This is a genomic window from Herbaspirillum aquaticum (genome assembly GCF_002213425.1).
Lineage (GTDB): Bacteria > Pseudomonadota > Gammaproteobacteria > Burkholderiales > Burkholderiaceae_D > Herbaspirillum > Herbaspirillum aquaticum.
The window spans coordinates 115,344-171,027 of the sequence record NZ_NJGV01000011.1 but is presented as its reverse complement, the minus strand read 5'-3'; the positions used below and the strand labels follow the sequence as shown (position 1 = coordinate 171,027).

Below are 55,684 nucleotides of genomic sequence, written 5' to 3'. Positions count from 1 at the left end.
TCAGGCGATCATCCTCGTCTTCCTGGTTGGCCAGGGCGCTGATGAAGGGATCCAGGATCAGCGGTACGTCGGGATAGTCCGAGACGATCTCGGCAATCACCGAGATGTTCTCGATGCTGCCCAGCGCGCCCACCTTGAAGGCGGCCACCGCCATGTCTTCGAGGATTACGCGGGCCTGGTCGGCGACCCAGTCCACTTCGACGACCTGCACGTCTTCGACGCGGGCGGTGTCACCGATGAGCAAAGCCGTCACCACCGACAAACCGTGGCAGCCCATGGCGGCGAAAGTGGCGAGATCGGCCTGCACGCCCGTGGCGCCGACCGGATCGGCTGCGCCGAAGCTGAGGATGAGGGGAGGAGTTTGGTTTTGCACGTCGAGTAGATTAAGATAGCTGACTTAGCATTTTACTTGATTGATTTTAGGGATAGTCAGCCGTGACGAATAGCAGCCAAACCGAATTCAAAACCTGGATGTGCCTGATCTGTGGTTGGATCTACGACGAAGAAGCAGGCCTGCCCGAAGAAGGCATCGCCCCGGGCACCCGCTGGGACGATGTGCCCATCAACTGGACCTGCCCGGAATGCGGCGCCCGCAAGGAAGATTTCGAGATGGTCGCGATCTGATCGCTTCCTGATCAGCTGTACCGCCGCCGACGGCTTCGGCATCGCGTCCCGCCGTCATCTGCCCGGCGGCGCGCTGGCGGCGCTTCCGTCCTGCCGGGAGTCGCCGCTCACCCCCCCCTGTTTTCCTGCCTAACGGGATTTGATCTACATCAAACTCCCGCTTTGTCACGATTTTCGTCTCGTTTTCCCATCATTTTCTTCTGCCTGCTGGTGCCATGTCTTTGCCGGGCGGAAAAGCGGCGAACTTTTCTGGGTAAAATCTGCTCCAGTACCAGCTTTGCCCGCATGACCGGATAACAGGACGCACAGACGTCCGCCCGGACCCAGTACGGCATTCCCCCTTCGGTCTTGTCCATTGAGCCCAGCCCCGCCATCGCGCCGCTGGCCCGGTTCGGCGTGCGCGCAAGCGTGCGGCGGCATGGCCTTTCTTAACCGTTTCATGAGGGCTGGTATGCCACACACCAAGGATTTCGTCATCAACGCGCCGGCCGCGCGCAGCTTTCACGGCGTGCCGGAGCGTGAGGGGCTGGAGCAGTTCCAGGCCTCGCTGCTGGCGCGCATGGCCGCCTCCGACAACGAAAGCATGCGCTCGCGCCGCCTCGCGGTGGCCATGGGCGAACACTGCTATCTGGTCCCGCTGGCCCAAGCCGGCGAGATCGTGCCGCTCTCCGGGCTTGCCATCACCCCCGTCCCCGCCACCCGCGACTGGTTTCGCGGCCTGCTCAACCTGCGGGGCAGCCTGATCGGCATGGCCGACCTCATGGGCCTGGCCGGTGCCGTTCCCCAGGAAATCGGACGCAGCAGCCACGTCCTGCTGCTGGCCCAGGGCCTGGCACCGCAATGCGGTTTGCTGGTGTCAAGGGTATTGGGACTGCGTGACATCACAGAAATGACGCAAATATCGAAAAATTACGATACGGAAATTCCCTTGCCGGGCCTTGCCGGACGTTATAAAGACAGCGGTGACCAGCAATGGGATGAACTTGACCTGTCGCTGCTGAGCCAGGACAGCCGTTTTCTGCAGATCGGCCGCTAGCTGCCGCGCCCCAAGCGGCGGCGAGGCCTGCTCTGCAAGCCATTGCACCACCAGGCCTGTAAATCAGAAAAACCTGAGAAATCCAGAAGATCTGCGAGATCTGTAAAGAGGGAATAGGAACGCCGGCCATGGAACCGACCTTGCCGTACCTGTCGAAAAAGAAGCTCCCGGCCGCCCGTGGGTCCGGCAACGGGAACGCCACCTCAACCAGCGCCGATCCGGCCAGGGTGGACGGGCGGGGCACTGCTGGCCTGCGCCTGCCATGGCTGCAAGCTTATTCACTGCGTACCCAGACGAGGGTCCTGCTGGGCGTGCTGGCGCTGTCGCTGGCTGCCCTGTGCCTGTTCATGTGGCTGGGTGCGCGGCTGTACCTGCTGGCTACGCTGCAGACCAACCTGGCCTCGGACCTGGTGATGCATTCCCAGCGCATCGGCAAGGCCGTGCCCAATGCCATCCAGGGCAATCCGCAGGCCTTCGTGCAGCTGGCGCAAAGCCGGCTCGAATTCAATCGCGGCCTGCTGCTGCTGAGCAGCGGTGGTCCGTATCAAGGCCAGAACATCGGCCTGCCCGATCCGGCGCTCAAGCCGGCGCTGGAGAATGTGGCCCGCATGTGGCGCCGCACCGACCTGGCTGCCGAGACGATCCTCGGCATGGAAAAGGAGTTGACCGGTTTCGGCGCCACCTTGAAGCGTCTCAACCAGCTGCTGCCCGTGATGCTGGACCTGAGCGAGCAGATCGCCATGCTGCAGTCGCAAGGCCGGCCGACCACGCGCGAGATGGCCGCCGCCAGCCAGCTGGTGATGCTGACCCTGCGCCTGGGGCGCAGCTCCAATGAGTTCCTGACATCCGAGGGCGTCAACGCGGAAACCGCCTTCATGCTCGGCAAGGACCTGACCACCTTTGGCGACCTGTTGAAGAGCCTGCTGGCAGGCAACGAGATGCTGCGCCTGCGCGCCGCCACCGATGCCGACCTGCGCAGCAAGCTGCAGGAACTCACGCGGGTCTTCGGTGAGTACCAGCCGCAGATCGCCGGCATCCTCGGCAACCTGCAGAATTTCATCGCGGCCAAGCGTTCCGAGCAACTGGTGTTCATGGAAAACGAAACCTTGAAACGCCATCTCACCGAATTGGAAGACGCCTACCGTCTCGCCCTGAAGGCGCGCTCCTGGACTTTCTGGGCCATGCTGTGCGCCATGGCGATGGCCCTGCTCAGCGCCATCGGCATCGCCCTGGTGCAATTGCAGAGCAGCCGCAACAATGCCGCCGCCGCCGAAGCCCGACGCCAGGAAGCCGAACTGCAGCGCCAGCTGGCCCAGCAGGAAGAAGAAAAGGCCATGCGCGCCAACCACCTGACCCAGGCCGCCGTGCTACGCCTGATGACCGAGCTGCAGCGCGTGGCCGATGGCGACCTGACGGTCCACACCACGGTCTCGGACGATGTCACCGGTGCCATTGCCGATTCCGTCAACTACACCGTGGAAGCCTTGCGCGGGCTGGTCGAGCAGGTCACGCAGATGGCCGCCAAGGTGGCCTGGAGCTCCGAACACGTGCGCGGGACCACCACCGAGCTGGGCGCGGCTGCACGTGCGCAGGCCCGGCGCATCCAGCGCATCGCGCAGGCCATGCTGGAGATGTCCAACCAGATCACCGGTATTTCGGTCTCGGCCGATGAGTCCGCCGATGTGGCCCGTCACGCCGTGGTGGTGGCCGAACGCGGCGCGCGTGCGGTGGAAGATGCGGTCAAGGCCATGGATGGCATCGGCGAGCAGATCCGCGAAACTTCCGAGCGCATCAAGCGGCTGGGGGCGTCCTCGCAGATGATTGGCGAGATCACCGACCTGATTTCCGACATCACCGAACGCACCAATGTGCTGGCCCTCAATGCTGCCATCCAGGCCGCCTCGGCGGGCGAGGCCGGGCGCGGCTTCTCGGTGGTGGCCGAGGAAGTGCAGCACCTGGCCGAGCGCTCCAGCGCCGCCACCCGCGAAATCGGCGCGCTGGTGCGCATGATCCAGGCCGACACCCGCGACGTGGTGGTGGCCATGGAAAAATCCACCAACGGAGTCACCGATGGCGCCGTGCTGTCGGACGCCGCCGGCAGCGCACTGGCCGATATCCGCAGCGTCTCCAAACGCCTGGCCGACCTGATCCAGGGCATGGCGGTGTCCACCCGCGAGCAGGCGGTCTCGGCCAATGGCGTGGCCCAGCAGATCCAGGGCATCCTGAGCGAGAACGACATCATCGAGCAAAGCCGCGAGCAGGTCGCCACGCTCTATGAGGAATTGTGGGATGCCGCCCGCCAGCTGGAAAGCTCGGTCTCGCGCTTCCGCGTCAAGGTTTCCTGAGCCAGGCCCCCATGACTACCAGCACCGAGCGCGCTCCAGGGCATTTCATTGACGGCACGGCTCGCACCGCCGGCGATGACGAGCGCCTGCGCCAGACCTTGCGCCCGCTGCTGGCCATCGTGCGCCAGCAAAGTGCAGCCTGGTTTGCGCGCCTGGGCCAGGAGGGAGTCAGCTGTGGCCTGCCTGCACTGGTGCTGCGCGCCCTGGCGGCCCTGCGAGATTACGCCGGCAGCAGCGGGGCCACGGCCTTTGCCGAATCGGCCTCGGCCTTGCTGGCCTCCGTACAGAACCAGGGCAGCGATATTGCCGCACAGGCGCGTACACGCGGTTTGCTCGACGCCGGCATCCAGGCCCTGGCGGCACAGCTGGAAGCGCCCCTGACACCGCCCGCGCCCGCCGTCCCTCCCGAGCTGATCGATCCGGTGCTGCTGCCGGTCTTCCTGGAAGAGGCGCAGGAACTCATCGCCAGCATCGGCGAGACCTTGCTGGTGCTACCCGAGAGCGAGCATCCCGCGGCGCTCGATACCGGTCTGCTGGCCGAGCTGGCGCGGCCCCTGCATACGCTCAAGGGCAGCGCCCGCATGGTCGGTGCGCTGCACCTGAGCCGCTGCCTGCACGACATGGAAGGCGCCCTGCAGCGCCTGGCCGACGGCAGCCCGGCACCGCATTCCGTGGCCGCGCTGCTGGCCCTGTATGACCAGGCGGTGGAACACTTCAGTACCCTGGAGCAGGGCATGTCGGCCTTGCCGCTTGCGGCGCCCGCCAAGCCTGCGCCTGGCGTGACGGCGGTGGAAGGGCGGCTGAGCGCGCCCCTGGTGCGCATCCGCACCACCGTGCTGGACAAGCTGCTGAACCAGGTCGGTGAAGTTTCCATCAGCCGTGCCCAGCTGGATAACGAAATCGGCGCCATGCAGGGCGACGCCCGTGAGCTGGGTGAAGAACTGGACGCGCTGGCCCTGCAGCTGCAGCAGTGGCAGCGCAACTGGGAGCATGGCGACCGACCGGTACCCCACGAGGCCGGCACCGCCCTGACGGAACTGGCCAAAGCCATGGAAGCCGCCCTGGGCGCTGCCGTGGCGCGCCAGAAGCGGCTGCTGCAACGGGTGCTGAAAACCCGCGAAGGGCTGCGCCTGCAGGGGCGTACCACGCGCGAGCTGCAGCAGGAGCTGATGCATGCGCGCATGGTCAAGTTCAACAGCATGGAGCCGCGCATGCAGCACCTGGTACGCCAGGTCGCGGCCGAGACCGGCAAGCCGCTGGCTCTGGACCTGTCGGACTGCCGGCTGCAGATCGACCGCGCCATCCTCGAACGCCTGATGGGACCGCTGGAACACCTGCTGCGCAATGCCGCCGTGCATGGCATCGAGGATGCAGCGGTGCGGCGCGCGGCCGGCAAGCCGGGCAGTGGCCGCCTGCGCATCCAGGCGGGGCACGAGGGCAATGAAGCGGTCATCCGCGTCAGCGACGATGGCCGCGGGCTGGACCTGGCCGCCATCGGCCACAAGGCGATGCAGCGCGGCGTGGCGGGTGTGGAGCACTGGAGCCAGGCGCGCCTGGCCGAGCTGATCTTCGAACCCGGTTTCAGTACGCAATCGCAAGTCTCTGCCCTGGCCGGACGCGGCATCGGCATGGATGTGGTGCGTGCCGAAGTGGCCGCACTGGGCGGGCGCATGACGGTGCACTCGCAGCCCGGGCAGGGCGTGCTCTTCACGCTCTACCTGCCGCTGTCCCTGGCGGTGCAGCAGGTCTGCCTGCTGCATCACGGGCAGCAGCAGTACGCCATTCCTTCCACTCTCATCGACAGCGTCATCCAGCTGCGCAGCGAGCAGGCGCGCCAGGCCCTGGCGCGGCGCGCACTGGAAATCAATGGCCGCGAACTGCGGCTGCACCCGCTGCACGTGCTGCTGGACGAGCCGCCGCCGGTGCCGCTGCCAGGCTCGAGCGAAACCGGTACGGCCTTTGCCTTGCTCATCAAGAACGGCGATGAACTGATGGTGATCATGGCCGACCACGTCAGCGGCAACCGCGAAGTGGTGGTCAAGCCGGTCGGGCCGCAGGTGGCGACGCTGGCCGGCATGGTCGGCGCCACCGTGCTGGGGGATGGGCAGATCGTGCTCATCATCAATCCACTGCTGCTGGCTGGCTCGCGCCGCGTAGATGGCAGCGGCAGGGCGGCGGGCGTACAATAACGGGCTTTGGGTGCGCCTGCTGTTGCCCCTGCATCGTCTTTCGCCCGAGGTCCGTCATCGACTCCACACTCGTCTCCATCCTGCTGGCCACCACCCTGGCTGGCGTGGTCAGCATTACCGCTGCGGCGGTGTTCTCCTTCGCACTGCTGTCGAAGGTGGTCGAGCGCATGGTCAGCCTGTCGGTGGGCATCATGCTGTCGACCTCGCTGCTGCATGCGCTGCCGGAAGCCTTTGAATCCGGGGCTGAACCGCACACGCTCTTCGCGGTGCTGCTGGGCGGCCTGCTGGTGTTCTTCCTTTTGGAGAAGACGGCCATCCTGCGGCATTCACACCATCACGAAGACGATGGCCACGGCCATCACCACGGGCACGACAAGAAAGAAGCCGGCAAGGCCGGCTGGATGATCCTGGTCGGCGACGGCCTGCACAATTTCACCGATGGCATCCTGATTGCAGCGGCCTTCCTGGCCGACCCGCACCTGGGCCTGGTCACCGGGCTTGCCATCATCGCGCATGAGATCCCCCAGGAGATTGGCGACTTCATCGTGCTGCTCAATGCCGGTTTCTCGCGCACCCGCGCCTACGTCTACAACCTCATCTGCAGCCTGATGGCGGTGGCCGGCGGCGTGCTGGGCTACTTCATGCTGGAGCGTGGCATGGAATGGATTCCCTTCGTGCTGGTGTTTGCCTCCTCGGGCTTCATCTACATCGCCGTTTCCGATTTGATGCCGCAGATGCAGCGCCGCGCCACCCTGCGCGAGACGATCCCGCAGGTGATCCTGATTGCAGCGGGCGTGCTGATCGTGCTGGCACTGACGCATCAGGCGCACGCTCACTGAGGGGATCGGGCCGCTCAGGCGTGGGGCGCTGGCGGCGCAATATCCAGCGCATGCCCACGCTGCAGACCAGGCCCAGCAGGCCGAGGAACAACAAGAGATCCTGGAGCACGATCCATCCTTTCATCGCCGCAGGCGGGGTTGCGGATGGCTTCACTGTAGGGGTGCCGCGCGCGGTACGCCAATATCAAATCAGCCGGCCCGCCATCTCGAAACGAGATGGATGCGCCGCCAGAACCGGGCAGGGGAGAACAGCATGATTTCCATCCGGCAGTTGCGCTACTTCGTCGAGATCGTCGAGGCACGCGGCTACACCCGCGCCTCCGAGCGCCTCTTCATCGCGCAGTCAGCGCTGAGCCGCCAGGTCAAGGAGCTGGAAGCGGACCTGGATGTGGTGCTCATCAAGCGCGAGGCCAAGGCGTTCGAACTGACCCAGGCGGGCCAGGATTTCTATGAACGCAGCCGCCGCATCCTGCTCGACCTGGACCGCGCGGTGGCGCAGGCACGCACCATCGGCAAGGGCGAGCACGGGGCCTTGCGCCTGCTGCACTCCAGCTCGGTGCCACTGTCGGCACCGCTGGGTCCGACCCTCAATGCAGCGTTGAAGGATTTCCCCGGCATCTCGCTGGAAATCTCGCAGGCTCCTTCCGAATACCAGGCCCGCGAGATCGTCGAAGGCAGCGCCGATATCGGCCTGGCGCGGCTGCCCATCCTGCGTGCGCACCCGAATCTGGAGAGCACCGTGCTCTACCGCGAGCGCCTGGTGGCGGCCGTACCGGCCACGCACAGGCTGGCTGGCCGCAGCGAAGTGGAGATTGCGGAATTGCGGGATGATTTCTTCGTGACGGTGCCGCACCGCGATCGCGGCGGCTTGAGTTACCTGGTGGCCGAGCGCTGCATTGCGCACGGTTTCTATCCGCGCGTGGCGCGCGCTACCTCGCGCAAGAATTCCTTGCTGAGCCTGGTCAATGCAGGTTTCGGCATCGCCGTCGTACCGCAGAGCATGGCCAGTATTTCACTGTCGGCCGGCGTCAGTTTTCCCGCGCTCAAGGATGCCGATTTCCATTCGGAAGTGGCCCTGCTGCGCCGACGCGATGCGCCGGCCATGGTGCAGCAGTTCGTGGAGACGTTCGTGGCCCGCCTGCACGAGGCGGGGGTCACGGCAATGGCAGGGAGCGTGGCACCCGACTTGTCGTAGGGTGCCGCACGCACCGGTGCCAGGATCAGTTGCCCGTGGCCACCGGGCGTTGCGGATCGGAACTCCACTCGCTCCACGAACCCGGATAAAGATGCGCGCCCGGCAAGCCGGCCACTTCCAGCGCCAGCAGGTTGTGGCAGGCCGTGACGCCCGAGCCGCACTGCATGACCGCAGCCTGCGGATCGCCCACCACCGACAGCCATTCCTCGCGCAATTGCGTGGCGCTCTTGAAGTGGCCATCGGCCTGCAGGTTGTCCTTGAAGAAGCGGTTCTTCGCGCCCGGGATATGTCCGCCCACCGCATCGATGGTTTCGTTCTCGCCACGGAAACGATCCGGTGCGCGTGCATCGACCACTTGCAGGGTTTGGCTCTTGAGATTGTCCAGCAATGCCTGTGCATCCACGGTCTTGACCAGCGAGGACAGATCCTGGATGTTGCCCGGTACAGCCGCCTCCGGCACCTCGCTGGTCAGCGTCTCACCCAGCGCCTGCCATGCGGCCATGCCGCCATCGAGCACGGCCACGTCGCTGTGGCCGATCCAGCGCAGCAGCCACCACAGGCGCGCGGCATACATGCCGCCATGCGCGTCGTAGGCCACCACTTGCGTGTCATTGTTGATGCCCAGGTCGCGCATGGCTTGCACGAATTGCTGGCGGTCCGGCAGCGGATGACGGCCATGGAAGCGGCCGGCGGCATCGGTCTTGGCGCCGGAGAGCAGCTCATCGAGATGGGCGAAGCGTGCCTGGGGCAGATGGCCGGCGGCATAGGCTTCACGGCCGTAGGCCGGGTTGGTCAGGTCGTGACGGCAGTCCACGACCACAATGTTCAGATACTGCGCGCGCGATTTCAATTCGCTGGCGCTGATGAGGGTCTGGTAGGTCATGCGGCTCTCCTTTTGTTCATAAGCCCTGCAAGCGGGCAGGATTCAGGGATTCGGGGTTCATGGATTCAGACTTCGGTGGCGATCGGGTCCACCTTGGGTACGTTCTTGGCCACGGCCTGGCTCTTGCGCTGGTTGCGATAGGTCGCCAGCATGCCACTGGCCAGGATGATCGCCATGCCCAGCCAGCCTATCCAGCCCGGCGCATCATCCCAGATCAGCACCCCGAAGAGGCTGGAAAAGACGATGCCCGTGTATTGCAGGTTGGCGGTCACCAGCGTATTGCCGAGCCGGTAGGCGCGCGTCATGGCGATCTGCGCGGTGGTGGCCGTCAAGCCTATCATGAGCACCAGCAGCGCACCGATCCAGGAGTGGCTGTGCCACAGCGGCACGCGGCCCGTCACCACGCTGCCGACCAGGCCGGCCAAGACGCCCGTGGCAGAAAAGTAGAACACCACGCGGTACTCCGGTTCCCCCAAGAGCCCCAGCTTGCGCACCTGCAGGTAGACCAGTGCCGAGAGCACGCCCGAGGCCAGCGAGATGGCGCCTCCCAGCAGCTGCTCGGCATTGAGCGATGGTCGCATCAGCAGCGCCACCCCGAGGAAGCTCAGTGCCACCGTACCGGCCAGGCCCCATTCGAATTTCTTGTGGCCCTGCCACCAGCCGGCCACGAACAGCATCACCGCGATCCAGATCGAGGACATGTAGTTCAGCGTCGTGGCCGTGGCAATCGGCAGCAGGCTGAAGGAATAGAACCACATCCACAGCGAGACCACGCCCACGCCGCCACGGATGAGGTGGTCACGCGGGAACGGCGTGCGCAGCGTGCCCCCGCGCAGGCGGATCAGGCAGAGGATGAAGAGCACGCCGATCACGCCACGGCAGAGCACGATCTCGGAGGTCGTGTAGTACTGGCTGGCGAGCTTGACGCACACGCCCATGACGGCAAAGAGGAATGAGGCGACGAGCATCCAGAGCGATTGCATGGCGGCGGTTCAGTAGGGTGAGGGGAGAATGGGCAAGGCGCACGCGTGGCGCGCACCAAAGAAAACGGCAGCCCCGGCGTGAACCGGGGCTGCCGTCGTGCAGCGGGAGCGGGAGGAGCGGACGCCGGAGGGCGGGCGACAATGACGGCGCAGACTACGTCCGTCGTGAGCTTGCCGCGTTGCCTGCATCTGCTTTCCCCCTGCGCGGCCTGTTGGCCTGGTTATGGTGTGCTGGTTCCTTGCGGCACGTCCAGCTGCTGGCGATACCACTCGTGGAAGTGCTGCATGCCGTCTTCCATGGGCGACTGGTAGGGACCGACTTCGCTGGTGCCGCGATCCATCAGTATACGACGGCCGGCATCCATGCGCAGGGCGATCTCGTCATCCTCGACGCAGGTCTCCATGTAGGCGGCGCGTTCGGCCTCGACCAGTTCGCGTTCGAACAGGGCGATTTCTTCCGGATAGTAGAACTCCACCACGTTGGTGGTCTTCTGCGGACCGGTCGGCCAAAGCGTGGACACCACCAGTACGTGCGGGTACCACTCCACCATGATGTTGGGGTAGAGCGTGAGCCAGATGGCGCCATACTTGGGCGGCTTGCCGTTGGAGAACTGCAGCAGCTTTTCCTGCCACTTGGCATAGGTCGGCGAGCCGGACTTGATCAGGCCGTGGTTCACGCCCACGGTCTGCACGCTGTAGTCGCGGCCGAATTCCCACTTCAGGTCGGAGCAACTGACGAAGTTGCCGAGACCGGGATGGAAGGGCTCGACGTGGTAATCCTCCAGGTAGACCTCGATGAAGGTCTTCCAGTTGTAGTCGCACTCGTGCACTTCGGTGTGGTCGTACAGGTAGCCGGAGAAATCCAGGTCGCGCGTTACGCCCAGGTTCTTGAGCTTGTCGGCGATGTTGACGCCGTTGTTCTCGAACAGCAGTCCGTTCCAGCTTTGCAGCGGGGTCTTGGACAGGTTCATGCACGGCGTCTCGCCGAAATGCGGCGCGCCGATCAACTCGCCCTTCAGATCATAGGTCCAGCGATGCAGGGGACAGACGATGTTGCTGGCGTTGCCGCGGCCGTCGAGCATCTTGGCCTGGCGGTGGCGGCATACGTTGGACAGCAGTTCAATACCCTGCGCATTGCGCACCAGCATGCGGCCTTCTTTTTCCCACGGCAGGGTGGAATAGTCGCCGGCTTCGGGCACCATCAGCTCATGGCCGACGTAACGAGGTCCCTGCTGGAAGAGTTGTTTCAGTTCCCGCTGATGAAGCGGTTCGTCAAAGTAGACGTGGACTGGAAGTTGCGCGTTTGAGCGCGCCAATTTGGCAAAAGTAGCAAGATCGGACATTTCCGCCCCCAAATTAATTTGCACCAACCTAAGGAAGAAAATCCGCAAAAACCTATGTTCAAATAATATGAAGAGGAAATTTTGGACAGAACCGAGGATTATGCCACAAAACCCCCATAAGGGGCCGGGTTTTGTGGCCAAAATGCCAGTAAATTGGCCGAATTTACAAGCTCGGCGCGAAATCCGCTGACATTTCCACGCCCTTGATTGACTTGGGTATCGCCGGTTTGTTCTAAAATACCGGGTTGGAATTTTGAATGGGTCGATATGCCTAGAACCTCTGCCGCCGCACCTTCGGCTTCCGCTGCTGCCTTGCCTGCCTCCTTCGAAGAGGCGATGGCCGAACTGGAGCAGCTCGTGGCCCGCATGGAAGCCGGCGAACTGCCGCTGGAAGCGTCGGTGGCCGCCTACAAGCGCGGCTCCGAACTGGTGAAGTTCTGCGCCGGCCAGCTCGACAAGGTTGACAGCCAGGTCAAGCTGCTCGAAGGCGACATGCTCAAGCCCTTCAATGCAGCCGATGCTGCCGGCGGGGACGACTGATGAATGCACAGATGCCGGCCGCCAGTGCGCAGGCCCCGCTAGCGTTTGTCGACTGGATGCGCCAGGTGCAGGGCGGCATGGAAGACGTGCTGGACCGATTCCTGCCCGCGACCTCGGTGGTGCCGGCGCGCCTGCACGAAGCCATGCGCTACACCGCCATGGATGGCGGCAAGCGCGTACGTCCGCTGCTGGTCTATGCCGCCGGCGACATCTTCGATACCCCGCGCGCGCTGCTGGACCGGGCGGCGGCGGCCGTGGAGATGATCCACGTCTATTCGCTGGTGCATGACGACATGCCCTGCATGGATGACGATGCCCTGCGCCGTGGCAAGCCCACGGTGCACGTGCAATATGACGAAGCGACTGCGCTTTTGGTTGGCGATGCGCTGCAGGCGCAGGCCTTCGATATCTTGTCGGCACCGCTGGAGGCCGAGCTGGGCAAGAGCGACGCCGGTGTGACGGCACGCCAGTTGCGCATGATGAACCTGCTGGCCCAGGCCGCAGGTTCAGTGGGCATGTGCGGCGGCCAGGCCATCGACCTGGCCAGCGTGGGCATGACCTTGTCGCTGGCCGAGCTGGAACAGATGCATCGCCTCAAGACCGGTGCCCTGCTGCGCGCAGCGGTGCTCTTGGGCGCGCTGGGCGGCAAGACGCTCACCGCCGATGAGACCGCCGCGCTGGACGACTACGCGCGCGCCATCGGCCTGGCCTTCCAGGTAGTGGACGACATCCTCGATGCCACTGCCGACTCGGCCACGCTGGGCAAGACGGCGGGCAAGGATGCGGCGGACAACAAGCCGACCTATGTCTCGATCCTGGGCCTGGCCGAATCGCAGGCGCTGGCCGAGAAGCTGCGCGGCAATGCCCATGCGGCGCTGGCGCCCTTCGGCGAGAAGGCGCGCCGCCTGCGTGAGCTGGCCGACCTGATCGTGCAGAGAAAAACTTAAGCGACGTAACCAGGCATGAAGACGGACCGCGCGGCATGTGCCAGGCGCGGCCTTCAGACCCCAACACGGTAAGAACAGATGCTCCTCAATACCATCAACGACCCGGCCGACCTGCGCCGCCTGTCCCGCCATCAATTGAAGCCGCTGGCCGAAGAGCTGCGCGGTTTCCTGCTGGATTCGGTCTCTAAGACCGGCGGTCACCTGTCCTCCAACCTGGGCACGGTCGAGCTGACCATCGCGCTGCATTACGTCTTCAATACGCCGCAGGACCGCATCGTCTGGGATGTGGGCCACCAGACCTACCCGCACAAGATCCTGACCGGCCGCCGCGAGCGCATGGCTTCGCTGCGCCAGCAGGAGGGCATCTCGGGCTTCCCGCGCCGCATCGAAAGCGAATACGACACCTTCGGCACCGCCCACTCCTCGACCTCGATCTCGGCTGCGCTGGGCATGGCCCTGGCCGCCAAGACCCAAGGCTCTGACCGTCACGCCATCGCCGTCATCGGCGACGGCGCCATGACCGCCGGCATGGCCTTCGAAGCGCTCAACAATGCGGGCGTGCATGAAGACATCAACCTGCTGGTGATCCTCAACGACAACGACATGTCGATCTCGCCGCCCGTGGGTGCGCTCAACCGCTACCTGGCGCGCCTGATGTCGGGCAAGTTCTACGCCAAAGCGCGTGACGTCGGCAAGTCGGTACTGCCCGGCCCCGTGCTGGAACTGGCCAAGCGCCTGGAAGAACATGCCAAGGGCATGGTGGTCCCGGCCACCATGTTCGAGGAATTCGGTTTCAACTACATCGGCCCCATCGATGGCCATGACCTCGACTCGCTGGTCCCCACGCTGCAGAACCTGAAGCACCTGAAGGGCCCGCAATTCCTGCACGTGGTCACCAGGAAGGGACAGGGCTACAAGCTGGCCGAAGCCGATCCGGTGCTCTATCACGGCCCCGGCAAGTTCAACCCCAGCGAAGGCATCAAGCCCAGTGCCGGCGGCAAGCTGACCTATACCCAGGTCTTCGGCGACTGGCTGTGCGACATGGCTGCCGCCGACGAGAAGCTGGTCGGCATCACCCCGGCCATGCGCGAAGGCTCGGGCATGGTGGGCTTTGAAAAGAAATTCCCGGACCGCTACTACGACGTCGGCATCGCCGAACAGCACGCCGTCACCTTCGCTGCCGGCATGGCCTGCGAGGGCATGAAGCCGGTGGTGGCGATTTACTCGACCTTCCTGCAGCGCGCCTATGACCAGCTGATCCACGACGTGGCCCTGCAGAACCTGGATGTGACCTTCGCCCTGGACCGTGCCGGCCTGGTCGGCGCAGACGGTGCGACCCACGCCGGCAATTACGACCTGGCCTTCCTGCGCTGTATCCCCAACATGGTGGTGATGGCGGCTTCCGATGAGGATGAGTGCCGCAAGATGCTCTCCACCGCCTATCAGTATCCCGGTCCGGCTTCGGTGCGTTATCCGCGTGGTGCCGGTATCGGTGCCGCAGTGGAGAAGACGCTCGAGACCCTGCCGCTGGGCAAGGGAGAAATCCGCCGCCAGGGCAAGGATGTTGCCATCCTGGCCTTCGGCAGCCTGCTGGCACCGGCCCTGGGCGCGGGCGACAAGCTCAACGCCACGGTGGCCAACATGCGCTTCATCAAGCCGCTGGATGCGGAACTGGTCAAGCAGTTGGCCGCCTCGCACGATGCGCTGGTGACGGTGGAAGAGGGCTGCATCATGGGTGGCGCCGGTGCGGCCGTCTCCGAGGCCTTGGCCGCCGCTGGCATCAACAAGCCGGTGCTGCACCTGGGCCTGCCGGACCGCTTCATCGATCACGGCGACGCCGTGCAACTGCTGGCGCAGTGCGGGCTGGATGCCGATGGCATCGCGCAGTCCATCATCCAGCGCTTTGGCAAGGATGAACCCAAGCTGGTGGTCAACAACGGCTGAGGAGGCACGGTTGCCGGACTTAGTTTTTGCTCGGTGGAAACTAAGAAAATCGCCGCGTTGAACTAGGGCCTGTTCACATTCAATCTGCGAGATGCGTTGCCCCCAGAAGGCGTGGTGGCAAGGCGCGCGTCAGGGCTGGTGGTGGTGCCACCAGCCCTGACGTGCAACGCGGCCAGCGCGCCTTCTGGGGGCAACCCTCCGGGAGAGGCCGCCAAGCGTCGCCTGCCGTTGTTGCAGCTCCTTGCCGTGGCACCACCACGGCGCGTCGCTGCGCCTAGGCAGCCAACGCTTGGCGGCCTCTCGCACTCGCAGATTGAATGTGAACAGGCCCTAAGTCATTGCATCCCCCCAACTGAAAATGAAAACGCCCCGCCGGTTTCCCGCGGGGCGTTTCACATTTCTCGTGCGGTAGAACGACGATCAGCGCTCCCGCCCCTTCTCCCACAACACATCCTGCCCACCCGCTTCCCGGTTGAGCACGCGCGCCAGCACGAAGCACAGGTCGGAGAGGCGATTGAGGTACTGCCGCGCCGGCGCATTCACGCCGGCCTCGGCCTTCTCCAGCATGACCACGCTGCGCTCGGCGCGGCGGCATACGGTGCGGCACACGTGCGCCAGCGCGGCCGTGCGCGAGCCGCCGGGCAGGATGAATTCCTTCAGCGGGGGCAGGGTGGCGTTGTATTTTTCCAGCAGGGCGTCCAGCCGTGCCAGGTGCGCATCGGCCAACACCGTATAGCCCGGGATGCACAACTCGCCGCCCAGGTCGAAGAGGTCATGCTGGATCGACACCAGCTCTTCCCGCAATGCGGCCGGCAGCGTCTCGCACAACAGCAGGCCCAGCTGCGAATTGAGCTCATCCACATCGCCCAGCGCCTGGATGCGCAGGCTGTCCTTGCCCACGCGGCTGCCATCGCCCAGCCCGGTGCTGCCATCATCGCCCGTGCGGGTGGCGATTTTCGAAAGTCGGTTGCCCATCATTGCTCCTAGTTGATCCGCCGGGCAGCTTAAGCGCAAGCCCCGCCCAAGGCAAGCGCTTCCCATGCGCTGCGAGCCGCCGCGCGCCAGCTGGAAAAATGCGTAAACAATTCACTTGATTTGCCCGATCGGGCGGCATGGGCGAGGACATTTGCGCAAACTAAAGCGTGCAAGAGAGTAAAATTCATCGATTGGATCAGTGGTCAGTCCACTGGAGCAGCCCGGGACGCCGCTTCATGACCCTGCATCTTCCCGCACAAGAGCACAAGAACCCCGAGACACCAGACCCCTGAGAGACATTGCATGAATCACCTAGTTGACGCCCGGAAACTGAAACGCCCCGTGCCGCAGGCCCTGCTCGACGAGCTCAAGGCCCTCTTCGGCGAGCGCTGCTCCACCACCCTGGCCATGCGCGAGCATCATGGCCGCGACGAATCCTCCTACGATCCCATGCTGCCCGATGCCGTGGTGTTCGCCCACAGTACCGAGGAAGTCGCCGCCTTCGTCAAGCTCTGCAGCCAGTACGACACCCCCATCATCCCCTACGGCGCCGGTACCTCGCTGGAGGGCCACGTGCTGGCCCTGCAGGGCGGCGTCACGGTGGACCTGTCCCAGATGAACCAGGTCCTGGCGGTCAACGCCGAAGACCTGACGGCGACCGTCCAGGCTGGCGTCACCCGCAAGCAGCTGAACCAGGAGATCAAGGATACGGGCCTGTTCTTCCCCATCGATCCGGGCGCCGATGCCTCGCTGGGCGGCATGGCCTCGACCCGCGCGTCGGGCACCAATGCCGTGCGCTACGGCACGATGAAAGAAAACACGCTGACCCTGACGGTTGTGACCGCCCAAGGCGAGATCATCAAGACCGGTACCCGCGCCAAGAAGTCCTCGGCCGGCTACGACCTGACCCGCGTCTACGTGGGCAGCGAAGGCACCCTGGGCATCATCACCGAAGTGACCGTGCGCCTGTATCCGCAGCCGGAAGCCATTTCGGCCGCGATCTGCTCCTTCCCCAGCGTGGCCGACGCGGTCAACACCGTCATCCAGACCATCCAGATGGGCGTGCCGCTGGCACGTGTGGAACTGCTGGACGAAAACGGCGTGCGCGCCATCAATGCCCACGACAAGCTGAACCTGCCGGTCAATCCCTTGCTGCTCTTCGAATTCCATGGCAGCGAGAACGGCGTCAAGGAACAGGCCGAGCTGGTGCAGGATATCGCCAAGGAATTCCATGCACTCGGTTTCGAATGGGCCACCCGCCCCGAAGACCGTACCCGTCTCTGGACCGCCCGTCACAACGCCTACTTCGCGCTGCTGCAACTGCGCCCCGGTGCGCGCGCGATTTCCACCGACTGCTGCGTGCCGATCTCGCGCCTGGCCGAATGCGTGCTGGCCACCAAGGCCGATTGCGAAGAACAGGGCCTGATCCACGCCATCATCGGCCACGTCGGTGACGGCAACTTCCACGTGCAGATGATGGTGGACCCCAACGACCCGGCCGACATCGCCCGCGCCGAAGGCGTCAACGCCCGCATGGTGGCGCGTGCCCTCGGCATGGATGGCACCTGCACCGGTGAACATGGCGTGGGCCTGCACAAGATGGACTTCCTGATCCAGGAACACGGCGATGGCGCCATTGCCGTCATGCGCGCCATCAAGCACGCCCTCGACCCGAAGAACATCATGAACCCCGGCAAGATCCTGCGCTGGGAGCAGTGAGCCCGATGTGATACGCGGGCCGGGAGTGAAAAACTTGGTTTTACGCGCCTGGCCCTTTAGTTTTTCGGCAACAGAATGTTAGTTTTTATCAGGTTTGCTTGAACCGCAGCAGGAATCCACCATCCATGGCCACCCGCCTCCCCCCCGTCCATGCCCTGTCCGCCTTCGAGGCGGCAGCCCGTCATAACTCCTTTGCGATTGCCGCCGAGGAACTGTGCATCACCCCCTCGGCGCTGTCGCACCGGATCCGCCTGCTGGAAGAGTTCGTGGGCGAGCGCCTGTTCTATCGCGACGGGCGCTCCATCGGCCTGTCCGAATTTGGCCGCCGCTATCTGGATGTGGTGCGCAGCGCCTTGCGCACGCTGACCGATTTCCCGATGCCCCACCGCAATGCGGCCGTGCAGCCCAAGATCAAGGTGATGCTGCCGCCGACCTTCGCGCGCCACCTGCTCATGCCGCGCATTGCCGACTTCACCCAGCGCCATCCGGAGATCGTGGTCGAGCTGTATCTGTCGGTGCCGCTGTATGACCTGTCGCTCTCGGAGAGCGATGTCGAGATCCGTTTCGGTGCCGGCAACTATCCCAACATCATCACCGAGAAGCTGTTCGAGGAACCGGCCTTCGCCGTGGCCAGCCCCGGCTACCTGAAAACCCTGCCGCCGATGAAGTCGCCCACCGACCTGCAGCATGCGACCCTGCTGCGCTCGGCCCTGGAGCCCTGGCAGCCCTGGTTCGAGGCGGCCGGCCTGAAGGACTGGGTGGAACCGTCCTCCGGCCTGCGCGTGGACGACCTCGGCCTGCTGCTGGAAGCCGTGCGCCACGGCTACGGCATTGGCCTCACGCGCCAGCACTTCGCCGAAGAACTGCTGGCCCGGGGCGAGATCGTGGAATTGTTCGACGTGCGCCTGCGCACCCCGCCGCATGCGTATTACGTGGTCTACGAGCGCGCCGTGCGCGAGCGGCCCGAGGTCGATACCTTCATCAGCTGGATGCAGAACGCCTTCCGCAACATCTGAAGCGCCTTTGCATCGCCCGTCCCGTCCGGCCGCCCTGAAAATAATTCACGGCGGCCGGCAATTCTTTTCAGTGGGCCGCCAGCCAATACGGCACCGTGCAGGGCGGCAAAATTCGTTACACTTGTCGGACTGAAAAAGCCCGCCCCATGCGGGCTGACAACAAACGAGACAGCGTGAGCCGCAGCACCGGATGCAAGAAGAGGGACATCCAGCGCCGCACGCCTGCCTAGCTTACCGCCGAGGTCCAGCATGAATGCTCCCGCCCAACCGTCCTTCGCGCCGGCCCGCCAGCGCGAAGTTGTCGACGCCCTGCGCCGGGTCGTCCCCGCGCACTGCGTGCTGTTCGACGAAGAAGACACCCGCCCCTACGAATGCGACGGCCTGGCCGCCTACCGCCAGTTGCCCATGGTGGTGGTGCTGCCCGAAAACGAGGCGCAGGTCATCGCCATCATGAAGGCCTGTCACGCGCTGCAGGTGCAGATCGTGCCGCGCGGTGCCGGCACCGGCCTGTCGGGCGGGGCCATGCCCATTGCCGATGGCGTGGTGGTCTCCACCGCAAAATTCAACCAGATCCTCAAGATGGACAAGTACTCGCGCACCGCCGTGGTCCAGCCCGGCGTGCGCAACCTGGCCATTTCCGAAGCGGCGGCCCCGCACGGCCTGTATTACGCGCCGGATCCGTCCTCGCAGATCGCCTGTTCCATCGGCGGCAACGTGGCGGAGAATTCGGGCGGCGTGCACTGCCTGAAATACGGCCTGACGGTGCATAACGTGCTGCGCGTACGCATGGTCACCATCGAGGGCGACGTGGTGGAACTGGGCAGCGGCGCCCTGGATGCCCCGGGCCTGGACCTGCTGGCCGTCTTCATCGGTTCCGAAGGCATGCTGGGCGTGGTCACCGAAGTGACCGTCAAGCTGGTGCCCAAGCCGCAGGCCGCGCGCGTGATCATGGCTTCCTTCGACGATGTGGTCAAAGGCGGCAATGCGGTCGCCAACGTGATCGCGGCCGGCATCATCCCGGCCGGGCTGGAGATGATGGACAAGACCAGCTCGCGCATGGTCGAGCCGTTCGTCAAAGCCGGCTATGACATCGATGCCGAAGCCATCCTGCTGTGCGAATCCGACGGCACCGTGGAAGAGGTGGAAGAAGAAATCGGCCGCATGACCGACGTGCTCAACGCCAGCGGCGCGACGGCCATTGCCTGTTCGCAGAGCGAAGCCGAGCGCCTGCGCTTCTGGTCCGGCCGCAAGAACGCCTTCCCGGCCGCCGGCCGCATCTCCCCCGACTACTACTGCATGGATGGCACCATCCCGCGCAAGAAGCTGGCGCAGGTGCTGCTGGGCATCGCCGAGATGGAAAAGAAATACGGCCTGCGCTGCGCCAACGTCTTCCATGCGGGCGATGGCAACCTGCATCCGCTGATCCTCTTCGATGCCAACATCGCGGACGAATTCCACCGCGCCGAACTGTTCGGTGCCGAGATCCTGGAGCTGTGCGTGGAAGTGGGCGGCACCATCACCGGCGAACACGGCGTGGGCATCGAGAAGATCAACTCCATGTGCGTGCAGTTTTCTCCCGCCGAGCGCGAGGCCTTCTTCAAGTTGAAGCGCGCCTTCGACCCTGCCTTCCTGCTCAATCCGGACAAAGCCATTCCCACCCTGCATCGCTGTGCCGAGTACGGCAAGATGCACGTGCAGCGCGGCCAGCTGCGCTTCCCCGATCTGCCGAGATTCTGACCATGCAAGCACAACAAGACATGGAGGCCGTGCTGGCCTCCTTCCGCGAACGCATCCTTTCCGGCCGCGCCCTGCAGATCCGTGGCGGCGGCACCAAGGACTGGTACGGCCAAGTGCCTTCCGGTGACCTGCTCGACACGCGCCCCTACAGCGGCATCATCGACTATGAACCGACCGAGCTGGTCATCACCGCCCGCTGCGGTACGCCCCTGGCGGAGATCGACGCCGCACTGGCCGGGCACAACCAGATGCTGGCCTGGGAGCCTCCGCGTTTCGGCGGCGCGGCCACCGTCGGCGGCATGGTCGCGGCCGGCCTCTCCGGTCCCTCGCGCGCTGCCGCCGGGGCCGTGCGCGACTTCGTGCTGGGCGCCGTGTTGATGGATGCCCAGGGCGAGCAACTGCACTTCGGCGGACAAGTCATGAAGAACGTCGCCGGCTATGACATCTCGCGCCTCCTGGCCGGTTCGTTGGGCACGCTGGGTCTGATCCTGCAGGTCTCGCTGAAAGTCTTGCCGCGCCCCATTGCCAGCAGCACCCGCGTTTTCGAGATCAACCAGGAGGGCGCGCTGCGCCTGCTCAACCAGAGCGCAGGACAACCCCTGCCGCTGGTAGCCAGCGCCTGGGTCAACAATGTGCTCACCATCCGTTTGTCGGGCGCACAGGCCGCCGTGGATTCAGCAATCAAAAAGATGGGTGGCACCGAATTAAGCAATCCGGAAGATTACTGGACTGACCTGCGCGAGCAGACCCATCCCTTCTTCGCCGACCCGCAAGCCCCGCTGTGGCGCCTGTCCGTGCCATCAGTGGCCCCGCCCATCGACCTGCCGGGCCGCCAGCTGATCGAGTGGGGCGGGGCGCAGCGCTGGCTGCGCCCGGAGGGCAATGTCGATGCCGTTGCCATCCGCGCCGCCGCACTGGCCGTGGGCGGACACGCCAGCCTGCATCGTGGCGGCGACAAGGCCATCGGCGTCTTCCATCCCTTGCAGCCCGCGGTGGAAAGCATCCATCGCCGTCTCAAGCAGCAATTCGACCCGCAGGGCATCTTCAATCCCGGCCGCCTGTACGCCAGCCTGTAAGCACCTCTTTTCCAAGCGATCATCATGCAGACCAACTTGGCTGATTTCATCCGCAACACCCAGGCCGGCGAGGAAGCCGACAGCATCCTGCGTTCCTGCGTGCATTGCGGTTTCTGTACCGCCACTTGTCCCACCTATCAACTGCTGGGCGACGAACTGGATGGGCCGCGCGGCCGCATCTATCTCATCAAGCAGGTGCTTGAAGGCAAGCCCGCCACGGCCGCCACGCAATCGCACCTGGACCGCTGCCTGACCTGCCGCAACTGCGAATCGACTTGCCCGTCCGGGGTGCAGTACGGGCGACTGGTCGACATTGGCCGCAAGGTGGTGGAAGAGCAGGTGCAGCGTCCCTTCGGCGAGCGTGTCTTGCGCACCGCCTTGAAGGAACTGGTGCCGCGCAAGTGGATCTTCCGTCCGGCCATGAAGGCGGGGCAGATGGTGCGCCCGCTCTTGCCCAAGCTGCTGCAGAACAAGGTGCCACTGCCGCAGGACGCCGGGACCTGGCCCACGCGCACCCATGCGCGCCAGATGCTGCTGCTTGAAGGTTGCGTGCAGCCGTCGATGGCCCCCAACATCAACAGCGCCACTGCGCGCGTGCTCGATGCGCTCGGCGTGCAATTGTTCGCGCCGCCCAAGGCCGGCTGCTGCGGCGCCATCCGCTATCACCTCAATGACCAGGACGGCGGCCTGGACGACATGCGCCGCAACATCGACGCCTGGTGGCCCTACATCGAAGGGCGTGACGGCATCCGCGCCGACACCATCGTCATGAATGCCTCCGGCTGCGGCGCCACCGTCAAGGAATACGGCCACCTGCTGCAGCATGATCCCGACTACGCCGAGAAGGCGCGCCGCATCTCCCACATGACGCGCGACATCAGCGAGATCCTGCTCGAGTTCGAGGAGCAGCTGCAGCACCGGCTCAAGGATTTCAACGGCAAGCGGGTGGCCTATCACCCGCCCTGCACCCTGCAGCATGGGCAGAAGATCCGCGGCAAGGTCGAAGGCATCCTGCGCGCGGCCGGCGTGGATGTGCAGTTGTGTGCGGACAGCCATCTCTGCTGCGGTTCAGCCGGGACCTATTCGGTGCTGCAGCCGGAGCTGTCCTACCGCCTGCGCGACAACAAGATCAGCAAGCTGCAGGCCACCGATCCCGACATGATCGTCACCGGCAACATCGGTTGCGTCACGCATCTCCAGTCGGGTACCGAGACCCCGGTGCGGCATTGGATCGAGCTGCTGGACGCCGCGCTGCAAACGCCTTCCTGACGATTTGCTGACGATAGTCTGACGGTGGCGTGCGCACCGTGAAGTTTCCTGCAACACAACACCAGCCCCGCTTTGCGGGGCTTTTTTGTTGTCGTTTGTAGGCTTTTTGATCACGCCCCGGGCATTTTGACCCTATTTATTCGATGCGGCTTGACGGCAGGGGGCATAAGTCAATAAGCTTCGTCCTTTTTTCCGGACGACGGGAAAAAACGGTCAGGGTTTCTCATTAGAAACTGACGCTTCCTGACCATCCAAAAGCATGGCGCCCCTGTCACTGCACCGGCCGGCGCCGCCCGCAAGCCTTACATCATCGTCCTCTCACCTGCCTCGTGCCGGTGCCGAGCGAGGGCAGGAGAACACATGAAGAAACGCATTCCACAAGCCGCCTACATCTTTGCCGCCATGCTGCTGGGCATCCTGGTCGGCTACCTGATTTTCAATCACTACGACAAGGGCGAGGCCAAGGAATTGGCGGGCTATATCTCGATTGCCTCGGACCTGTTCCTGCGCCTCATCAAGATGGTCATCGCACCGCTGGTGTTCTCGACCCTGGTGGTGGGCATCGCCCACATGGGCGACGCCAAGTCGGTGGGCCGCATCTTCGGCAAGTCGCTGGCCTGGTTCTTCATCGCTTCGCTGGTGTCGCTGGCGCTGGGCATGATCATGGCCAACCTGCTGCAACCGGGCGCCGGCGTGGCGCTGCCTTCGCCGGATGCTGCCGGCGCGGGCCTGGCCACCAGCAAGTTCACGGTCAAGGAGTTCTTCAACCACCTGGTACCCAAGTCGATCGTGGAAGCCATGGCGCAGAACGAGATCCTGCAGGTGGTGGTGTTCTCCATGTTCTTCGGCATCGCCCTGGCGGCGCTGGGTGAGCGCGGCAAGAACCTGCTGGCCGTCATCGACGACCTGTCGCACACCATGCTCAAGATCACCGTCTACGTGATGAAGTTCGCGCCCGTGGCAGTGTTTGCCGCCATGGCCGCAACGGTGGCCGTCAACGGCCTGGAGATCCTGGTCAGCTTCGCGGTCTTCATGCGTGACTTCTACTTCTCGCTGGTGCTGCTGTGGGTGATCCTGATCGCGGTGGGCTTCGTGTTCCTGAAGAAGCGCATCTTCCACCTGCTGGCGCTGATCAAGGAAGCCTTCCTGCTGGCCTTCGCCACCGCCAGCTCGGAAGCGGCCTATCCGAAGCTGCTGGACGCGCTGGACCGCTTTGGCGTCAAGCGCAAGATTTCCAGCTTCGTCATGCCGATGGGGTATTCCTTCAACCTCGACGGTTCGATGATCTACTGCACCTTCGCCACGCTCTTCATCGCGCAGGCCTATGGCATCCACATGCCGATCTCGACCCAGATCACCATGATGTTGGTGCTGATGCTGACCTCCAAGGGCATCGCCGGTGTGCCGCGCGCCTCGCTGGTGGTGATTGCCGCGACCCTGCACCAGTTCAACATCCCGGAAGCGGGCCTGCTGGTGATCCTGGGCATCGATACCTTCCTCGACATGGGCCGTTCGGCCACCAACGCAGTGGGCAATTCGATCGCTTCGGCCGTGGTGGCCAAGTGGGAAGGCGGCCTGCTGAGCGAAGAAGAAGCAGCGCGCGCCGAAGTCGAGATCGAACAGGAAGCCGAAGCCACGCTGCACGCCGAAGCCTGATTCGATAGTTAGGGCCTGTTCACATTCAATCTGTGAGATGCGTTGCCCCCAGAAGGCGGGCTCGCAAGGCGCGCGTCAGGGCTGGTGGTGGTGCCACCAGCCCTGACGTGCAACGCGGCCAGCGCGCCTTCTGGGGGCAACCCTCCGGGAGAGGCCGCCAAGCGTTGTCTGCCTAGGCGCGGCGACGCGCCGTGGTGGTGCCACGGCAAGGAGCTGCAACAACGGCAGGCGACGCTTGGCGACCTCTCGCACTCACAGATTGAATGTGAACAGGCCCTAGTCCAAGAATTGAACAATGCCGCCCGGTGATGAGCCGGGCGGCATTTTTCATGGGCGCAAGGAAAGTGATTCAGGCCGGCAGCGCCTCTGGTTGCTTGACCGCAATCCATTCCTGCAAGGTGATCTCGATGGTGATGAAAGAGAGATTGGCGCCGCGCACGAAGCGTCCGGCAAAGATGCGGCCCTCGGTATCGGCCACCACGCCCTGCAGCGGATGGGCGCTGCCCGCGCCATCGGCAAAACCGATTTCACCGAAGACGTTGAGGATTTCCACGCCCGGCCCGTTGATCTCCATCGCACGCACCCCGGACGGGGTGGCGTATTGCAGATGGGCATCGATGAGGCTGCCGATGGCGCCCCGCACGATGGCCTTGTCCATGCCGTGCTGTCGGCACAGCGCTTCCACGCTTTCGGTGAGGTCCTGGTTGGGTTTGAGCCGGGCCATCACCAGCTTGCCGAGCTGGCCCTGTTCTACGTGGATGTGGTCGTCAAGGGAGTCGCTGTCATGGGCGGGGAGCGTCATCATCATTCCATGGGTGTCGGATGCAATAGACTGAAGTGCGTCTCTTCATCGCTGTTGACGACGAAGGCGCTGCGGGAGAACAGGCACAGGCGCAGGATGAGCGGATCGTCGCCCACCTCCACCGTGTCGAGCAGCAGATGGCCGCCATGCAGCGTGCCATCGCCATCGATGAAACCTGAGTGGCAATGCAGTAACACTTTTCCGTCGGCGTTCTGGCCGATGGTGATGGCGCCGGTCACGAAGCTGATGACGCCTTCCAATACATGCGGTGGTCCGTAGTCATAAGGCCGGTCGGGATCGCCGGTCTGTTCGATGCGGTGGTAATGCAGGCGCCGCGCGGTACCGCCGCACAGTCGCCCCACGCCGCCGCGCTGGCCATAGCGCGCCAGCACGCGCCGCAAGGCAGGGCCCACCGGTGTGCCCGGTTGCAGCGTGATACGAAGTTCCTCGGCCGGGTCGGCCTCCAGGTCCAGCGTGCGCGGATAGCTCGGCTGGCCTGCATGAAGGAATTTGCGCACCGCCAGGAAACCGGCGCTGGCCGTGGCCTGGCCAGGTTGGCTGGAGAGTTTCATAGACGGTAGTCGCCTTGCTCTTCCAGCAGCGCCTTGATCTGTTTCTTGACGATCTTGCCGTAGCCCGACTTGGGCATGCTGTCCCAGTAGACGAAGCGGCGCGGCCATTTGTACTTGCCGATGCGGGTTTCCAGGTGCGCCAGCAATGCCTCGCCATCGACCTGCTGGCCGGCCTTGCAGACGATCACCGCCAGCCCGCTTTCACCCCACTTGGGATCGGGCACCCCCAGCACCGCCACCTCGGAGACTGCCGGGTGCGTCAGCAGGGCTTCCTCGATTTCGCGCGGATAGACGTTGGAGCCGCCCGAGATGTACATGTCCGAGGAACGTCCCGTGATGTAGAGGAAGCCATCCTTGTCCACATGCCCGAGGTCGCCGGTATGGAACCAGTCATGCTTGAAGGCCTTGGCATTGGCCTCCGGATTATTGTGATAACCCATGAAGACGGCCGGTCCGCGCACGCAGATTTCTCCGGTCTCGAAGGGCGCCAGCTCCTGGCCATCGTCGTTGAGGATGGCGACCTGCATGCCGGTGCGCGGCATGCCGCAGGTCCCCACGCGCGCCTGCGGATGGGCATCATCCTCGAAGTGCAGGTAGGGCGGCAGGAAGGTAATGTTGCCGGTCACTTCGCCCAGGCCGTAATACTGCACCAGCACCTTGCCCAGCTTCTTCAATGCATGGACCTGGTCGGCGCGGTACATGGGCGCGCCGGCATAGATGAGGTGTTTCAGCGAGCTGTGGTCATAGCGGTCGACTGACTCATCCTCGACCAGGATCTTGACGATGGTGGGCACCGTGAAGAGATTGTCCACCTTGTATTTCTCCACCAGCTGCCAGGCTTCCTCGACCACCAGTCGTTCGGACGAGAGCAGGATGCTGGCCGCACCGCGCGCGGTATTGACCACCGCATGCACGCCCGCGCCGTGCGACAGCGGTGCCACCACCAGCGAGCGCGATTGATGCGTCAGGCCCGGCATCAGGTCGGCCAGGTGATTGGTCACCACGAAGGCCATCTGGCCGTGCGAGAGCATGCCCGCCTTCGGATGCCCGGTGGTGCCGGAGGTGTAGAAGAACCAGAGCGGATCGTCGTAATCGACTTCAGCCTCGCGGAAGGACTCGCCGCTGCTTCCGGCTACCAGCGTTTCGTAATCGAGCTCGCCCGGCCGTGCGTCGGCCAGGGCCACCACGTGTTCGAGTGCCGGCGAGGCGGATTTCACTGCGTCGACATAGGGCGCGAAACCGCGGTCATAGAGCATCACGCAGGCGCCGCTGGACTGGCCGAGATAAGCGGCCTCGGGTGGCGTGATGCGGAAATTGGTCGGCACCCAGACCACGCCCATCTTGAAGGCAGCCCAGGCACTCTCGAAGATCTGTTGGTTGTTGCGCGAGTGGACCAGCATCTTGTCGCCCTTCTTGACGCCGCGCCGGGTGAGGGCGTGGGCCAGCGCATCGACGCGGGCATTGATCTCGCGCCAGGGGATCAGGCGGTCGCTGCCATCGGCTGCGCCTTGCGCCAGGATCAGTCCGGGTTCTTCCGGAAAACGGCGCGCCACGTCCGAGAGCAGGCGGCCCAGGTTCATCACTTTGCTTAACATCGTCTCACTCGTCCCGATTCTTCTGATGGAATTCTGATGGAAATTGGCGTGCTGCCTTGTTCTGTTTTTCTGCACATCACTTCATGCGGCGCGCCACCCTTCAACGACAGGATTGCGCACCGCTGCTGCTACCGCATTGTTAGTTCACACGCTCCAGAATGCTCACATAGTTGGCCACCGCCGCACCGCCCATGTTGAACACGCCGGCATAGCGCGCATTGGCGATTTGCATGTCGCCCGCATCATGGGATGCCTGCATGGCTGCCATCACGTGCATCGAGACACCGGTGGCACCGACCGGGTGGCCCTTGGACTTCAATCCGCCCGAGGGATTGACCGGCAGCTTGCCATCCTTGGCGGTGATGCCTTCGGCAATCACGCGCGCGCCCTGGCCGTGCGGGGCCAGGCCCATGGCTTCGTATTCCAGCAGCTCGGCCACGGTGAAGCAGTCGTGCGTTTCCACCAGCGAGAGATCATCGAGGCTCAGGCTGGCCTGGCCCAGCGCCTTCTTCCAGGCCAGCTCGGCGGCCTCGAAGCGGGTCGGGTCGCGGCGCGACAGCGGCAGGAAATCATTGACGTGGACCGCCGCGCGGAATTGCACGGCACGCGGCATGGACTTGGCCACATCGGCGGCGCTGATCACCAGGGCAGCTGCGCCGTCGGAAATGAGCGAGCAGTCGGTGCGCTTGAGCGGACCGGCCACGTACGGGTTCTTGTCGGAGACCGTGCGGCAGAAATCGAAACCGAAATCCTTGCGCATGTGGGCATAGGGATTGACCATGCCGTTCTTGTGATTCTTGGCCGCGATCATCGCCAGCGCATCGGACTGGTCGCCGAAGCGATCGAAGTAGCTCTGTGCGATCTTGCCGAAGACCCCGGCAAAGCCGCCCGGAATGCCCGCCTCTTCCTTGGCGTAACAGGCCTTGAGCAGCACCTCGCCCACTTGCGCGGTGGCCAGTTCGGTCATCTTCTCGAAGCCGATCACCAGCACGTGTTTCGATTCGCCGGCCTTGATCGCCTGCAGGCCCGAATGGATGGCCGCCGAACCGGTGGCGCAGGCATTCTCCAGGCGCGTGGCGGGTTTGAAGCGCAGCTGCGGCAGCGTGTTCAGGACCAGCGAAGAAGGGAAATCCTGGTACAGGAAACCGGCATTGAAGGTGCCGAAGTGCACCGAGTCGATGTCTTCCGGTTGCAGCCCGGCGTGCTCGATGGCGGCCTTGGCGACCTGGCCGATCAGCACTTCCGGATCGATGCCGTCGAGCTTGCCGAACTGCGAATGGTTCCAGCCGGTGATGCAGGGTGAGGATGCAGAAACAGTCATGGGGTTGTCCTTGTGTCCGTAATCACGGGGTCAATGGAGCGGGGTCGCTCCGTTACACACAGGGGCAATATGCAAAATCGGTGCCACGCGCAGGACCGCTTGCGCCACCGCATGCAGCCGGTGTCGAAGGTCCCTTGCCTCGGCATCGCGCAGCCGGTGATGGCACCATCGCGCCAGGTGCCGGCCTGCATCTTGCCCGTCTCCTGAGAGTGCCGGCGCAAAGCCGCGCCGGGTCTCGCTTTGTTGTTGATGTTGATGCGTGCTGATGTGTTCGGCAGGCGGCCCGCTCATTCCCGACATGCAGGAAAAAATGGAACAGGGCAGGGCCGTGCCCGCCGACCGCATGAAGATAGCACGTACTTTACGTTAACGTAAATCATTGCGCTGCAGCAGCCGGCAGGCATCACTATTGCCGGTGAGCAGCATGAACAGGTGTCGATTCCTGCGACAGTGCAGCGACACTCCTGCGACAGGTGTCGCAGCCCCGCTGCACGTAAATAAATGAGGGCGGCGATGATTGCGTGCTTGTACAGGCCCGCCCTTATCGCAGAGAATACAGGCGCAGTGCCGTTGAGGGAGCGGGGCGAGGCCATGCCGACCAGGGAGGACCGGGGGCTTGGCATCCAATTTGCTCTGTCGAGGCACAGGCAGTGTTGACCACCCGGAACAGGGAGCTGCACGCCCGATCCAGCAAGCCCTGTAGCGCCGGATTCAGCAAATTTCAAAATTACAAACAGACAGACAGGAGACAATCAGATGGAACAATCCACTGGCAAGATCACGCGCCGCCATTTTCTGAAGACCGCCTCGGTGGCCTCGGCTGCCGCCGCTACCGGCCTGGTATCGACGTCCGCACATGCGGCCGAGTTCACCTTCAAGTACGCCAACAACCTGCCGGTCACCCACCCGATGAATGCGCGCGCCAAGGAAATGGCCGCTGCCATCGCCGAACAATCCAAGGGCCGCATCGAACTGCAGCTCTACCCCAACAACCAGCTGGGCACCGACACCGACATGCTCTCGCAGGTGCGTGCGGGTGCGATTGATTTCTTCACGCTCTCGCCGCTGATCCTGGGCACGCTGGTGCCGGCCGCGCAGATCTCCGGCATCGGCTTCGCCTTCAAGGATTACAGCCAGGTCTGGCCGGCCATGGATGGCGAGCTGGGTGCGCATGTGCGCAAGCAGATCGAAGCCAAGTCGACGCTCTTCGCCTTCGAGAAGATCTGGGACAACGGCTATCGCCAGATCACCAACAGCACCAAGCCCATCAAGGCGGCCGACGACCTCAAGGGCATGAAGCTGCGCGTGCCGCCCAGCCCGCTGTGGACCTCGATGTTCAAAGCCTTCGACGCGGCACCGACCTCGATCAATTTCGCCGAAGTCTATTCGGCCCTGCAGACCAAGATCGTGGAAGGCCAGGAAAACCCCATGGCCATCATCTCTACCGCCAAGCTCTACGAAGTGCAGAAATACTGCTCCATCACCAACCACATGTGGGATGGCTTCTGGTTCCTGGGCAACAAGAAATCCTTCGAGCGCCTGCCCAAGGACCTGCAGGACCTGATGGCCCGCATCATCAACGAAGCCGCCATGAACCAGCGCGCCGACGTGCGCAAGCTCAACGATTCGCTGGTCGATGAAATGAAGGGCAAGGGCCTGGCCTTCAACAATGCCGACGCCGATTCCTTCCGCGCCAAGCTGCGCAGCGCCGGCTTCTATGCCGAGTGGAAAAAGAAGTTCGGTGACGAGCCCTGGACACTGCTGGAGAAGTACACCGGCAAGCTGGCCTGAACGGTCCGTTTGCCGGGGCTCGTCCTTGCATGAGCCCGTGCGCCGGAGCGCAGCCCTCACCGTGAGGGCTGCGCTCCGGCCCTGAATCCATTTCGCTGGAGCTTGATGATGGAAGCTGCAATGACTTACCGCGCCCCGGTCAACATGAACCCGGCTGCGCGCGCGCTGGTCGCATTCAATCGCATGGTGATGCACGTGGTCGGTGCCGTGGCCGCCGCCCTGGTGGTGGCTGAAACCGTGGTGCTGTTGACCGGCGTGATCTATCGCTATGCGCTGCATGATCCCCTGGTGTGGTCCGATGAACTGGCCTCGATCCTCTTCATTTGGCTGTCGATGCTGGGTGCCGTGCTGGCCCTGGATCGCGGTGAACACATGCGGCTCACCGCCATCATCAACAAGTGTTCCGAGAAGGGCCGCGTGTGGCTCGAAACGGTGGCGGCGCTGGTGGTCTGCATCTTCGTGCTGATGGTGATCCATCCGGCCGTGGACCATGCGGTCGAGCAGATGCCGATCACCACGCCGGCGCTGGAAATTCCCGATGGCCTGCGCGCCGCCGCCTTGCCGGTCGGCGCGATCCTGATGCTGCTGGCGGCGGTCTCGCGCATGGCGGCCATGACGACGATGCGCCTGCTGCTCTCCGCCTTGGCCGTGGTGGCCGTGATCGCGGGTGCGCTGTGGCTGGCCAAGCCCATGCTGCTGGGCATGGGCAATTACAACCTGATCGTGTTCTTCGTACTGCTGATCGGCGTATGCGTGGCCGGTGGCATTCCCATCGCGTTCGCTTTCGGTACGGCGACCATGGCCTATCTCGCCCTGGCCACCACCGCACCGCTGATGATCGTGGTCAGCCGCATGGATGAGGGCATGTCCAGCCTGATCCTGCTGTCGGTGCCGCTGTTCGTGCTGCTGGGCTCCTTGCTGGAAATGTCGGGTTTGGCCAAGACCCTGATCGACTTCATGGCCGCGTTGCTAGGCCATGTGCGCGGCGGCCTGCAATACGTGCTGCTGGGCGCGATGTTCCTGGTCTCCGGCATCTCCGGTTCCAAGGCGGCCGACATGGCAGCGATCGCCCCGGCGCTGTTCCCCGAGATGAAAAAGCGCGGTTCCAAACCGGAAGAACTGGTGGCGCTGCTCTCCTCCTCGGGAGCCATGACCGAGACCATTCCACCGAGCCTGGTGCTCATCACCATCGGTGCGGTCTGCAGCGTCTCGATCACGGCACTGTTCATTGGCGGCCTGATGCCGGCGGCCATTGCCACCATCGCCATTGCGGTCGTGTGCTGGATGCGTGCGCGCCGCGAGCCGATGCCGGATGTGCAGCGCGCGCCGGTTTCGCTGATCGTCAAGACCTTGATTGCGGCCATTCCTGCACTGGCGCTGCCGATGCTCATCCGCGTGGCCGTCATCGAAGGCGTGGCTACGGCCACCGAAGTAGCCACCATCGGCGTGGCCTATACGGTGGTGGTCGGGCTGATCATGCACCTGTTCCTGAAGCACCTGAACTTCAAGCGTCTCTATCCCATGCTGATCGAATCGGCGGCCTTGTCGGGCGCCATCCTGCTCATCATCGGCATGGCCACCGCGATGGCCTGGGCACTCACGCAGTCGGGCTTCTCGGCCAAGCTGGTGGCGCTGATGCAGGGCGTGCCGGGCGGCGGTGCCGGGTTCCTGCTCATTACCATCGTCATCTTCATCGTGCTGGGCAGCCTGCTGGAGGGAATTCCCGCCATCGTGCTGTTCGGGCCGCTGCTGTTCCCGGTGGCGCGTTCGCTGGGCGTGCATGACGTGCACTATGCGATGGTGGTGATCCTGGCCATGGGCATCGGCCTGTTCGCACCGCCATTCGGGGTCGGCTTCTACGCCGCCTGCGCCATCGGCAAGGTGTCGCCGGATGGCGTCTTCAACCGGGTCTGGGGCTACCTGGCCGCGCTGGTGGTGGCGCTGCTGGTGGTGGCCTTCGTGCCCTGGATTTCCATCGGTTTCCTCTGATCCCCGCATCAGTCTTGCGCGCGATCGGGAAGCCTCCATGATTGACCTGCCAACGACGAATTAAAAACGGCGGCCCCACCTCCTTGCGGGGCCGCCTCCATCCACGGAGACAATATGAATCGCAATGATAGCGGCGCCCGCGTGGCGCTCGTGACGGGCGGAGCCATGGGCATCGGCGCCAGCATTTCCACGCAACTGGCCGCCAAGGGGCACACCGTCCTGGTGGCCGACATCAACCTGGAAGCGGCGTCCAAGACCGCCGATGCGCTGGTGGCTGCCGGGCATCGCGCAGCTGCGCTGCAGATGGATCTCGGTAGCGCGGACTCGATTGCCCAGGCCTTCGCCCACATCGAGAAGGATTACGGACGCTGCGACGTGCTGGTCAACAATGCCGGTGTGGCACGCACGTATTCCTTCCTCGACTATCCCCTCGACAACTGGCTGCAGACCATGAACGTGAACGTGACCGGCGTGCTGCTGGCGGGCCAGCATGCGGCGCGGCTGATGGTCAAGCAAGGATGGGGGCGCATCGTCAACATCTCGTCGATCTCGGGCATCCGCGCCGGTGCCGGCCGCACGGCCTATGGCACCTCGAAGGCGGCGGTCATCGGGCTCACGCGCCAGATGGCCATCGAGCTGGCGCAGTACGGCATCACCGTCAACAGTGTCGCGCCCGGTCCGGTGGATACGCCCATGACCCAGGCCATGCATTCGGAGCAGACGCGCGAGAGCTATTACCGCCTGGTCCCGATGCGCCGTTATGGCACCACCGATGAGATCGCCTCGGCGGTGTGCTATCTGGCGGCCGAAGAATCTGCCTACATCACCGGCCACGTGATTCCGGTCGATGGCGGTTTCGTCGCTGGTGGCGTGCTGGAAATCTGAGGGGACACCGATGGACAAGCTCATGCAAGGCAAGGCCATCATCGTCACCGGTGCCGGTTCGGTGGGCGCGGGCTGGGGCAACGGCAAGGCCGCCGCCGTGCTGTATGCGCGCGAGGGCGGCCGGGTGCTGGCGGTGGATCGCAGCATCGAAGCGGCATTGGAGACCCAGGAGATCATCCGCAGTGAAGGCGGCGAGTGTGAAGTGCTGGCGGCGGACGTCTCCCGCAGTGCCGATGTGAAAGCCATTGCGGACGCGGCCATGGCGCATTTCGGGCGGGTCGACGTGTTGCACAACAATGTCGGCATCGCCGAGGTGGGCGGGCCGGTGGAGACCAGCGAAGAAAGCTGGAACCGGCTGGTGGCGGTCAACCAGACCAGCCTGTTCCTGACGCACAAGCATGTGCTGCCGATCATGGAAAAGCAGGGGAAGGGCGCCATCGTCAACATCTCCTCGATGGCGGCTTTGCGCTGGATCGGTTTTCCCTACCTGGGTTATACGGCGACCAAGGCGGCGATCCTGGCCTTCACCAAGAACGTGGCGATGCAGTATGCGCCCATGGGCATCCGCGCCAATTGCGTGCTGCCCGGCATGATGGATACGCCCATGATCCGCGAGCCGCTCAAGGCTTCCTATGGGGGCGACATCGAGGAAATGCGCGCCAAGCGCAATGCGCAATGCCCGATGGGCTTCATGGGGGATGCGTGGGACGTGGCGCATGCCTCGCTGTTCCTGGCTTCCGACCGCGCGCGCTACATCACGGGGCTGGACATGATCGTCGATGGCGGGCTGTCGCTGCGGTGTGTCGGATGAGTGCGGCTCGTTGAAGCTTGTTTGTTGACCGTGGCCAGGCGGGCGTGGAAGCCGACCTGCTGCGGTTTGATGCCCGGGCGTCCAAGAGCGTCCGGGCTTTTTTGTGTTCAGGCCGGGCGGGACGTTGCCTGCATCCTCCCCCACACCTCCACCGCCGTCTGGGCAAACGTCCGTATGCAGGGATTGGTATTCTCCCGGTTCCAGATCACCGCCACCTCCACCGTCGGCGCACCGATGAGCGGCTTGAAGACCGTGGTGTCCAGGTGCATGGCCTGCATCGAGGTCGGCACCAGGGCCACGCCCAGGCCTTCTCCGACCAGGTTGACGATGGTCTGCTGCAGGTTGGTCTCCAGCACGATGCGCGGACGGAAACCATGCAGCTGGCAATGCTGCTGGATCAGGTCATACACCACCGGCGCAATCGGGCGCGGGATGCTGATGAAGGCATCCTCGGCCAGCTCGGCGGCCGAGATCTCGGGCTTGTGCGCCAGCCGGTGCCCGCGCGGCAGCACCGCCAGCAAAGGTTCGGCATAGATGGTGTGGCTGTCGAGCCGGCGGCAATCCTCAGGGCGATACATGATGCCCACGTCGATCTTCTCATCCTCGATGTCGGTGGCCAGCAGGTTGGGCACATATTCGCTCAGGCGCATGTCCACCTCCGGATAGGCCGCCGAATAATGCCGCGTCACCGCCGGCAAGATGTTGTAGGCCGAGGACATCATGAAGCCCACCTTCAGCGCGCCGCTCTGCCCGGTGCTGGAGGAGGCCACATTGCGTTTGGCCCGCTCCAGTGCCTTGAAAATTTCTGTGGTGTCGCGATAAAAATATTTGCCCGCCGCCGTCAGCTGGATGGCCCGTTTGCTGCGGTCGAACAATTGCGCCCCCAACTCCTTCTCCAGCGCCGCAATCTGCCGTGTCAGCGGCGGTTGGGAGATATGCAGCAGCGCTGCGGCGCGTCCGAAATGCAGGGTTTCTGCTACGGTGCGGAAATAGGTGAGGTGTCTCAATTCGATCATTTGATACCTTCAAGGTATTGATTCTGTCTGTACATTGTATTGGAAGTCATCGGTCGGACTGGCTATTCTTTGCCGCAGACGTGCCGTTGCGACACGTCTCCGGGCCCGCCAGAGGCGGCTTCCCGCGCATAAAGAACCGGTCCCGAGGGAAGCCGGCTCGATAAAAAAAGCAGTCCAAGACAGGAGACCATCATGCCGACCACCCCGGTAGCGCAGCCCTTGCCTGACAGTGACGTTTGCCTCACCCCCGCACCTCCTGCAGCTTCCCCGCGCCACGCGCCGCGCTATCGCGACATCGATCAGCTCGCCGCCGGCGACGCGCTCATGCGCGACCTGGTCGAGCGTGGCAAGCGCCTGATCGATCGCGGCATTCCCGTGCTGATCCTGGGCGAGACCGGTACCGGCAAGGAATACCTCGCGCGTGCCCTGCATGACTACAGTGCGCGCCGCCGCGCCAGCTGGATCGCCATCAACTGCGCCTCCATCCCCGAGAGCCTGGCCGAAAGTGAATTGTTCGGCTACTGCAAGGGGGCCTTCTCGGGTGCGCTGCCCGGTGGCATGAAGGGAAAGGTCCAGCAGGCCGATGGCGGTACGCTCTTCCTCGATGAAATCGGTGACATGCCCTTCGCCCTGCAGACGCGCCTCTTGCGCGTACTCTCCGAACGCGAAGTGATTCCGCTGGGCGCATTGCGTCCGGTACCGGTGGATGTGCAACTGATCTGCGCCACCCACCAGGACCTCAAGACCCTGGTCGCCGAAGGCCGTTTCCGCGAAGACCTGTATTACCGCATCGCCGGTGGCGTGCTGCGCCTGCCGGCCCTGCGCGAGCGTAGCGACCGACGCGCGCTGGTGATGCAGATGATTGCCGATGAGCTTGACCAAGCGGCCGACGAGAGCGTGATCGATCCCGCCGCCTTGCAGCGCCTGCTGGCCTATCCCTGGCCCGGCAACCTGCGGCAGTTGCACGCGGTGATCCGCTACAGCTGTGCCGTCATGAATGACGGCCGCATCACCCTGCGTGACCTGCCCGAAGAACTGATGCAGTTCCAGCCCGTCAAGCTGGCACAGGTGCTGCCGCTGCACCGCCCGGCATCGCCCCCGTCCGCCGACGGCAGCAGCCCGGCCAGTGCCGCCGAGCCAGGGCGCGATGAACGCACCCGCGTCATTGAAGCCTTGAACGGCAGCCGCTGGAACATCTCCGCCGCCTCGCGGCAACTGGGCATGTGCCGGGCTTCGCTGTACCGCAAGCTGCGCCAGCTGGAGATCCCCCATGTGAGGGATCAGGCCATGCCTGCGCATGCCGCCTATGCGGTCGCCTGAAACGGTATAAATCATTTGTACCCTCGCTTGTACCCTCGCTAGTGCCCGGCAAGAGCGCATCCTGCGGCGTTCTTGCCAGCATTAAATTTATGTTAATGCTCGCGCGTTTGTCATTCACTTGAAATAAATGCCCGCTACCCTCAGCGAGTCAAAAAGGGACAAGCGAATGTGCCAGTCTCGGCACCATGATCAAGCGGGTGGGGATTGCTTAAGCCGTTATCGTTCGAGCCACAAGGGCTGCTGACCAGACTGCTCGCGGGCAGGGGCGTGTCGGCGGGGATGGTGCTGCTCGCCGTGGGCGCGTTGTCGCTGCTGTGGTATTTCACGCTGATCCGCATCGAGAACGAAAAACAGCTGGCCATCGCCGGCTCGGTTGCCGACAGCCGCAACGTGGCCGCCATCGTCTCGGCCAATCTCGATGAAGTGCTGGGCAAGACCCTGCTGTATTCGCGCATCGGGCAATCCATGCTCAATGGCGAACAATCGTCCTCGGCGTATTTCAATCCGCTCTTCAATGGCGACTCGGCCTACCTGCGCGTAGCCATGTTCGATGCGCGCGGGCGGCTGGTCTATTCCTCGGCGCGGCAGAAGAGTGAGCCTGAGCTGAGCCGTCTCATCAATGCCGGTTTCATGAGTACGCTCACCGGTACCGGCCAACAGAACCAGATGATCATCAAGCCGCCCATGAACCGCGACGGCTACAGCTGGCGGGTGCCGCTGCTCATCCCGCTGCAGGATGGCAAGGGGGCCTTGCAGGGATTTTTCGCGGCCATCCTTGACCTGGGCTATTTCCTCAAGACCTATGAAGAGGTCAGCGTCGATGGCGCCAGCCGCATCGAGATCATCAACACCGCAGGCTTGCAACTGGCCGAGCTGTCCGGCGGCATCCTCTCGGGCGGCTCCAATTACGCCGGGCAGGAGTACGCCACCTTCCTGCTCACTGGCAAGGGCGATGGGCTCATCCATGCACTGCGTCCCGGCGACGCGGCCCAGCACGTGGGCGTGCAGCGCCGGCTGGCGCATTACCCGCTGGCGGTGGTGGTCAGCCGCGACCAGCAGGTGCTGCTGGGCAAGCTGTGGCCGGCGCACCGGCAGTATTACCTGCAGGCCATCCTGATCTCGCTCCTGGTAGTGGTGCTCTCCGGCGGACTGATCACCATGGCGCACCGGCGCCGCTTCCTCTACGAGAAGCTGCTCTTTTCGGAGCGCGAGAAGAGCGGCCTGATCCAGCAGCTGGAACAGGAAAAAAGCCGCGCCTACCAGTTGGCCTCGCACGACTACCTGACCGGCATCCCCAACCGCATGCTGTTCCACGAACTGGCGGCCACCGAACTCTCACGGGCGCGACGCAGCCGCAACCTGTATGCGCTGTTCTTCCTCGACCTCGACAAATTCAAGCTCATCAACGATACCCAGGGCCACGCCGTGGGCGATGCGCTGCTGCAGGAAGTGGCGCGCCGCCTGCGCGCGGCCGTGCGTGAATACGACCTGGTGGCGCGCCTGGGCGGCGATGAATTCGTGGTGCTGGTGTCCGAGATCCGCAGCGAGGAGGTCGTCGCCGAGATCGCCGACAAGCTGGTCGAAACCCTGCGCGCACCGTACCCCGACCTGCTGGGCTGCGAGGTGCAGACCGCGCCCAGCATCGGCATCGCCCTCTATCCGCGCGATGGCCAGAACATCACCACGCTGATGACCAATGCCGACTCGGCCATGTACACCGCCAAGAGCGCCGGCAGCGGCCTCTATCGCTTCTACGATGCCTCGCTCAATGCGATTGCGGTGCGCGGGCTGGAGTTGCTGGGACGCTTCCGCCAGGCGCTCAAGGAAAACGAATTCTGCCTGCACTACCAGCCCAAGGTGGCCCTGCAGGATTATCGCGTGGTCGGCGTCGAAGCCCTGATCCGCTGGCAGCATCCCGAGCACGGCCTGATCTATCCGGGCGAATTCATCGGCCTGGCCGAGACCCATGACCTGGTCCAGCCGCTGGGCCACTGGATCATCGAGGCGGTGTGCCGCCAGCTGGCGCAATGGCGTGACGATGGCCTGCCGCTGGTGCCGGTGGCCATCAATGTCTCGGCCAAGCAGTTGAATGACCAGCGCCTCATCGCCACCGTACGCGAATCGCTGCAGCGCCATCAGCTGAGCGCGCAATGGCTGGAGATCGAGGTCACCGAAAGCTGCTTCATCACCGACCTGGAGCAGGCGCGCCAGACCCTGGAGAAGCTGCGCGACGAAGGCTTGCGCATCTACCTGGACGACTACGGCACCGGCTATTCGAGCCTCAGTCACATCAAGGCGCTACCGGTGTATGCGCTCAAGATCGATCGCTCCTTCGTGCGCGACATCCGCAACGACAACAGCGACGGCATGATCGTCGCCTCCACCGTCACGCTGGCACGCAATCTCGGACTGAAGGTGGTGGCCGAGGGCGTGGAGACGCGCGAACAACTGATGCATCTCAAACTGATGGGCTGCGACGAGGTGCAGGGCTTCTACCTGCAGCGCCCGGTCGCCGCCGCGCAGCTGGCGCCGCTGCTGCAGAAAGGCTGGTTCGATTTCACATGAAGACCTTCTTCGCCACGTTGGCCCTGGCGGCTGTCACGGGCTGCATGATCTGCACCGCCAATCCCGCCATGGCCGCCCCCAAGGCAGCCTGCGAACGGCCGCAGCGGCTGCGCTTTTCCTTCGTGCCGCAGGGGCGCGACATTGACCAGCAGTCCGCCTTCGGCCCGCTGGTGGAGGAACTGCGCGAACGGCTGAAGATGCCGGTGGACGTGATCGTCCCCACTTCCTACGGCGGCGTCATCGAGGGGCTCATTGCCGGGGCCATCGATGTGGCCCGGCTGGGGCCGGCGTCCTACGTGACGGCGCGCAAGGGCGATCCGCAGATCACGCCCTTCGCGTCGATGGAGCAGGTGGAACCCAATTTTGCGGCGCAGGGGGGCGTGTCGTCGGTGTATTACGCGCTGCTGATCACGCGCCAGCAGGGACCGTATGACAGCGTGGCCTCGCTCAAGGGACGGGTGCTGGCCCTGGCCGATCCGGACAGCACCTCGGGCGCGCTGATCCCGCGCCATCTCTTTGCGCGCCAGTACAAGCTGCAGTTCGACCAGTATTTCTCGCGCATCGGCTATTCAGGCAATCATGAGAAATCCGTCATGGCCGTGCTGAACCACAATGCCGATGCGGCTTTCGTGGCCAGTACCAATCTCTCGCGCATGATCAGCGACGGCCAGCTCAAGAAGAGCGATGTGCGGGTACTATGGCGTTCCGGGGCGATTCCCTTCGACCCCTTCGTCTATCGGGGCCAGCTGTGCACCGATATCCGCAACAAGATCCGCGAGGTCTTCCTGGACAAGAACGCGCTGCGTGTGAAACTGTCCCTGGACAACCTGCGCGCCACCCACTTCGTGCCGGTGCGTGACGCGGATTACCAGATCATCCGTGCATTGCCGTAAGGGCGCACTGCACGGCGCTTTGCAGGAGAGAAGCTGTGCCCAAGGTGTTCGTCTATGGTTCGCTCAAGCGCGGGCAATCCAATGCCTTCATGATGGAAGGCGCGCAATTCGTGGCACCGGCCCGCAGCGTGCAGTGCTGGCGGCTGGTGGCCCTGCCGCATTATCCGGCGCTGGTGCGGGAGGAGGGCCCTTGCCGCATCACGGGTGAAGTGTGGGAAGTGCCCGAGACCATGATGGCCGAACTGGACCGTTTCGAGGAAGTGCCGGTGCTCTATACGCGGCAGGAGATCGAGGTGGAGCTTGATGGGCAGGAAGGTCGGACGGCGGATCGCTTGCTGATGGCCCATGCGTATTTCATGCCGGCCGTGCTGGCGGCCGCCGGGCGCGAGTTGCCCGAGGGCCGCTGGCCGGCATGAAGCGTCACCGCATTCACTCGGCCAGCAGGGTTTCGATATCGGAAATCATTTCCTCGGGACGCGTCTGCGGTGCATAGCGCTTGAAGACGGTGCCGTCACGGCGGACCAGGAACTTGGTGAAATTCCATTTGATGGCCTTGCTGCCCAAGAGGCCCGGCGCCTCCTTCTTCAGGTACTGGTAAAGCGGATCAGCCTGTTCGCCATTGACATCGATCTTGGCAAAGAGCGGAAAGCTCACCCCGTAATTCTTTTCACAGAAGGCCCCGATCTCCTCGGCATTGCCTGGTTCCTGCGCCCCGAACTGGTTGCAGGGGAAGCCCATCACTTCCAGCCCGCGCGCGTGGAACTGGCGATGGATGGCTTCCAGGCCGTTGTATTGCGGGGTGAAGCCGCACTTGCTGGCGGTATTGACGATGAGCAGCACCTTGCCGCGCAGCTGTTCGAGCGGGAAGGGCGTCTGGTCGGCCAGCCTGGGCTGGAAATCGTAGAGAGTGGTCATGGATCATTCCTTGGCGCATGCAGCGATGTGGCCGCCATTCTAAACCGCAGCGGGCGGGCTTGCTTGGGGCTCGCGCTGCGGCCATCAGCCGGTCATGCCCTGTGCGCGTGCCGTGGCCACGCTGATGCGTCCCTGCTGGACCAGGCCGGCGAGGCTCCCCTGCAGCGTCTGCATGCCCTGCGCGGCACCGGCCTGCATGGCCGAGAGCAGCTGCGCGCTGCGTCCTTCGCGGATCAGGTTGCGCACAGCCGGCGTGGCCACCAGCACCTCATGGGCGGCCACGCGTGCGGCGCCGTCGGCGGCCGGCAGCAGGACCTGGGCGATCACGCCCTGCAGGGCCTCGGCCAGCAGGGCGCGTGCGGTGTCCTTCTCGCCTTCGGCGAAGGCGTCGATGATGCGGTCCACTGCCCGTGCGGCCGAGGCTGCATGCAGCGTGGCCAGCACGAGGTGGCCGGTCTCGGCGGCCGTCAGTGCCAGGCGGATGGTTTCCGTATCACGCAGTTCGCCCACCAGCAGGACATCGGGATCTTCGCGCAGTGCCGCCCGCAGGGCCTGCGCGAAGCCGGCCACGTGGGTGCCGATCTCGCGCTGGCTGACCAGGGCGCGACAGGGCGCGTGCAGGTATTCGATCGGATCTTCAAGCGTGAGGATGTGGACCGGGCGCGTCTCATTGATGAGCCGCACCATCGCCGCCAGGGTGCTGCTCTTGCCCGAGCCGGTCGGCCCGCTCATCAGCACCAGGCCGTGCGCTCGCATGGCCAGTTCGGCGCAGGCACCGGGTGCACCCAGCTCAGGCAGCGCCGGCGGCTCCTGGCGCAAAGGGCGGATGGCGGCGGCCGGGCCGCGTTGCTGGTGGAAGGCGTGGATGCGGAAGCGGCCCAGTCCCGGCAGCGCCAGCGCGAAGTCGCAGTCGGCGCCGGCGCGGTAGCGCGGCTGCAGGGGAGATGGCATCACCGCCAGCAGGGACTGCTGCAGGCGCGGGCCGTCCAGCGGCTGCAGGTTGACGCGGCGTATCGCCCCGTGGACCCGCAACAGGGGCGCAAGCCCCGCACAAAGATGCAGATCGGAAGCCTGATTCCTGACGGCAAATGCCAGTAGGGTGGCAATGTCCATTTATAATCCCGGCAAGGTTGGACCAACAATATCGTTATCTCCCTGCAGGCTGCCCCTTCCGGCTCCCGGATTATGTCGTCAATCGCTCAACACTTGCAACACGTGCAACAACAGATCGCCCAAGCCGCCGGCCAGGCCGGGCGGGCGCCGTCCTCGGTGCAGTTGCTGGCCGTTTCCAAGACTTTCGGGCCGGAGGCGGTAGCCGAAGCGGTGGCCGCCGGCCAGCGCGCCTTCGGCGAAAATTATTTGCAGGAAGCGCTCGACAAGATCGCCGCGCTCCCCGCCCTGGTGCCGGATACGCCGCTGCAATGGCATTTCATCGGCCCCATCCAGAGCAACAAGACCCGGCCCATCGCCGAGCACTTCGATTGGGTGCATTCGGTGGACCGTCTCAAGATCGCCCAGCGCCTGTCGGAACAGCGGCCCGAGGAACTGGGACCGCTCAACATCTGTCTGCAAGTCAACATCAGCGCCGAAGCCAGCAAGAGCGGCCTGGGCCCGGAGGAATTGCCCGAGGTCGCGGCGCAGGTGGCGCAACTGCCCCGGCTGCGCTTGCGTGGCCTGATGGCGATCCCGGCGCCCAGCGACGAGATGAAGCAACAGCGCGCCGCCTTTGCGGCGGTTCGCGGCCTGTATGAACAATTGCGCGCCGGTGGACTGGCCATGGACACTCTGTCCATGGGCATGTCGGCCGACCTCGAGGCGGCGGTGGCCGAAGGGGCCACCATCGTGCGGGTCGGCAGCGCCATCTTCGGGGCGCGGCATTACGCGTGACGGTGGCGCGACGGGGCCGGGAATGGCCCCTATGAAGTTTTGAACCCAACGGCAACAGCCTCAAACAAAGACACAAGGAGCGGAAGTGAAGATAGCGTTCATCGGCGGCGGCAACATGGCAGCGGCATTGATCGGCGGCCTGGCCGGCAAGGTCGCCGCAGCAGAAGACATCCACGTGGTCGATCTCAATGCCGACGCGCTGCAGGCGCTCAAGGACAAGTTTGGCGTGGCCACCGCGCAATCCATCGATGGCGCCATCGCCAACGTGGATGTGGTGGTGCTGGCGGTCAAGCCGCAGCAGATGCGCGAGGTGGTGGCCAGCTTGAAGCCCTTCATCGGGGCCCAGCTGATCGTCTCGATTGCCGCCGGCATCCGCATGGTGGACCTGTCGCGCTGGCTCGACGGCCACCAGGCCATCGTACGTGCCATGCCCAACACCCCGGCCTTGATCGGCAAGGGGATCTCCGGCGTGGTGCCGCATGCGCAGGTCTCGACCCTGCAGCGCGCGCAGGCCGATTCCATCCTCAAGGCCGTGGGCGAGACCCTGTGGCTGGACAGCGAAGAAAAGCTGGATGCCGTCACTGCCGTCTCGGGCAGCGGTCCGGCCTACGTGTTCTATTTCCTCGAAGCGATGGAGCAGGCGGCGGCCCAGCTGGGCCTGTCGCCGGAAGACGGCCTGCAACTGGCCAAGGCGACCTTCGCCGGTGCTACCGAACTGGCGCGCCGCTCCGAAGAATCCGTGGCCGCGCTGCGTGAACGCGTCACCTCCAAGGGTGGCACCACCTATGCCGCGCTGACCAGCCTGGAGCAATCGGGCGTCAAGGGCGCCATCGTGCAGGCCCTGCAAGCCGCCGCCCATCGCAGCAAGGAGCTGGGCGACGAGTTCGGCAAGGCCTGATGGGACAGGCTTACCGCTTCCTCGGCCTGCTGGCGGCCGTGCCGCTGGCCAGCGTGCTGATGCTCTCCGGCTGCGCCTCTACGGCTGACAGCGACGGTTATTACACGGTCAAGCGCGGCGACACGCTCTACAGCATCGGTCGCGACTTCGACCAGAGTCCGGCCAACCTGCGCACCTGGAACCGCCTGCGCAATCCCGATGACCTTGAAGTCGGCCAGCGCATCCTGGTGCGCCCGCCGGCTGGTGTGGTGGCCCGTACCGGTGCCGGGCAGACGCCGCGTGCGTCTGCCTCTTCCGGGGCCGACACCACGCCGCGCAAGAATGCCGGCAAGCCCGCCGCCAAGCCTGCACCCAAGGCGCAGGACGATGACGACGCACCGGCCCCGGCCGATGCCAAGCTGGACTGGATGTGGCCCACGCAGGGCAAGTCCGCGCCCAGCGCCGACAGCTACAAGAAGGGCATCGACATCGCCGGCACCCAGGGCCAGACGGTGGTGGCTGCTGCAGCGGGCAAGGTCACCTATGCCGGTCACGGCATCCGCGGCTACGGCAACATGGTGATCATCAAGCACACGCCGCAGCTGCTGTCGGTGTATGCGCACAATGCGACGATCACGGTCAAGGAAGGCCAGATGGTCACGCGCGGCCAGCAGATCGCCACCATGGGCAACAGCGACACCAACAAGGTCAAGCTGTATTTCGAAATCCGCCGCAACGGCAAGCCGGTCAACGTGATGGCGCTGCTGCCGGCGCGTTGAGGCTGACGGAGACGCAGGCACGTTGCCGGCATCAATCCCATCAAGAATCAGGAATCCACATGGCCAAACTGGAAGACATCGTGCGCCGGCAGAAGACCGGCGCCACCTTCGTCATCAGCGCACAGATGCTGCAGATGACCCCACGCGACTTCGATGCGTTAGCCCAGGTCTGGGACGACGAGGGCGGCCCCGGCTTCAACGTGGCCGGGGTGCCGTTTCGGGTGGTGGTGGAAGGGGAGTTCCTCATCAGCCGGGTGACGGTGGTGAGGACGACGGCTGAGGTGTGAAAGAAGCTCAGCCCTTGCGCTGCAAGCGATATACCACCGTATCCAGTGCCTGCAATCCTCGCTCCAGGAACTTGGGTTCCTTCTCCAGGATATCGCGCCGGTCGATGACCACGGCGTCGCTATGGGGCGCGTACAGGCGCAGCACTTCTTCTTCGGCCACCGAAAATGGCGGGCCATCCATCTTCTGCTGATCGTATTCCAGCGTGATCAAGAGGCTGCGAGCCTGCGCTGGCAGTCGTCCATAGATCTCTTCCACGTAGCGCGCACGCATGTCCGGGGGCAGGGCGATGAGGGCGGCGCGGTCATAGGCACCCGCACAGTTGGCCAGGGTGGCATCGTCCAGCGCGAAGATGTCGCCGCAGATCAGCTCGATCTGCCCCGCCACGTAATGGCGGCCCTGTGCGCTTTCATGCACTGCCGGGGTCAGTTGGTGTTCGCTGAAGAACTGGGTGATGGCCAGTTCCGACAACTCCACCCCCAGCACGCGATGGCCCTGTTCGGCCAGCCACAGCATGTCCAGCGACTTGCCGCACAGGGGTACCAGCACCGTGCTGCCGGCCGGCAGCGCCAGTTGCGGCCAGTATTTCTGCAGCAGCGGCGTCACGCGCGACTGGTGAAAATGCGTGCGTCCGTCGCGCCAGCGTTCGAGCCAAAATTCCGCTTTCATCCCGTTTCCTTTGAATTTACGCCAGGCAGACGCAGTGCCCGGCATGCATCAATGCATCAGCACATCAGCGCATCAGGTAATCGAGCGCGACACCGGCGAAGATCGCCGCGCCCAGCCAGTTGTTGTTGTTGAAGGCCGCGAAGCAGCGCATGCGGTCGCGTTCGCGGATCAGGGTGTAGTGATACACGGCAAAGCCGCAAGCCACCAGCATGCCCGCCGCAAACCACAGGCCCAGTCCGTATTGCAGGCCGACCACCCAGATCAGGGCCAGTGCCACCACGTAGCACAGCATGATGGCCGCGACATCGTAGCGGCCAAACGTGATGGCCGAGGTCTTGATGCCAATCTTGAGATCGTCGTCGCGGTCCACCATCGCATACTCGGTGTCATAGGCCACCGCCCAGAAGATGTTGGCCACCAGCAGCACCCAGGCCGCCAGCGGCACGCTGCCGGTCACGCTGGCAAATCCCATGGGGATGCCGAAGCCGAAGGCAATGCCCAGGTAAGCCTGGGGAATGGCGAAGAAACGCTTGAAATACGGATAGCTGCCCGCGATGATCACGGCCGCCACCGACAGTTGCAGCGTGAGCGCATTGAGCGGCAGGATCAGCAGGAAGGACACCAGCGCCAATACGCCCGCCACCATCAGCGCTTCCCACGATTTGATCTTGCCGGAGGTGAGGGGCCGCTGTTCGGTACGCTTGACGTGCCGGTCGAAGTCGCGGTCGGCATAGTCGTTGATGGCGCAGCCGGCCGAACGCATCAGTACCGTGCCCAGCACGTAGATCACCAGGATGCGCCAGTCGGGAACACCGCCCGAGGCCAGCCACAGTGCAATGAGCGTGGGCCACAGCAAGAGCAGGATGCCGATGGGTTTGTGGGCGCGCACCAGCAGCGCGTAAAGCCTGAGCCTGTCCATGGAATGTCCGCAAAATCGAAAGTCCGCATTATAATTCGCGTCGCCGTTTCCGCACTGTCGTGCTTTTCAACGTTCGCTCTGCGGATGAGCTGACAAAGCGCTGACAGGGAGGGCGGTTTAGCCACACCCCAGCAGAACTTATAAAAACGAATTCTTATTTTCCGAGACATGCCCGGGTTTCGTGCTGCACGGCCACATGCATTTCTTTTGCCCAAAGCCGGCAGTGCGGCTAATGTAACGCGGCTGTCATGGAGCGTTGTTAGCATCAAAACCCCTTTTTTCGAGAGGTCCCCTCTGATGAACATGATGAAAACGCTGATCGCGACCGGTGTCCTGGCGACGATCACTTCCTCTGCCTTCGCTGCAACCGAGATCACCTGGTGGCATTCCATGACCGGCGCCCTGGGCGAACGCGTCAATGCCCTGGCCGACGACTTCAACAAGACCCAGGGCGATTACAAGATCGTGCCGGTCTACAAGGGGACCTACGACGAATCGATGTCGGCTGCCATCGCCGCCTATCGTGCCGGCAATGCGCCCAGCATCCTGCAGGTGTTCGAAGTGGGCACTGCCACCATGATCTACGCCAAGGGCGCGGTCAAGCCGGTGTATGAAGTGATGCAGCAGGCCGGCGAGAAGTTCGACCAGAACGCCTACGTGCCTGCGGTGGCCGGTTACTACTCGACCCCGAAGGGCATGATGTCCTTCCCCTTCAACAGCTCCACCACCATCATGTTCTACAACAAGGACATGTTCGCCAAGGCTGGCCTGGATCCCGAAAAGCCGCCCGTCACCTGGCAGGAATTCGTCGGCATGGCCGCCAAGATCAAGGCCAGCGGTGCATCGTGTGCTTACACCACGACCTGGCAATCCTGGGTGCATTTGGAATCGTTTTCAACCTGGCACAACGTTGAGCTGGCGACCAAGAACAACGGTTTCGGCGGTCTCGATGCGCGCCTGAAGATGAACAGCCCCCTGCACGTGCGCCACATCGAAAACCTGTCGAACTGGGCCAAGCAGGGCTACTTCACCTATGCCGGCCGCAAGGACGAAGGCAATGCCAAGTTCAATGCAGGCGAGTGCGCCATCATCACCGGCTCGTCCTCGGCCTATGCGGATATCCGCAAGAACGCCAAGTTCAAGTTCGGCGTGGCCACCCTGCCGTATTACAACGACGTGCAGGGCGCGCCGCAGAACACCGTCATCGGCGGTGCCTCGCTGTGGGTCATGAACGGCAAGAAGGGCGACGAGTACAAGGGCGTGGCCAAGTTCTTCAGCTACCTCTCCAAGCCGGAAGTGGCCGCCAAGTGGCACCAGGACACCGGCTACCTGCCGGTGACCAAGGCCGCTTACGAGCTGACCAAGAGCTCCGGTTTCTATGAGCGCAATCCGGGCACCGACGTGGCCGTCAAGCAGATGATCGTCAAGACCACCGAGAAGTCGCGCGGCCTGCGCCTGGGCAACTACGCCCAGGTCCGTACCGTCTTCGACGAGGAACTGGAAAACGTCTGGACCGGCAAGAAGACCGCCAAGGAAGCCCTGGACTCCGCCGTCAAGCGCGGCGACGAATTGCTGGCCCGCTTCGAGAAGGCCAACAAGGGCAATCAGTAAGTCTCATCAGCAACACCTCCCGTCCCGCCTGAACGCGGTGACGGGGCAGGAACCGGCGGTGTGCTCCGTGATCGCGGAGAGCAGCGCCGGCTTCCGTTTTGGGATGTCAGGAAGCTGACATCCGCTTTTCGATTCATTCAACTTCTGCGGCCGGGCGATCCCTGGCTGGAACGATCGTGGAAAAACGCGCGCGATTCACTTCAAAGTGGTTGCCCTATCTGCTGGTGGCACCGCAGATCATCATCACTTTGCTGTTCTTTTTCTGGCCGGCCATCCAGGCTTTATATCAGTCGATGCTGCTGCAGGATGCCTTTGGCGGCTATTCCGAATTCGTCTGGTTCGACAATTTCAAGACGCTCTTTGCCGATCCGACCTATCTTGAATCCTTCCGCACCACGGCGCTCTTCTCGGCGCTGGTGGCCTTCTTCGGGCTGGCGCTCTCGCTGCTGCTGGCGGTCTTCGCCGACCGCGTACGCCGCGGCGCCTCGGTCTACAAGACCTTCCTGATCTGGCCTTATGCGGTCTCGCCGGTGGTGGTGGGGGTGCTGTGGATGTTCCTGCTGAGTCCCTCGCTGGGCATCCTCTCGCACGTGCTGGCCTGGCTGGGTTTGCCGTGGGACTACATGATCAATGGCACCCACGCGATGATCCTCATCGTCATTGCCGCCATCTGGAAACAGATCAGCTACAACTTCCTGTTCTTCCTGGCCGGCCTGCAATCGATTCCCAAGTCGCTCATCGAAGCGGCGGCCATCGACGGTGCGGGGCCGGTCAAGCGCTTCTTCACCATCGTCTTCCCGCTGATCTCGCCGACCACGTTCTTCCTCTTCGTGGTCAATGTGGTCTATGCCTTCTTCGATACCTTCGTCATCGTCGATGCCACCACCCACGGCGGTCCCGGCAAGGATACCGAGATCCTGGTCTACAAGGTCTTCACCGATGGCTTCAAGGGCGGCGACCTGGGCGGCTCGGCGGCGCAATCGGTGGTGCTCATGGCACTGGTGATCCTGCTGACCGTGGTGCAGTTCAAGTACGTTGAAAAGAAGGTGCAATACGCATGAAGCCCATCACCATGAACGCTTTCCTGATCCTCCCCGCTGCAGAGGTGGCCGCATGATCGAACGCCGTCCCGTCCTCGATTTCCTCAGCCACGTGGTGCTGGTGCTGGGGGTGCTGATCGTCTTCTTCCCGCTGTATGTGGCCTTCGTGGCCAGCACGCAGACCGCCGAACAGTCGGCCCTGTCGCCGCTGTCGCTGGTGCCGGGCGGGGAATTCATCAACAACTACAGCGCCGTGCTCTTCAAGGGGGCGGCCGGGCAGGTGACTGCACCGCCCGTGCTCAACATGCTGTGGGTGAGCCTGGTCACGGCGCTCATCATCGCCATCGGCAAGATCTCCATTTCCATGCTGTCGGCCTTCGCCATCGTGTATTTCCGCTTCCCGGGGCGGGGGCTGTTCTTCTGGATGATCTTCGTCACGCTGATGCTGCCGGTGGAAGTGCGTATCACGCCGACTTACCAGGTCGTGTCAGACCTGGGCATGCTCAACAGCTATGCGGGCTTGAGCGTCCCGCTGATCGCCTCAGCCACCGCCACCTTCCTGTTCCGCCAGTTCTTCCTGACGGTGCCCGATGAACTGGCCGAAGCCGCGCGCATCGATGGAGCCGGGCCGCTGCGCTTCCTCAAGGATGTGCTGTGGCCGCTATCGCGCACCAATGTGATTGCGCTGTTCGTGATCATGTTCATCTATGGCTGGAACCAGTACCTGTGGCCGCTCATCATCGCCACCGACACCAGCATGTATCCCATCGGCATCGGCATCAAGACGCTCATCTCCGGCGGCGATTCGGCGGTGGAGTGGAACCTGGTGATGGCCACCATGATCCTGGCCATGCTGCCGCCCGGGCTGGTGGTGGTGGTGATGCAGAAATGGTTCGTCAAGGGCCTGGTCGATTCCGAGAAATAATTTATATCATTCTGACAGTTAGAGACTGACAAACATGGCAGCAATCCATCTCAAGCAAGTCCGCAAGACCTATGGTGCCGGTGCCAAGGCGGTCGACGTGATCCATGGCATCGATGCCGACATCGCCGATGGCGAATTCATCGTCATGGTGGGCCCCTCGGGCTGCGGCAAGTCCACGCTGCTGCGCATGGTCGCAGGGCTGGAGGAGGTCAGCGGCGGACAGGTCGTCATCGGTGATCGCGTGGTCAATGACCTGGAACCCAAGGAGCGCGACATCGCCATGGTGTTCCAGAACTATGCGCTCTATCCGCACATGACGGTGTACCAGAACATGGCGTATGGCCTGAAGATCCAGGGTCTTTCCAAGACCGAGATCGACGAGCGCGTACAGCGTGCCGCCGCCATCCTGGAACTGGGCGCGCTGCTGGAACGCACGCCGCGCCAGCTCTCCGGCGGCCAGCGCCAGCGTGTGGCCATGGGCCGCGCCATCGTGCGCAAGCCTGCCGTGTTCCTCTTCGACGAACCGCTCTCCAACCTGGACGCCAAACTGCGTGTGCAGATGCGGCTGGAAATCCAGAAGCTGCATGCCAGCCTGCGCACCACCAGCCTGTATGTGACGCACGACCAGGTCGAGGCCATGACCCTGGGCCAGCGCATGATCGTGATGAATCGCGGTGTGGCCGAACAGATCGGTACCCCGGCTGAAGTCTATGCCCGCCCGGCCACCACGTTCGTGGCCAGCTTCATCGGTTCGCCGCCGATGAATTTGCTGCAGGGGAGGCTGTCGGCTGACGGTGCCAGCTTCGAGGCCGGCAAGGGCGAGGCCACCGCCACCGTGCGACTGCCGCAGCCGTTGCCCGCTGGGGCCGGCCAGGAGCGCATCCTGGGCGTGCGGCCGGAACACTTGCTGCCCATCCTCGACGGCTCGGCTGCGCAGCTGTCACTGGACGTGGAGCTGGTCGAAGCGCTGGGTGCCGAATTGCTGGTGCATGCGCGCTGCGGCGGCCAGGCGTTGGTACTGCGTTGCCCGGCCAATGTGCCGGTCAGCACCGGTCAGCGCATCGGCGCATCCTTCGGGGCGGGGGATGTGCATTGGTTTGATGTGAAGAGTACGCATCGCATCACCTGAGTGCGAACAAGTCGTACTGGCAGAAATGACACGGGCCTCGCAATTGCGAGGCCCGTTTTCTTTGCAAGCTTACGCAGGGATCAAGCCGCGTTGGCCGACTCTTCGGTGAGCATCTGCACCCCATTGAGCTTGCACGCCAGCACCGCCTGATGCACGGCATCGATGGCGGCCTGCCGCGTAAAGCTCTTGCGCCAGGCGATGACCACGCGGCGCGAGGGGGCCGGAGCCACGAAGGGTACATAGCGCACCATGCCATCGCGCGTATCGGCATCGGGAATGGAGGCGCGCGGCAGCACGGTCACGCCAATGCCGGAAGACACCATGTGGCGGATGGTCTCCAGCGATGAGCCTTCGAACGTGCGGGCAATGCCATCGCCATTGGTGGAGAAGCGCGACATCTCGGGACAGACTTCCAGCACCTGGTCGCGGAAGCAGTGGCCATTGCCCAGCAGCAGCATGGTTTCGCTCTTGAGTTCGCGCGCATCGATTTCCTTGCGCTCGGCCCACTTGTGCTGGCGCGGCAGCGCCACCATGAATTCCTCATCGTAGAGCGGCATCACGTTCAGTCCGTGCTCGGGGAAGGGCAGGGCCATGATGGCCGCATCGAGCTCTCCCTGGCGCAGCAGTTCGATCAGGCGCGTGGTGAAATTCTCCAGCAGGATCAGCGGCATCTGCGGCACGCGCTCTATCATGGTCTTGACCAGCGACGGCAGCAGGTAGGGGCCGATCGTGTAGATGATGCCCAGGCGCAAGGGGCCCGAGAGCGGATCCTTGTTCTGGTTGGCGATTTCCTTGATGGCGGCGGTCTGCTCCAGCACGCGTTCGGCCTGGGCCACGATCTGCGCGCCCAGCGGAGTGACCGAGACCTCGGTGCCGCCGCGTTCGAAGATGACCACGCCCAGCTCATCTTCCAGTTTCTTGATGGCCACCGACAGCGTGGGCTGGGCGACGAAACAAGCTTCTGCTGCATGGCCGAAATGCTTTTCCCGCGCGACGGCCACGATGTATTTGAGTTCTGTAAGTGTCATGCTGTTATGCCGGAATCGTTTTCGGGACTATAGCGTATTTTCGTCCGGCTGGTTCTGTGCGGCATCATGGCGCTTTCCCGCCCGTTGGCGCAGGATGGAGGGGCATGCGCCCTGGCCGGGCGGCCTTGAGCGGCGTTGTTATCGGCCTGTCATGTCTTGGTCACAATGGGCAGGTATGTTGTCACGCACTTTTCGGGCGAAGGGGAGTGCAGCGTTCGCCACTTTATCTTGGATACGAGGACATGATGGATAAGGAAGAACTGGTCAAGCGCGTCCACCGCGAACTGGCCGACAGCTACGACGAAGAAATGGAACTGGAGCTGGAAGACCGCACCGTCGATCCGGTCACCGGCGAATTTGCCAGCGCCCACGGCAGCGAGGAAAAGGAATACCGCCGCCTGTATTTCCGCGAACTGTTCCGCCTGCAGGGCGAACTGGTCAAGCTGCAGGACTGGGTGGTGCAGACCGGCCACAAGGTGGTGATCGTCTTCGAGGGGCGCGACGCGGCCGGCAAGGGCGGCGTCATCAAGCGCATCACCCAGCGCCTGAACCCGCGCGTGGCCCGCGTGGCGGCGCTGCCGGCACCCAACGATCGCGAACGCACGCAATGGTATTTCCAGCGCTACGTGTCGCACCTGCCGGCGGCCGGCGAGATCGTGCTGTTTGACCGCAGCTGGTACAACCGCGCGGGCGTGGAGCGCGTGATGGGTTTCTGTACCGATGAGCAATACGAGGAATTCTTCCGCTCGGTGCCAGAGTTCGAACGCATGCTCACCCGTGCCGGCATCCAGGTCATCAAATACTGGTTCTCGATCACCGATGAAGAGCAGCACCTGCGCTTCCTCTCGCGCATCCATGATCCGCTCAAGCAGTGGAAGCTCAGCCCCATGGACCTGGAATCGCGCCGCCGCTGGGAGGAATACACCAAGGCCAAGGAAGTCATGCTGGAGCGCACCCATATTCCGGAAGCGCCGTGGTGGGTGGTGCAGGCAGTGGACAAGAAGAAGGCCCGCCTCAACTGCATCCATCACCTGCTGCAGCAGATGCCGTATGCCGAAGTGCCGCATCCGCCGGTGCTGTTGCCCGAGCGCGAACGCCATGAGGACTACGAACGCCATCCGGTGCCCGATTCGATGATCGTGCCGGAATACTACTGATTGGCCCGGCGGGGCGCCTCAACGAAAATGGCCGGAGACTGGGCTCCGGCCATTTGCATTTTTGTCTGGCGGGCAGGCGGCATATGCTGCCTGCACGCCGGATGGGCTGTCAGTCTTCAGTCGAAGTACTTGGAAATGACTTCGCCGAAAGCCTGTTCAGCCGACATGCCATTGAGCATCAGCTTGCTGATCTCATCGGAATGCTGGTTGATTTCATCGGGCAGCATGTGGCGATTGGCCTTGAAGTAGGCGTACTTCTCGCCATCGACCGCTTCACGTGCGCGCGCTGCGGCGGTGGTCGGGCGGGCGGTGCCGGCGGCGCTGCGCGCCGAGGAGGCACGTGCCGAACGGGGCGTGCTGCGGGTGCCGCTGCCGCCGGTGGCGACGATGCGCTTGATCTGGTCGAGGGTGAAGATGGGGGTCACGTTGCCGGGACCGAACTCGGTTTCCTCGGCACGGTGCAGGTGGTGGTTGCCATCGAAGGCCATCTTCTTGTCGAAGCTGTTGATGACTTCATAGTGCGGCTTTTGCACCGAACCGAACATGCTGAAATGGACGCGGTCGCCGTAGGAGGTCATCTGGGTAATCACGCCGTTGAGGAATTCGGCCTTGATCGCCTCGACATTGCCATGCCAGCGTTTGGTTTTGCTTGAACTCAAAATAACTCTTCCAATGATGCAGGCGCGGCCTGGTGTCGATGCTCTTGCCATCGATGCGGCTGTCGCCGCCAAGGTCGCGCGAATTAAAAACGGGGGGATAGAAGCAATATTATCCTCCTCCGCGCGTCTTCTTGCATGCCTGTGGCGGACTTTTTCTTCATCTGGCTGTTTCTGCTCCCTGCCGATGAGCCATTTTGGGCAGGATTTACGAGGTTTTTCGCAGAAATTGCTTGAAAAGCATGTCTCAAGCCTTCATATGTTTGCTTTCCGGCAAGCCTCGGCCGGCCTCCGCAGTCCCGGGCGATGCGTCCTCTTTCAAAGGTTTTCCATGCGCCGTAGTCTCTTCTCGCTGTTGACCGTCCTCGGCCTGCTGGCCGCCCTGCATGCCTGGATAGGCTGGCAATTGCTGCCGGCGCTGACCACCCACGCGGGCTGGATCACGCTGGGTGCAGCGGTGTTGCTGCTGTCCTTCCTGCTGATGCCGGTAGCGTTGGCCGTGCCCTACCTCAAGCGGCGCGGCCTGTCGGAAACCGCTGCTGACCGCGTGGCCTGGGCCGGCATGCTGGCCATGGGAGCATTTTCCTCGGCGCTGCTGCTGACGCTGTTGCGCGCGCTGGCGCTGGTTGCGCTGCCCTGGCTGCACCTGCCGGCCATCCAGCAGCACGAGATGGTGGAACTGAGCGCCTGGCTGGTGCTGGCCTTGACCGCAGCGGCCACCGTCATCGGCTATCTCAATGCCCGCCGCACCGCTGCGGTGGTGGAGGTCAGCGTACCCATCGCCAACCTGCCCGAGGCGCTGGAGGGATTCACCATCGTCCAGATCAGCGACATTCACGTCGGCCCCACCATCAAGGCGCCCTATCTGCAGGCCATCGTCGACAAGGTCAACGCCCTGCAGCCCGACGTGGTGGCCATCACCGGCGACCTGGTCGACGGCAGCGTGCGCCAGCTGGCCCCGCACACCGCACCGCTGGCGCAACTGCGGGCGCGGCACGGTGCCTACTTCGTCACCGGCAATCACGAGTACTACTCCAATGCTCACGAATGGATCGATGAAGTCCGCCGCCTGGGCGTGACCGTGCTGATGAATGAACATGTGGTCCTGCGCCATGAAGGGGCAGGGCTGGTGCTGGCGGGGGTGACGGACTACACCGCGCATCATTTCGACGAAGGCCATCGCAGCGATCCGCACGCCGCCATTGCCGATGCGCCCGGCGGCCATCCGCGCGTGCTGCTGGCCCACCAGCCGCGCAGCGCCACGGCCGCCGTCGAGGCCGGTTTCGACCTGCAACTGTCGGGGCATACGCATGGGGGGCAGTTCTTCCCGTGGAATTTCTTCGTGCCGCTGCAACAGCCCTATGTCGCCGGCCTCAAGCGCCTGCAGGGACTGTGGATCTACGTCAGCCGCGGCACCGGCTACTGGGGACCGCCCAAGCGGCTGCTGGCGCCTTCCGAAATCACGCGCGTGCGCCTGACCACGGGCTCAACGCAGTCATGATTCTTCCAGCCGGGCCAGCCGGCGCATGGCTTGCGGCGGTTGGCCGAACAGCCGCAGGCAGGCGCGGCGCATGCGCTCGGCATCGCCAAAGCCGGTGGCACGGGCGATGCTCTCCAGGCTGTCCTGGGATTGTTCGATGCGCAGCCGCGCCGCTTCCGCGCGCATTTGTTCGATGGCGCGCGCCGGGGTCTGGCCGGTCTCGGCCACAAAGCTGCGATCGAATTGGCGGCGACTGAGGCAGGCCACGTCGGCCAAGGTGTCGACGGTGACTTCCTGATGCAGATGCGTGCGCGCAAAACTGAGTGCGCGGCGGATGCGCTCGGAGCCCCCATCCATCTCCTGCAGGGCCGAGAATTGCGATTGCCCGCCGGGACGGCGGTGATACACCACCAGTTCGCGCGCCACCGATTTGGCCAGTTCGGCGCCGTGA

The 55,684-nt window shown here is 63.9% G+C and carries 51 protein-coding genes (2 of these 51 only partly in view); 33 read left to right on the top strand and 18 right to left on the bottom strand.

Annotated elements, in window-relative coordinates; all coding sequences use genetic code 11:
* A protein-coding gene (thiD, locus tag CEJ45_RS14070) for a bifunctional hydroxymethylpyrimidine kinase/phosphomethylpyrimidine kinase (protein ID WP_088755713.1) crosses the window boundary here: on the bottom strand, positions 1-373 show its start. It extends 476 nt beyond the left edge of the window; 373 of the gene's 849 nt are visible here — the first part of the coding sequence; its start codon is at positions 371-373; the stop codon falls past the left edge of the window.
* Positions 374-471: 98 nt separating this feature from the next.
* On the opposite strand from thiD, the gene CEJ45_RS14065 reads away from it, so the two are divergent.
* Entirely contained in the window at positions 472-624 is a 153-nt protein-coding gene (locus tag CEJ45_RS14065) for a rubredoxin (protein ID WP_006461975.1), read from the top strand.
* A gap of 149 nt (positions 625-773) precedes the next feature.
* Here CEJ45_RS14065 and CEJ45_RS24565 read toward each other — a convergent pair whose 3' ends face one another.
* On the bottom strand, positions 774-980 hold the full coding sequence (locus tag CEJ45_RS24565) for a hypothetical protein (RefSeq protein WP_141107002.1): 207 nt from the start codon (positions 978-980) through the stop codon (positions 774-776).
* Between the two features lie 95 nt (positions 981-1,075).
* Between CEJ45_RS24565 and CEJ45_RS14060 the strand changes: the two genes are divergently transcribed.
* The 5 genes from CEJ45_RS14060 (at position 1,076) to CEJ45_RS14040 (ending at position 8,228) form a co-directional block, all read left to right on the top strand.
* Entirely contained in the window at positions 1,076-1,660 is a 585-nt protein-coding gene (locus CEJ45_RS14060) for a chemotaxis protein CheW (RefSeq protein ID WP_088755712.1), read from the top strand.
* Positions 1,661-1,788: 128 nt separating this feature from the next.
* On the top strand, positions 1,789-4,005 hold the full coding sequence (locus tag CEJ45_RS14055; RefSeq protein WP_088755711.1) for a methyl-accepting chemotaxis protein: 2,217 nt from the start codon (positions 1,789-1,791) through the stop codon (positions 4,003-4,005).
* 11 nt (positions 4,006-4,016) lie between these two features.
* On the top strand, positions 4,017-6,194 hold the full coding sequence (locus CEJ45_RS14050; RefSeq protein WP_088755710.1) for a chemotaxis protein CheA: 2,178 nt from the start codon (positions 4,017-4,019) through the stop codon (positions 6,192-6,194).
* Between the two features lie 104 nt (positions 6,195-6,298).
* Entirely contained in the window at positions 6,299-7,033 is a 735-nt protein-coding gene (locus CEJ45_RS14045) for a ZIP family metal transporter (protein ID WP_241517345.1), read from the top strand.
* Positions 7,034-7,286: 253 nt separating this feature from the next.
* Positions 7,287-8,228, top strand: coding sequence for a LysR family transcriptional regulator (locus CEJ45_RS14040; protein ID WP_088755753.1), 942 nt, complete (start codon positions 7,287-7,289; stop codon positions 8,226-8,228).
* 25 nt (positions 8,229-8,253) lie between these two features.
* On the opposite strand, the gene CEJ45_RS14035 is transcribed toward CEJ45_RS14040, so the two are convergent.
* From CEJ45_RS14035 to CEJ45_RS14025, 3 genes are all read right to left on the bottom strand, one after another.
* Entirely contained in the window at positions 8,254-9,111 is an 858-nt protein-coding gene (locus tag CEJ45_RS14035; RefSeq protein WP_088755708.1) for a sulfurtransferase, read from the bottom strand.
* Positions 9,112-9,176: 65 nt separating this feature from the next.
* Positions 9,177-10,094, bottom strand: coding sequence for a DMT family transporter (locus tag CEJ45_RS14030; protein ID WP_088755707.1), 918 nt, complete (start codon positions 10,092-10,094; stop codon positions 9,177-9,179).
* A gap of 221 nt (positions 10,095-10,315) precedes the next feature.
* Positions 10,316-11,437: an aromatic ring-hydroxylating oxygenase subunit alpha gene (locus CEJ45_RS14025; protein WP_088755706.1), complete on the bottom strand. Its 1,122-nt coding sequence runs from the start codon at positions 11,435-11,437 to the stop codon at positions 10,316-10,318.
* A 267-nt stretch (positions 11,438-11,704) separates the two neighbouring features.
* On the opposite strand from CEJ45_RS14025, the gene CEJ45_RS14020 reads away from it, so the two are divergent.
* The 3 genes from CEJ45_RS14020 to dxs all read left to right on the top strand — a co-directional run bounded on the left by CEJ45_RS14020 (position 11,705) and on the right by dxs (position 14,868).
* A complete protein-coding gene (locus CEJ45_RS14020) occupies positions 11,705-11,977 on the top strand; it encodes an exodeoxyribonuclease VII small subunit (protein ID WP_088755705.1) in 273 nt (90 codons plus the stop codon).
* The gene (locus tag CEJ45_RS14015) at positions 11,977-12,924 is read left to right on the top strand and encodes a polyprenyl synthetase family protein (RefSeq protein WP_088755704.1); all 948 of its coding nucleotides are present in this window, start codon (positions 11,977-11,979) and stop codon (positions 12,922-12,924) included. The genes CEJ45_RS14020 and CEJ45_RS14015 overlap by 1 nt, the downstream gene beginning before the upstream one ends.
* 78 nt (positions 12,925-13,002) lie before the next feature.
* Entirely contained in the window at positions 13,003-14,868 is a 1,866-nt protein-coding gene (dxs, locus tag CEJ45_RS14010; protein WP_088755703.1) for a 1-deoxy-D-xylulose-5-phosphate synthase, read from the top strand.
* Positions 14,869-15,288: 420 nt separating this feature from the next.
* On the opposite strand, the gene CEJ45_RS14005 is transcribed toward dxs, so the two are convergent.
* Positions 15,289-15,843, bottom strand: coding sequence for a cob(I)yrinic acid a,c-diamide adenosyltransferase (locus tag CEJ45_RS14005; RefSeq protein WP_088755752.1), 555 nt, complete (start codon positions 15,841-15,843; stop codon positions 15,289-15,291).
* Positions 15,844-16,146: 303 nt separating this feature from the next.
* On the opposite strand from CEJ45_RS14005, the gene CEJ45_RS14000 reads away from it, so the two are divergent.
* From CEJ45_RS14000 to CEJ45_RS13975, 6 genes are all read left to right on the top strand, one after another.
* The gene (locus CEJ45_RS14000; protein ID WP_088755702.1) at positions 16,147-17,562 is read left to right on the top strand and encodes an FAD-binding oxidoreductase; all 1,416 of its coding nucleotides are present in this window, start codon (positions 16,147-16,149) and stop codon (positions 17,560-17,562) included.
* Positions 17,563-17,687: 125 nt separating this feature from the next.
* Positions 17,688-18,578, top strand: coding sequence for a LysR substrate-binding domain-containing protein (locus tag CEJ45_RS13995; protein WP_088755701.1), 891 nt, complete (start codon positions 17,688-17,690; stop codon positions 18,576-18,578).
* A gap of 249 nt (positions 18,579-18,827) precedes the next feature.
* Complete coding sequence (locus CEJ45_RS13990; RefSeq protein WP_088755700.1) at positions 18,828-20,315, top strand: FAD-linked oxidase C-terminal domain-containing protein; 1,488 nt, start codon at positions 18,828-18,830, stop codon at positions 20,313-20,315.
* Between the two features lie 2 nt (positions 20,316-20,317).
* Positions 20,318-21,391, top strand: coding sequence for a glycolate oxidase subunit GlcE (gene glcE, locus CEJ45_RS13985; RefSeq protein WP_088755699.1), 1,074 nt, complete (start codon positions 20,318-20,320; stop codon positions 21,389-21,391).
* A 24-nt stretch (positions 21,392-21,415) separates the two neighbouring features.
* Positions 21,416-22,660 carry a glycolate oxidase subunit GlcF gene (gene glcF, locus CEJ45_RS13980; protein WP_088755698.1) on the top strand — a complete coding sequence of 415 codons (1,245 nt, stop codon included), beginning with the start codon at positions 21,416-21,418 and terminating at the stop codon, positions 22,658-22,660.
* Between the two features lie 360 nt (positions 22,661-23,020).
* Positions 23,021-24,316, top strand: a complete 1,296-nt coding sequence (locus tag CEJ45_RS13975) for a dicarboxylate/amino acid:cation symporter (RefSeq protein WP_088755697.1) — start codon at positions 23,021-23,023, stop codon at positions 24,314-24,316.
* Positions 24,317-24,665: 349 nt separating this feature from the next.
* On the opposite strand, the gene CEJ45_RS13970 is transcribed toward CEJ45_RS13975, so the two are convergent.
* The 4 genes from CEJ45_RS13970 to CEJ45_RS13955 form a co-directional block, all read right to left on the bottom strand.
* Positions 24,666-25,118: a PPC domain-containing DNA-binding protein gene (locus tag CEJ45_RS13970; RefSeq protein WP_229296875.1), complete on the bottom strand. Its 453-nt coding sequence runs from the start codon at positions 25,116-25,118 to the stop codon at positions 24,666-24,668.
* 2 nt (positions 25,119-25,120) lie between these two features.
* Positions 25,121-25,690, bottom strand: a complete 570-nt coding sequence (locus CEJ45_RS13965; protein ID WP_088755695.1) for a PPC domain-containing DNA-binding protein — start codon at positions 25,688-25,690, stop codon at positions 25,121-25,123.
* Positions 25,687-27,303: an acyl-CoA synthetase gene (locus CEJ45_RS13960; protein WP_277622425.1), complete on the bottom strand. Its 1,617-nt coding sequence runs from the start codon at positions 27,301-27,303 to the stop codon at positions 25,687-25,689. The genes CEJ45_RS13965 and CEJ45_RS13960 overlap by 4 nt, the downstream gene beginning before the upstream one ends.
* 121 nt (positions 27,304-27,424) lie before the next feature.
* Positions 27,425-28,606, bottom strand: coding sequence for an acetyl-CoA acetyltransferase (locus CEJ45_RS13955; RefSeq protein ID WP_088755694.1), 1,182 nt, complete (start codon positions 28,604-28,606; stop codon positions 27,425-27,427).
* 756 nt (positions 28,607-29,362) lie between these two features.
* Here CEJ45_RS13955 and CEJ45_RS13950 point away from each other — a divergent pair.
* The 4 genes from CEJ45_RS13950 (at position 29,363) to CEJ45_RS13935 (ending at position 34,082) form a co-directional block, all read left to right on the top strand.
* Positions 29,363-30,397 carry a TRAP transporter substrate-binding protein gene (locus CEJ45_RS13950; RefSeq protein WP_088755693.1) on the top strand — a complete coding sequence of 345 codons (1,035 nt, stop codon included), beginning with the start codon at positions 29,363-29,365 and terminating at the stop codon, positions 30,395-30,397.
* Positions 30,398-30,502: 105 nt separating this feature from the next.
* Positions 30,503-32,386, top strand: a complete 1,884-nt coding sequence (locus CEJ45_RS13945; protein WP_034329143.1) for a TRAP transporter large permease — start codon at positions 30,503-30,505, stop codon at positions 32,384-32,386.
* Positions 32,387-32,500: 114 nt separating this feature from the next.
* A complete protein-coding gene (locus tag CEJ45_RS13940) occupies positions 32,501-33,271 on the top strand; it encodes an SDR family NAD(P)-dependent oxidoreductase (RefSeq protein WP_088755692.1) in 771 nt (256 codons plus the stop codon).
* Between the two features lie 10 nt (positions 33,272-33,281).
* Positions 33,282-34,082: an SDR family NAD(P)-dependent oxidoreductase gene (locus CEJ45_RS13935; protein ID WP_088755691.1), complete on the top strand. Its 801-nt coding sequence runs from the start codon at positions 33,282-33,284 to the stop codon at positions 34,080-34,082.
* A 107-nt stretch (positions 34,083-34,189) separates the two neighbouring features.
* Here the strand turns inward: CEJ45_RS13935 and CEJ45_RS13930 are convergent, their stop codons facing one another.
* Positions 34,190-35,098, bottom strand: coding sequence for a LysR family transcriptional regulator (locus CEJ45_RS13930; RefSeq protein ID WP_088755690.1), 909 nt, complete (start codon positions 35,096-35,098; stop codon positions 34,190-34,192).
* A gap of 192 nt (positions 35,099-35,290) precedes the next feature.
* On the opposite strand from CEJ45_RS13930, the gene CEJ45_RS13925 reads away from it, so the two are divergent.
* From CEJ45_RS13925 to CEJ45_RS13910, 4 genes are all read left to right on the top strand, one after another.
* Positions 35,291-36,418 carry a sigma-54-dependent Fis family transcriptional regulator gene (locus CEJ45_RS13925; protein ID WP_088755689.1) on the top strand — a complete coding sequence of 376 codons (1,128 nt, stop codon included), beginning with the start codon at positions 35,291-35,293 and terminating at the stop codon, positions 36,416-36,418.
* 279 nt (positions 36,419-36,697) lie between these two features.
* Positions 36,698-38,983 (top strand): bifunctional diguanylate cyclase/phosphodiesterase, encoded by a 2,286-nt coding sequence (locus tag CEJ45_RS13920; protein ID WP_088755688.1) that lies wholly within the window; start codon positions 36,698-36,700, stop codon positions 38,981-38,983.
* Positions 38,980-39,876, top strand: a complete 897-nt coding sequence (locus CEJ45_RS13915; protein ID WP_088755687.1) for a phosphate/phosphite/phosphonate ABC transporter substrate-binding protein — start codon at positions 38,980-38,982, stop codon at positions 39,874-39,876. Before CEJ45_RS13920 ends, CEJ45_RS13915 begins: the two co-directional genes overlap by 4 nt.
* Positions 39,877-39,911: 35 nt before the next feature.
* Complete coding sequence (locus tag CEJ45_RS13910) at positions 39,912-40,292, top strand: gamma-glutamylcyclotransferase family protein (protein WP_088755686.1); 381 nt, start codon at positions 39,912-39,914, stop codon at positions 40,290-40,292.
* Between the two features lie 13 nt (positions 40,293-40,305).
* On the opposite strand, the gene CEJ45_RS13905 is transcribed toward CEJ45_RS13910, so the two are convergent.
* Together CEJ45_RS13905 and CEJ45_RS13900 are read right to left on the bottom strand one after the other, a co-directional pair.
* Positions 40,306-40,791, bottom strand: coding sequence for a glutathione peroxidase (locus CEJ45_RS13905; protein WP_088755685.1), 486 nt, complete (start codon positions 40,789-40,791; stop codon positions 40,306-40,308).
* A gap of 84 nt (positions 40,792-40,875) precedes the next feature.
* On the bottom strand, positions 40,876-41,904 hold the full coding sequence (locus CEJ45_RS13900; protein ID WP_088755684.1) for a type IV pilus twitching motility protein PilT: 1,029 nt from the start codon (positions 41,902-41,904) through the stop codon (positions 40,876-40,878).
* A 72-nt stretch (positions 41,905-41,976) separates the two neighbouring features.
* Here CEJ45_RS13900 and CEJ45_RS13895 point away from each other — a divergent pair, with 72 nt between their 5' ends.
* From CEJ45_RS13895 to CEJ45_RS13880, 4 genes are all read left to right on the top strand, one after another.
* On the top strand, positions 41,977-42,678 hold the full coding sequence (locus CEJ45_RS13895; protein WP_088755683.1) for a YggS family pyridoxal phosphate-dependent enzyme: 702 nt from the start codon (positions 41,977-41,979) through the stop codon (positions 42,676-42,678).
* 85 nt (positions 42,679-42,763) lie between these two features.
* Positions 42,764-43,576, top strand: a complete 813-nt coding sequence (gene proC, locus CEJ45_RS13890; protein ID WP_088755682.1) for a pyrroline-5-carboxylate reductase — start codon at positions 42,764-42,766, stop codon at positions 43,574-43,576.
* A complete protein-coding gene (locus CEJ45_RS13885) occupies positions 43,576-44,334 on the top strand; it encodes a peptidoglycan DD-metalloendopeptidase family protein (RefSeq protein WP_088755681.1) in 759 nt (252 codons plus the stop codon). The genes proC and CEJ45_RS13885 overlap by 1 nt, the downstream gene beginning before the upstream one ends.
* A 59-nt stretch (positions 44,335-44,393) precedes the next feature.
* The gene (locus CEJ45_RS13880) at positions 44,394-44,621 is read left to right on the top strand and encodes a hypothetical protein (RefSeq protein ID WP_088755680.1); all 228 of its coding nucleotides are present in this window, start codon (positions 44,394-44,396) and stop codon (positions 44,619-44,621) included.
* 7 nt (positions 44,622-44,628) lie between these two features.
* Here CEJ45_RS13880 and CEJ45_RS13875 read toward each other — a convergent pair whose 3' ends face one another.
* Entirely contained in the window at positions 44,629-45,288 is a 660-nt protein-coding gene (locus CEJ45_RS13875) for a thiopurine S-methyltransferase (protein ID WP_088755679.1), read from the bottom strand.
* Between the two features lie 64 nt (positions 45,289-45,352).
* On the bottom strand, positions 45,353-46,207 hold the full coding sequence (gene ubiA / locus CEJ45_RS13870) for a 4-hydroxybenzoate octaprenyltransferase (protein ID WP_088755678.1): 855 nt from the start codon (positions 46,205-46,207) through the stop codon (positions 45,353-45,355).
* 297 nt (positions 46,208-46,504) lie between these two features.
* Here ubiA and ugpB point away from each other — a divergent pair, with 297 nt between their 5' ends.
* The 4 genes from ugpB to CEJ45_RS13850 all read left to right on the top strand — a co-directional run bounded on the left by ugpB (position 46,505) and on the right by CEJ45_RS13850 (position 50,912).
* A complete protein-coding gene (gene ugpB, locus CEJ45_RS13865) occupies positions 46,505-47,818 on the top strand; it encodes a sn-glycerol-3-phosphate ABC transporter substrate-binding protein UgpB (protein WP_088755677.1) in 1,314 nt (437 codons plus the stop codon).
* A gap of 176 nt (positions 47,819-47,994) precedes the next feature.
* On the top strand, positions 47,995-48,879 hold the full coding sequence (gene ugpA, locus CEJ45_RS13860; protein WP_088755676.1) for a sn-glycerol-3-phosphate ABC transporter permease UgpA: 885 nt from the start codon (positions 47,995-47,997) through the stop codon (positions 48,877-48,879).
* A gap of 52 nt (positions 48,880-48,931) precedes the next feature.
* Entirely contained in the window at positions 48,932-49,783 is an 852-nt protein-coding gene (gene ugpE / locus CEJ45_RS13855; RefSeq protein ID WP_088755675.1) for a sn-glycerol-3-phosphate ABC transporter permease UgpE, read from the top strand.
* Positions 49,784-49,817: 34 nt separating this feature from the next.
* The gene (locus CEJ45_RS13850) at positions 49,818-50,912 is read left to right on the top strand and encodes a sn-glycerol-3-phosphate import ATP-binding protein UgpC (RefSeq protein WP_088755674.1); all 1,095 of its coding nucleotides are present in this window, start codon (positions 49,818-49,820) and stop codon (positions 50,910-50,912) included.
* Positions 50,913-50,992: 80 nt separating this feature from the next.
* Here the strand turns inward: CEJ45_RS13850 and CEJ45_RS13845 are convergent, their stop codons facing one another.
* Positions 50,993-51,940 (bottom strand): LysR substrate-binding domain-containing protein, encoded by a 948-nt coding sequence (locus CEJ45_RS13845; RefSeq protein WP_088755673.1) that lies wholly within the window; start codon positions 51,938-51,940, stop codon positions 50,993-50,995.
* A gap of 245 nt (positions 51,941-52,185) precedes the next feature.
* Here CEJ45_RS13845 and ppk2 point away from each other — a divergent pair, with 245 nt between their 5' ends.
* Entirely contained in the window at positions 52,186-53,097 is a 912-nt protein-coding gene (ppk2, locus tag CEJ45_RS13840) for a polyphosphate kinase 2 (RefSeq protein ID WP_088755750.1), read from the top strand.
* Between the two features lie 116 nt (positions 53,098-53,213).
* On the opposite strand, the gene CEJ45_RS13835 is transcribed toward ppk2, so the two are convergent.
* On the bottom strand, positions 53,214-53,756 hold the full coding sequence (locus CEJ45_RS13835) for a hypothetical protein (protein WP_145604539.1): 543 nt from the start codon (positions 53,754-53,756) through the stop codon (positions 53,214-53,216).
* A 328-nt stretch (positions 53,757-54,084) separates the two neighbouring features.
* On the opposite strand from CEJ45_RS13835, the gene CEJ45_RS13830 reads away from it, so the two are divergent.
* The gene (locus tag CEJ45_RS13830; RefSeq protein ID WP_088755671.1) at positions 54,085-55,254 is read left to right on the top strand and encodes a metallophosphoesterase; all 1,170 of its coding nucleotides are present in this window, start codon (positions 54,085-54,087) and stop codon (positions 55,252-55,254) included.
* Here the strand turns inward: CEJ45_RS13830 and CEJ45_RS13825 are convergent.
* Positions 55,249-55,684, bottom strand: partial view of a GlxA family transcriptional regulator gene (locus CEJ45_RS13825; RefSeq protein ID WP_088755670.1) — the final stretch only. It continues 521 nt past the right edge of the window; only the last 436 of its 957 coding nucleotides appear in the window; the start codon falls outside the window, past its right edge — the gene reads right to left on this strand; it ends in the stop codon at positions 55,249-55,251. The two genes, CEJ45_RS13830 and CEJ45_RS13825, sit on opposite strands and share 6 nt — an antisense overlap.

What these genes read in the sequence shown, in the direction of transcription:
- CEJ45_RS13895 (WP_088755683.1), top strand. Translation starts at nt 41,977, where the DNA reads ATGTCGTCAATCGCTCAACACTTGCAACACGTGCAACAACAGATCGCC.
- CEJ45_RS14065 (WP_006461975.1), top strand. Translation starts at nt 472, where the DNA reads ATGTGCCTGATCTGTGGTTGGATCTACGACGAAGAAGCAGGCCTGCCC.
- CEJ45_RS13925 (WP_088755689.1), top strand. Translation starts at nt 35,291, where the DNA reads ATGCCGACCACCCCGGTAGCGCAGCCCTTGCCTGACAGTGACGTTTGC.
- CEJ45_RS14005 (WP_088755752.1), bottom strand. Translation starts at nt 15,843, where the DNA reads ATGGGCAACCGACTTTCGAAAATCGCCACCCGCACGGGCGATGATGGC.
- ppk2 (WP_088755750.1), top strand. Translation starts at nt 52,186, where the DNA reads ATGGATAAGGAAGAACTGGTCAAGCGCGTCCACCGCGAACTGGCCGAC.
- CEJ45_RS14000 (WP_088755702.1), top strand. Translation starts at nt 16,147, where the DNA reads ATGAATCACCTAGTTGACGCCCGGAAACTGAAACGCCCCGTGCCGCAG.
- CEJ45_RS13975 (WP_088755697.1), top strand. Translation starts at nt 23,021, where the DNA reads ATGAAGAAACGCATTCCACAAGCCGCCTACATCTTTGCCGCCATGCTG.
- glcF (WP_088755698.1), top strand. Translation starts at nt 21,416, where the DNA reads ATGCAGACCAACTTGGCTGATTTCATCCGCAACACCCAGGCCGGCGAG.
- CEJ45_RS14035 (WP_088755708.1), bottom strand. Translation starts at nt 9,111, where the DNA reads ATGACCTACCAGACCCTCATCAGCGCCAGCGAATTGAAATCGCGCGCG.
- CEJ45_RS13945 (WP_034329143.1), top strand. Translation starts at nt 30,503, where the DNA reads ATGATGGAAGCTGCAATGACTTACCGCGCCCCGGTCAACATGAACCCG.
- CEJ45_RS24565 (WP_141107002.1), bottom strand. Translation starts at nt 980, where the DNA reads ATGGACAAGACCGAAGGGGGAATGCCGTACTGGGTCCGGGCGGACGTC.
- CEJ45_RS13845 (WP_088755673.1), bottom strand. Translation starts at nt 51,940, where the DNA reads ATGACACTTACAGAACTCAAATACATCGTGGCCGTCGCGCGGGAAAAG.
- CEJ45_RS13940 (WP_088755692.1), top strand. Translation starts at nt 32,501, where the DNA reads ATGAATCGCAATGATAGCGGCGCCCGCGTGGCGCTCGTGACGGGCGGA.
- ugpB (WP_088755677.1), top strand. Translation starts at nt 46,505, where the DNA reads ATGAACATGATGAAAACGCTGATCGCGACCGGTGTCCTGGCGACGATC.
- CEJ45_RS14040 (WP_088755753.1), top strand. Translation starts at nt 7,287, where the DNA reads ATGATTTCCATCCGGCAGTTGCGCTACTTCGTCGAGATCGTCGAGGCA.
- CEJ45_RS13915 (WP_088755687.1), top strand. Translation starts at nt 38,980, where the DNA reads ATGAAGACCTTCTTCGCCACGTTGGCCCTGGCGGCTGTCACGGGCTGC.
- CEJ45_RS13965 (WP_088755695.1), bottom strand. Translation starts at nt 25,690, where the DNA reads ATGAAACTCTCCAGCCAACCTGGCCAGGCCACGGCCAGCGCCGGTTTC.
- CEJ45_RS14060 (WP_088755712.1), top strand. Translation starts at nt 1,076, where the DNA reads ATGCCACACACCAAGGATTTCGTCATCAACGCGCCGGCCGCGCGCAGC.
- ugpE (WP_088755675.1), top strand. Translation starts at nt 48,932, where the DNA reads ATGATCGAACGCCGTCCCGTCCTCGATTTCCTCAGCCACGTGGTGCTG.
- CEJ45_RS14015 (WP_088755704.1), top strand. Translation starts at nt 11,977, where the DNA reads ATGAATGCACAGATGCCGGCCGCCAGTGCGCAGGCCCCGCTAGCGTTT.
- CEJ45_RS14030 (WP_088755707.1), bottom strand. Translation starts at nt 10,094, where the DNA reads ATGCAATCGCTCTGGATGCTCGTCGCCTCATTCCTCTTTGCCGTCATG.
- CEJ45_RS13955 (WP_088755694.1), bottom strand. Translation starts at nt 28,606, where the DNA reads ATGACTGTTTCTGCATCCTCACCCTGCATCACCGGCTGGAACCATTCG.
- CEJ45_RS13885 (WP_088755681.1), top strand. Translation starts at nt 43,576, where the DNA reads ATGGGACAGGCTTACCGCTTCCTCGGCCTGCTGGCGGCCGTGCCGCTG.
- CEJ45_RS13990 (WP_088755700.1), top strand. Translation starts at nt 18,828, where the DNA reads ATGAATGCTCCCGCCCAACCGTCCTTCGCGCCGGCCCGCCAGCGCGAA.
- CEJ45_RS13880 (WP_088755680.1), top strand. Translation starts at nt 44,394, where the DNA reads ATGGCCAAACTGGAAGACATCGTGCGCCGGCAGAAGACCGGCGCCACC.
- CEJ45_RS13830 (WP_088755671.1), top strand. Translation starts at nt 54,085, where the DNA reads ATGCGCCGTAGTCTCTTCTCGCTGTTGACCGTCCTCGGCCTGCTGGCC.
- CEJ45_RS14050 (WP_088755710.1), top strand. Translation starts at nt 4,017, where the DNA reads ATGACTACCAGCACCGAGCGCGCTCCAGGGCATTTCATTGACGGCACG.
- glcE (WP_088755699.1), top strand. Translation starts at nt 20,318, where the DNA reads ATGCAAGCACAACAAGACATGGAGGCCGTGCTGGCCTCCTTCCGCGAA.
- CEJ45_RS13970 (WP_229296875.1), bottom strand. Translation starts at nt 25,118, where the DNA reads ATGACGCTCCCCGCCCATGACAGCGACTCCCTTGACGACCACATCCAC.
- CEJ45_RS13905 (WP_088755685.1), bottom strand. Translation starts at nt 40,791, where the DNA reads ATGACCACTCTCTACGATTTCCAGCCCAGGCTGGCCGACCAGACGCCC.
- CEJ45_RS14025 (WP_088755706.1), bottom strand. Translation starts at nt 11,437, where the DNA reads ATGTCCGATCTTGCTACTTTTGCCAAATTGGCGCGCTCAAACGCGCAA.
- CEJ45_RS13920 (WP_088755688.1), top strand. Translation starts at nt 36,698, where the DNA reads ATGGTGCTGCTCGCCGTGGGCGCGTTGTCGCTGCTGTGGTATTTCACG.
- dxs (WP_088755703.1), top strand. Translation starts at nt 13,003, where the DNA reads ATGCTCCTCAATACCATCAACGACCCGGCCGACCTGCGCCGCCTGTCC.
- CEJ45_RS13950 (WP_088755693.1), top strand. Translation starts at nt 29,363, where the DNA reads ATGGAACAATCCACTGGCAAGATCACGCGCCGCCATTTTCTGAAGACC.
- ubiA (WP_088755678.1), bottom strand. Translation starts at nt 46,207, where the DNA reads ATGGACAGGCTCAGGCTTTACGCGCTGCTGGTGCGCGCCCACAAACCC.
- CEJ45_RS13995 (WP_088755701.1), top strand. Translation starts at nt 17,688, where the DNA reads ATGGCCACCCGCCTCCCCCCCGTCCATGCCCTGTCCGCCTTCGAGGCG.
- CEJ45_RS13850 (WP_088755674.1), top strand. Translation starts at nt 49,818, where the DNA reads ATGGCAGCAATCCATCTCAAGCAAGTCCGCAAGACCTATGGTGCCGGT.
- CEJ45_RS13930 (WP_088755690.1), bottom strand. Translation starts at nt 35,098, where the DNA reads ATGATCGAATTGAGACACCTCACCTATTTCCGCACCGTAGCAGAAACC.
- CEJ45_RS13935 (WP_088755691.1), top strand. Translation starts at nt 33,282, where the DNA reads ATGGACAAGCTCATGCAAGGCAAGGCCATCATCGTCACCGGTGCCGGT.
- CEJ45_RS13900 (WP_088755684.1), bottom strand. Translation starts at nt 41,904, where the DNA reads ATGGACATTGCCACCCTACTGGCATTTGCCGTCAGGAATCAGGCTTCC.
- CEJ45_RS13875 (WP_088755679.1), bottom strand. Translation starts at nt 45,288, where the DNA reads ATGAAAGCGGAATTTTGGCTCGAACGCTGGCGCGACGGACGCACGCAT.
- CEJ45_RS14055 (WP_088755711.1), top strand. Translation starts at nt 1,789, where the DNA reads ATGGAACCGACCTTGCCGTACCTGTCGAAAAAGAAGCTCCCGGCCGCC.
- CEJ45_RS14020 (WP_088755705.1), top strand. Translation starts at nt 11,705, where the DNA reads ATGCCTAGAACCTCTGCCGCCGCACCTTCGGCTTCCGCTGCTGCCTTG.